Below are 57,671 nucleotides of genomic sequence, written 5' to 3' on the forward strand. Positions count from 1 at the left end.
TCTCCCCTGCGAGCTCAACACCGAATCGCTGGTCGAGGCCGCTCAGGAAAAGGGCGAATCCATCGCCTCCCGCAAGGCCTCGCTCAACTGCCTCAACGAGTTGGGCCCGCAACTGCCGGAACTGCTCGGCGGCAGCGCCGACCTGGCCCCGTCCAATCTGACCTTCTGGAGCGGCGCCAAAGCCATCACTCCCGAGACCAGTGACGGCAACTATCTGCACTACGGGGTGCGCGAGTTCGGCATGGCGGCGATCATGAACGGCATCGCCCTGCATGGCGGCTTCGTGCCCTATGGCGCGACCTTCCTGATCTTCATGGAATACATGCGCAACGCGGTACGCATGGCGTCGCTGATGGGCCAGCAGGCGGTGTACGTGTTCACCCACGACTCCATCGGTCTGGGCGAGGACGGCCCCACCCACCAGCCCATCGAGCAGCTGACCAGCCTGCGCACCACTCCCAACCTCAGCACCTGGCGTCCGGCGGATGCGGTCGAGACCGCTGCCGCCTGGGGATATGCGATCAAGCGCGCCGGCGGCCCGACCGCGCTGGTCCTGTCGCGTCAGGGACTGCCCCACCAGAGCCGCAGCAAGGCCCAGGTGGCCGATATCCAGCGTGGTGGCTACGTACTCAAGGACAGTGTTCTCAAGGGCGGTGTTCTCAAGGACCGTGTCCTTGAAAACAGTGAAGGCACGCCGGACCTGATCCTGATCGCCACTGGTTCCGAGGTCGGTCTGGCGATGGAGGCCGCTGCAAAGCTGGAGGAACAGGGCAAGCAGGTGCGCGTCGTGTCGATGCCGTCCACCGATGTGTTCGACCAGCAGGATGCCGACTACCGTGAATCGGTGCTGCCGCGTGCGGTGCGCGCTCGCCTGGCCATCGAAGCCGGTCATCGCGACTACTGGACCAAATACGTCGGCCTCGACGGTGACGTGGTCGGCATGAGCACCTTCGGTGAGTCTGCCCCGGCCGGCGACCTGTTCAAGCACTTCGGCTTCACCGCCGACAATGTGGTGGAAAAGGCTGCAGCCCTGCTGGGCTGATCAACGCCAGACGTTTACAGAAGCCCATACAACCGGCTTCATGACGTCGCCTCCATCAAAAAAGCAGGGCCACGGCGATCACTCGCCATGGCCCTGTTGTTTTCCGGGGCATGCCCCCCTGTCAGTGCCGATCAGGCAATACTGACATCCGGCGCCAGATAGACGTCCTGAATGGCATTGAGTAGTGCCACGCCATCGCGCATCGGCTTCTGGAAGGCCTTGCGACCAGAAATCAGTCCCATGCCGCCGGCACGCTTGTTGATGACCGCGGTGCGCACCGCCTGGACAAGATCCCCCTCACCACTGGATGCGCCCCCGGAGTTGATCAACCCGGCACGCCCCATATAGGCATTGGCCACCTGATAGCGCGCCAGATCAATCGGGTGATCGCTGGTCAGCTCAGAGTAGACCTTGTCGTGGGTGTGCCCAAAGCCGATGGTGCGATAACCATCGTTGTTCTCCGGCAGCTTCTGCTTGACGATATCCGCCTTGAGCGTTGCAGCGAGATGCACCGCCTGACTGGTCAGATCCGAGGCCACATGATAATCGGTGCCTTCGTGCTTGAAGGCCGGGTTGCGCAGATAAGCCCAGAGTACCGTGACCATGCCCAGCTCGTGGGCACGCTCGAAGGCCGCGCTGATTTCCATGATCTGACGGCGGCAGTCCGGTGAGCCGAAATAGATGGTGGCCCCCACAGCGACACAGCCCATGTCGAAGGCCTGATCGACCTCGGCAAACAGCGTCTGATCGTACATCGCCGGGTAGGTCAGGCTCTCGTTATGGTTGATCTTGAGCATCATCGGAATGCGGTGTGCATAGCGACGAGAGACGGATGCCAGCACGCCCAGGGTAGAGGCCACAGCGTTACAGCCACCTTCAACGGCCAGCTCGCAGATATTGGCCGGATCGAAGTAGATGGGGTTGGGTGCGAAGGAAGCCCCGGCAGAGTGTTCGATTCCCTGGTCCACCGGCAGGATACTCAGATAGCCGGTCCCACCCAGGCGGCCATGGTTGAACATCGATTGCATGCTGCGCAGCACCGCTGGAGAACGGTCGGAATCCATCATCACACGGTCGACGAAGTCGGCACCGGGCAGATGCAGTTGATCCTTCGGCACGCCCCGGCATTCGTGGGTCAACAGATCCTCGGCCTCGCTTCCCAGCCAACTGGCGATATCACTCATCCTCTATCTCCCTATGGTTCCGACGGGTTACACAGTAACCTGAATGGCTTTGCAAATGGTTCTCACAGGATAGCGGATGACATCCTGCAGGATAGAGCCACTGGCCATCTTGACTCCGCAATGCGGCATAATGTTCAGTCAGCCTGGCGCTCGACGGAAACATTCATCAAGGACAACCACATGCAGTTGCTGCACGGATTCCTGTGGCTAACGGCCTTCTGGCTGGCGGGTAACCTCGCCGTGGAGCTTGGTCACCTGCCCCTTTCCCCCGGTGTCGTCGGCCTGATGCTACTGACACTGTATTTCATCGCCCGTGGCCGCGTGCATGGCACCATTGCCAAGGCTTCACAACCGCTGATCATGATGCTGGCCATGTTGATCATGCCTGGCGTCGTTGGTGTCTTTCAGGTGCTTGATCAGATAGGCACGCACTGGCTGGCCGTGATGATGTCGCTGACCCTCGGCACCCTGCTGAGTGTTGCTAGTACTCTGTGGCTGATGCGTCGCCTGCTACCCGCCTCGCCTCGGGGAGAGGACTCATGAGCCAGGCCATGGCCGATTGGCTTCAACACCCATTGCTGTCGATTGCATTATCCATCGGCGCCTACCTGGCAGGCCTGCGACTCTTCCAGCGTCTCGGCAGTCCCGGCTGGTGCCCACCGGTGCTGATCGCTGCCCTGCTGGTTGCCCTGTTGCTGTGGCTACTGCGAATTCCCTGGCCCGCCTATCAGCGCGGCGCCGACTGGCTGATGCTGCTGTTGGGGCCGGCCACAGTGGCACTGGCCGTACCGCTGTATCAGCAGATGCATCATGTCCGCGCCCTGTGGCGCCCGCTGCTGGTATGCCTGCCGGTCGCTTCTGCGCTGGCTGCCTTCTACGCCATTGCCATTGCCTGGGCGTTGGGCGCACCACCGCTGCTGCTCGCCTCCCTGGCGCCCAAGTCGGTGACCGCCCCCATCGCCATGGGTATCACCTCGACGCTGGGAGGTTCGATTCCGATCCTCATGGGTAGCCTGTTGATCACTGGTGTTGCCGCTACTACTTTCGTCACACTGTTGGGACGCTGGATGCATATCGAGGATGAACGGCTACTGGGACTGGCGCTGGGGGTGAATGGTCACGCCATCGGTACGGTACGCGCCTTCGAGATCGGCCCCACCGCCGGCGCCTTCGCCTCACTGGGGATGACGCTGACCGGAGTGCTGACCGCCTTGATGCTCCCACTGGCATGGCATCTTGCAGCATGAGCCCCTGTCCATTGTCGCTTCCCCCAGACACACGCGCTATAGCCGAAATACGTCGACAGGGCGACGTTACAGCCGAGTTGAGATAGAATTCAGCGCCTGTATTCATCCCTCGAACGAGCGTGTCCTGGAGAAAGTTCTGCATGCCACAACGTGTCGCCATCAACGGTTATGGGCGTATCGGCCAGTGTGTATTGCGTGCTCTGATCGAGCGCAATGACCCTGAGCTCGAGGTCGTGGCGATCAACGAACTCTCGGGACTGGATACCATTACCTACCTGACCCGTTACGACACCACCCATGGGCGTTTTCCGGGGGAGGTGAGTAGTGCCGATGGTCAACTGATCATCAACCAGAGGCCGATTCGGGTGCTTTCGGAAGCGGATCCCGATGCCCTTCCCTGGCAGGAGTTGAAGATCGATCTGGTGCTGGAGTGCTCCGGCAGCTTCAAGGATCGAGCCACCGCCGAGCGTCATCTGACATCGGGGGCGCGTCGCCTGCTGTTCTCGCAGCCCGCCGAGAGCGACGTCGATGCCACCATCGTCACCGGCATCAATGACGCCAGTCTCGGTCGTGAGGCACGCATCGTCTCGGCGGCATCCTGCACCACCAACTGCCTGATCCCGGTACTCACGGTGCTCGACGAGGCGCTGGGCATCGAGCATGGGGTGACCACTACCATTCACTCGGCGATGAATGATCAGCCGGTCATCGATGCCTATCACCAGACGGACCTGCGCCTGACACGTTCAGCGCTGCAGTCCATCGTGCCGGTGGACACCAACCTGGCCCGCGGTATCAACCGCCTGATGCCACACCTCGCCGAGCGCTTCCAGTGCCTGCATGTGCGCGTGCCGACCATCAACGTCTCAGCCATGGACCTGTCGATCTGCGTCAAGCGCGATACCGATGCCGCCGAGGTCAACCGCCTGCTTCGCGAAGCCAGCCAGACGCGACTGGCCAACCTGCTCGGCTACACAGAAGAGCCCATGGCGTCCATCGACTTCAACCATGATCCGCGCTCCGGTATCGTAGACGCCACTCAGACTCGAGTGGCCGGCGGCCGCTTGATCAAATTGCTGTGCTGGTTCGACAACGAGTGGGGCTTTGCCAACCGCATGCTGGATGTGGCTCGCCGCATGGCATCGCTGGATACCTGAGATTGCTGGAACCCAGGCCAACCGAATTTTCCAACGAGTTTGACAGACACAGGGACCTGCCGACCATGAATGTTCGCAAGATGACCGATCTCGATCTCAAGGGACAGCGCGTACTGATCCGCGAGGATCTCAACGTGCCCGTCAAGCACGGCCAGGTCACCAGCGATGCACGTCTTCGCGCCAGCCTGCCGACCATCAAGGCGGCCCGCGATGCCGGTGCCCAGGTGATGCTGATGAGCCACCTCGGTCGCCCCACCGAAGGCGAGCCAGCGGATGAGTTCTCTCTGGCACCGGTGGCCGCCTGGCTGAGCGACCTGCTGGATGCTCCGGTACGCCTGGTGACCGACTATCTGGACAACGCCCCCGAGCTTGAAGACGGCGAGGTCGTGCTGCTCGAGAACGTACGCTTCAATGTCGGTGAGAAGAAGGATGACGAGGCACTGTCACGCCGTTACGCCCAGCTCTGCGACATCTATGTGATGGATGCCTTCGGTACCGCGCATCGTGCCCAGTCTTCTACCCATGGCGTGGCACGTTTCGCACCAACGGCCTGTGCTGGCCCGCTGTTGGCCGCCGAACTCGAGGCTCTGCAGAAGGCCTTGGCCAACCCGAAGCGCCCCATGGCGGCCATCGTCGGTGGTTCCAAGGTATCGACCAAGCTGGAAGTCCTCAACGCCCTGTCGGAAAAGTGCGACCAGTTGATCGTCGGCGGAGGCATCGCCAACACCTTTATCGCCGCTGCAGGCCACAACGTCGGTAAGTCATTGTATGAAGCCGACCTGATCGACAAGGCCAGAACCCTGATGGACAAGGTAGAAATTCCGCTGCCCACCGATGTGGTGGTGGCCACCGAATTCTCCGAGTCCGCCGAAGCCGTGGTCAAGGCCGTCGACCAGGTGGCCGATGACGAGATGATTCTCGATATCGGACCGGAGACCGCCGCCCGCCTCGGCGACATGCTCAACAATGCCGGTACCATTCTGTGGAACGGCCCGGTGGGCGTGTTCGAGATCGACCAGTTCGGTGGCGGCACCGAAGCACTGTCACGCGCCATCGCCGACAGCAATGGTTTCTCCATCGCCGGCGGCGGCGACACTCTGGCAGCCATCGACAAGTACGCGATCGCTGATCAGGTCTCCTATATCTCTACCGGCGGCGGTGCCTTCCTCGAATACGTCGAAGGCAAGACGCTGCCTGCGGTGGCGGCTCTCGAAGCCGCTGCAGAATAAGACTGTCCGGAGCGCGACTCGTCACCGACAGTCGCGCTCAGCACAAACTCGATATCACCAGTCAAATACAACCCAGCTCAATCCAGACAAGGTAATCTTCATGGCACTCGTCAGCATGCGCCAATTGCTGGACCACGCCGCCGAATACGGCTACGGCGTTCCAGCCTTCAACGTCAACAACCTCGAGCAGGTTCGCGCCATCATGGAGGCTGCGGACGCTACCGACTCGCCGGTGATCCTGCAGGCCTCGGCCGGCGCCCGCAAGTACGCCGGTGCGCCCTTCCTGCGTCACCTGATCCTTGCTGCTGTCGAGGAATTCCCGCATATCCCGGTGGTCATGCATCAGGATCACGGCACCAGCCCGGCGGTCTGCCAGCGCTCCATCCAGCTCGGATTCTCCTCGGTGATGATGGATGGCTCACTGGGCGAAGACGGCAAGACGCCCACCGACTACGACTACAACGTCGATGTCACTCGCCGTACCGTCGAGATGGCTCATGCCTGTGGTGTCTCGGTGGAAGGCGAGCTGGGCTGCCTCGGCAGCCTCGAGACCGGTATGGCCGGCGAGGAAGACGGCATCGGCGCGGAAGGCAAACTGGACCAGGACCAGTTGCTGACCGACCCGGAAGAAGCTGCCGAATTCGTCAAGGCCACCCAGGTCGATGCCCTGGCGATTGCCATCGGCACCAGCCACGGCGCCTACAAGTTCACTCGTCCGCCCACCGGCGACACCCTGTCGATCCAGCGCATCAAGGAAATCCATGCGCGCATCCCCGACACTCACCTGGTCATGCATGGCTCTTCCAGCGTGCCCCAGGAGTGGCTGGCGGTGATCAATGAGTTCGGCGGTGCCATCCCGGAGACCTATGGTGTACCGGTCGAGGAGATCGTCGAGGGTATCAAGCACGGTGTTCGCAAGGTCAACATCGACACCGACCTGCGCCTGGCGTCCACTGGTGCCGTGCGTCGCTTCCTCGCCGAGAACCCGGCCGAGTTCGACCCGCGCAAGTATCTGAAGCTCACTACCCAGGCGATGAAGGATGTCTGCGTAGCGCGTTACGAGGCCTTCGGTACTGCCGGTAATGCCAGCCGGATCAAGCCGATCAACCTGGAAGGTATGTTCGAGCGTTATGCTCGCGGCGAGCTGGCCCCCAAGGTCAAGTAAGCTCCGCCAGCAGCGCCATCGAACCCCCGGAATGCCTCGCCGTTCCGGGGGTTTCTCTTTGGCTCGCTGCTCGAATCTCCGGATGAACTCCGAGTCCAGCACTCAACCGCTCTCACCGATTGGCAGCCAACACCGCCGCCAGTCCCTGCTGCAGGTCCTTGACGAAATACTCGGGAACCTCCAGTGACGGGAAGTGCCCGCCGGCTTCAGGCGACCTCCATCGGACGATCTGTCGGTACCGCTCCTGTGCCCAGGGGCGAGGACACTTTTCGATGTCACGGGGATAGATACTGATTGCAGACGGGACATCAACCCGAAGCTCGGGGTCAAGCGCGTTAACACCGCCGTGGCTTTCGTAGTAGATGCGGGCCGACGATGCACCAGTCCGCGTCAGCCAATAGAGAGTGACGTTGTCAAGAATCCTGTCTCGGGAAATCGTCTCGAACGGACTGTCTTCGGTATCGGTCCACTCAGCGAACTTGTCGAGAACCCAGGCAAGAAGGCCGACGGGTGAGTCGACGAGCGAGTAGCCGATGGTCTGCGGTCGGGTGGCTTGTTGCTTCGCGTATGCCGAGCGGTGATACCAGAAATCGCGGGTTTCCTCGGCCCATCCGCGCTCGGCCACCGTCAGCCCGCCCATCGTCAACCCGGGTGGTGGTTGCGCCAGCGTTGTGTGAATGCCGAGAACCTGCTCCGGGAACCTACCGCCGAGGACCGTGGTGATCACACCTCCCCAGTCGCCGCCGTGGGCTACGAACTTGCTGTAGCCAAGCCTTGCCATCAGTTCCACCCATGCCGCCGCAATCTTCCCGACTCCCCACCCGGTGGTGGTCGGCTTGTCGCTGTAACCAAAACCCGGTAGCGATGGAGCGACGACGTGGAACGCTGGTCTGTCTGCATCTTTCGGATCTGCGAGCTCGTCCATGATATCGGTGAACTCGGCAATGCTGCCTGGCCAGCCGTGGGTCAGGATCACAGGAGTGGCATCTGTGCGTGGGGATCGGCGGTGGAGGAAATGAATTCCGAGGCCATCAATGGTCGTGCGGAACTGGCCGATATGGTCAAGACGCTCCTCGAATGACCGCCAATCATACTCAGTGCGCCAGTAGTTCACGACATCGATGAGATCGGCGAGAGGAACACCCTGTTCCCATCGGTGAGGGTCGGACACGGCGCGATAGACCGTCTCGGCCTCCGGTAGCCTGGCCGCCGTCAATCGCGTGCGCAGATCATCAAGATCAGCGTCAGTTGCGTGGGCTTCAAAGGCTTGCACGTCGCTAGCTGGACGGTTCATGAGGTACCTCCGCCAGGGTGAGCTGCCGCGGTGCCAACAGCATCATCCGTGGCGGCCGCAGCGTCGGTGACGAACCAGTGTGTGGGCATGAGACCTCCTTGCTGGTCATCGTGAAACCAGTTCGGATCTTTACGGAACCGGCTAAGACGGTTCTAACATGTCTTGATGTCCACGTGCAATCTGCTAATGTCGCGGCGGTGCAGAATTCGATCACATCGATCTGTCTTTACACTGCCGTTGACATACCAAGGTGATTCCATGCGAGATCAGTTCCCTGACTTCCGTCTCGGTAATGTGCTGGCGACCAGCTTCACTGCGACGCTGACGGAGCGTCATGGCAACGCTGTCGAGCGCATTCCGACGCCTCAGCGACTCGTCGATTGGCTGGCAGTGAACGGCCTGGCCGTGGACTCCTGCACTACCGCCCAACTCGAATTCGCTCGGGAACTGAGGGAATCCATTCACGCCGTCGCGACAGCGACCGCGCTGCAGGACACTCTCCCTCCATCTGCTATTCAGATCATCAATGACTGCAGCATTCAGGGACGAGCCGCGGCGACCCTGACTCCGGAGGGAAATCGCCAATGGCGACTTGGGTCGGAATCCTGCGTAGAAGATGCGCTGAGCGTGATCGCTGCCGATGCGATCAGCATCATCGCTGGCGAACGAGACGGAAAACTGGCCTTGTGTGCATCACCAACCTGCCAGGCCGCCTTCTTCGATACCAGTCAAAGTCGCACCCGAAAATGGTGTGACATGAACACATGCGGAAATCGTCAGAAGAAGGCGCGCTTCAAGGCCAGCCATCGCAAGACCGGGACTGGCACACCGACTGGCACCACCTGATCTGCGGAGCCCGCTGGACAGGCATTCACCTATTAACATGGCAATCACATAGCTCATCCTGATCGATTTGATTGTCGTCCGCACCCCACTGGCGCAGATGCGCGGATCTGCTGGTGTGGTGCGGTCTCGCGTCGGCCTGATGGCCGACGGCGGCACGTCCCTGTGCCGCTATTAACCCAACATGAAAGCATGCCGGGTTAATATTACGGGAGAACAAAGGCTTCTTCGAAGAGGAAGGGATCATCGAAATGCCGCCGCCCGACGAATACCGTGGCATGAGTACCCCACTGACGCATGGCCCCCGGGCTGCGTATGCCTGAAGGCCACAACAGGAAACGCTCGAGGCGTTCGGTATCGGGCACCAGACCATCGCTCCCGTAGAGACTGCGACGCCCACCCTCGGGTAACACCAGTGATCGGCGCCCATAATCCGGCGGCTCACTCACCAGCCGTAGCCGGTAGGGAACGGCATTGTCCGGCATGGCGTCTTCCGTACCGAGGTCCCGCAGAAAGTGGCTGGTCGCGGCCACATGCAGGCTCAAGCGTTGTCCTGCCTCGAGCACAGGCGCCTGCGCAGGCGACAGTGGTGCTTCGCGCAGCGAGTGATCATCAGCCACTTCGACCCGCTGCAGCGGCGGTACCGGGAAAAACAGGTGGTAGCAACCACAGGGATGGATGCTGTCGTAGATCAGCGGGCGGCCATCCGGCCCCAGCGTGACCCGCCACACCAGGCCATCCAGGCGCCCACCGAGAATATCGGTCGCCCCACTGCGGGTACGTGCCGGAAACCATAGTGTGTAGACCAGTTGCGGCAACACCTGGCCCTGATAGCGCGTATGGGCAAGGCGCACATCAGCGGTCGGCCGGTTGGTATCTACCGACAACAGTGGTCCATCGGGCCCGGCGTTCCACTGAGGTGAGCCGAGAAGATCATCGTGATTTCGGGTGCCTATGGCCAGCCAGGGCGCATACAGAGCCGCCAGCTGCAGCAACTCATCGTGATCGATCTCCAGCAGCCCCAACGCGCTGCGCGGAGCATCCCGCAGCCACTGGGCAGCTCTATCAGCACGCCAGCCATCATGGCGAGAGTCCGGGGTATACCAGGTCGTGGCTGTGGCATCTGCGGCCGGCTGGCCGAAATCCTCGAGGTAGTCACGTTTCCAGCCCTCATAACCAGCGGCGATCGCCAGACGGGCCAACGGGTAGACTCCCATCACCCGCCAGGCGGTGAGGTAATGATCCGGAACCTCGACACGCTCTCGCAACGCCGTCCGCGCCGCAGCATCATCAACGCCCAGCAACAGCTCCTCGGACAAGGTCGCCGCACAGGTATTGACCGCCTCCGCTGGATCCTCGGCATCCAGCAGACGAGAAAGTGTCCGATGCTCTGCCACAGGAAGATTGGCCGCCTCTATATCCCGCGCCTCGGCGTCCAACGCCCGCATATGCCTCAACCAGTCAACATAGGCAGGCGACCGAAAATCATCGCGCAACTCCTCGCTGAAGCTCGCCAGCAGACGATTGGTGCGTAGCCAGGGGAAACCTTCGATACGGGCATTTCCTGCGTCCGTGACGTCGGCCCCGGCAACGGCCTTGTCGAAGCGTGCCATGTCTGCCAGGCAAGTCGTTGCTGCCCGACTCGGTGGCGACTGCCAGGCCGACGGAGCTGCGCAGCCGCTCAGCAGTATCGCCAACAGCCCGCCGCAGACGATCATCTGTCGCCACTGCCTCGGCACTCTACTCCCGGCGACATGACTATCCCCGGTGCTCGACCTCACGAATCGCAATAGTGGTTACCTGATGAACTAGGGTCGCTCCATCCATTACTGTAAGGCGCGACGTCAACTCCCGACAGCAAAATACAGCTTCGGCTATAGGCCAGCCCAACGGGAACGGCGCGCATTACTGTTTCTGCTCGGGTTCTGCCCCTGGCCTGGCCGCAATGCTACCAGGGGGAGTTGGCGGGTTCCCTGTCAAAAAACGAACATGACAATGATAAACTGGCCATATCGTACTCAGCCCACTGATAGCGCGCTTTTGCACTATTTCAGTGCAGACAATGCACAATTGGAAAACACTGTTCAAAAAATGTGGCTTTCGCACGTGAACATTGGGCAGAGTCCAGATAAATATGCAACACTGTTCGATAACTCCACTGGAAACCCCTGCGAGGTTTCACCATGACTCGCCCGACCTGCCTGCTCTTCGATTGCGACGGAACACTCGTCGATAGTGAACCCCTGCTGGCTGCCGAGATGGCAGCGAGTTTGACGGCGGCGGGCCTGCCGTTCCGGGCAGAAGATTACATGGGCGATTTTCGTGGTGCTCGCTTTCGCAACATCGTGGCCACTCTCGAAGCTCAGCACGGTCGTGTAGACCCCGATCACCTCGAGACACTCGAAGCGGCGATGCGCGCCAACCTCAACCGCCGCCTCGCCACCGACCTGACGCCCATTGTCGGGGCAACAGAAGCGCTGGCAGCACTGACCGATTATCCCATGGGCGTCGTCTCCAACGGCCCCGAGAACAAGGTCAGTACCTCGCTGAATACCGTTGGCCTTACGGAAGTCTTCGGCAACCGTATCTTCAGTGGCTATACCGCCAACTGCTGGAAGCCGGATCCCTGCCTGTATCTGCATGCCGCCAGTATCATGGGGTTTGCCGCCGAGGACTGCATCGCCATCGACGACGCCATCGTCGGTGTACATGCCGCCCTGGCCGCCGGCATGACCGTGATTCACCTCAACCGCTTCCCTGACGCCGAGGAAACGCCGGAAGGTGCCATCATGATCACCAGCATGTTCCAGTTGCCCACCGTGATCTCCAGTATCCAGCGCCAGCACCAGGGTGCTCTGCGCGTCTCACACGCCTGAACGTCATAGCTGACTTGTCACTCCGGCATGCTTTCATGTCGGGGTAACCGCGACTCAGGAACACCCCCCTCCGTTGAGCCAGCCATTTCCCCAATAGCCCCTCCCCCGACGTACCTACAGGCATAACCCGCTTCGATGATGAGCTGACCTGGACCTTGGTCCCACTTGCCTCGAAATGCCTCGACTCCTATCATGAATCTCGAAATGGGAACGTTCCCATGACGAATCTCAGAGTATTCAGGTTTCAGGCTATCCGGGTTTCAAAGCACTCAAGTTTCAAGACCCCCAGGATACCTACGCAAACGGACCATCGCTGATGACCGCAGCTTCCAGACCCGCCACCATCCTTGAAGTCGCCCACCTTGCCGGCGTCTCCAAGACCAGTGTGTCGCGCTACTACAGTGGTGAGCGTGAGCGCCTGTCCGCCACTATGCAGGAACGCATCAGCGCGGCTGCCGAGCAGGTCGGCTATCACCCCAACCCCCTCGCTCGCAGCCTCAAGGGAGGACCGTCTGGCCTGGTCGGCATGCTGGTGGCGGATATCCGCAACCCATTCTCGGTGGCGATCATGCACGGGCTCGAGCAGGCCTGTCGCCAAGCCGGTCTATCGTTGATGGTCTGCAACAGCGACAACGACCCGGATCAGGAACGCCAGCAACTGGCCATGATGTCGTCGTGGCGTATCGAAGGACTGGTCGTCAACGCCGCTGGGTGCCACAGCGATGCCTTGCGTCAGTTTGTCACCAGCGGAACACCGGTGGTGCTGCTGGATCGCAGCCTTGCCGATGTCCAGGTGGATGAAGTCGGCCTCGACAATACCGCCGCCATCGACATGGCCATTGACCATCTCGTTGCTCAGGGCTATTCACGCCTGCTCTATATCACCGAGCCTCCTGCCCAGGCCAGCTCCCGCCAGGCACGACTGGCACGTTTCGAGTCCCGCTGCGCAGGACAGGGGCTTGACGCCACCATCCTCTGTACCGAGTTGCACGATCAGCAGGCGCTGGACCAGCGGCTTCGCGCCCTTGCTCCCGTCGTCTCTCATGCACGTCCAGCCATCCTGTGTGCCAACGGCCAGGTGACTCTGGCCGTGGCACACAGGATGCGAGCACTCGACCTGCGCAGTGGCGAGATCGGTCTGATCGGTATTGATGAGCTGGACTGGTGTGGGCTGACCGAGCCCGGCATCACCACCCTGGCACAACCGACCGATGCTATTGGTCAGGCAGCCATCGACTGCCTGCGCACTCGCCAACACGATCGGAGTGCCGACAGACAGTATCGCGCCTTCGCTCCACAACTGATCCAGCGCGGCTCCACCCAGCCGCCCGCTTCCCATTGATTTCACTACGAGACAGCTCACATGACCGCCTCATCCTCAGCGCCTGAAATTCTTTCCTTCGGCGAAGCCATGGCCATGTTCGTTGCCACCTCGAGTGGCGACCTGGCTGAGGTCGAACACTTCTCCCGCGATATCGCCGGTGCCGACACCAATGTTGCCATTGGCCTGTCCCGACTCGGCTTTCGCGTCGGCTGGTTGAGCCGTGTCGGCAACGACAGCGCCGGCCAGTACCTGCGTGCCAGACTTGTTGCAGAAGGGCTCGACTGCCGTTTCCTGAGCACCGATAGCGAGCACCCCACCGGCCTGCTGTTCAAGGAACGGGCCGCAGGCGGCGCCGATCCCCGTGTGGAGTACATGCGCCGCAACAGCGCCGCCAGCCAGCTGTCGCCCGAAGATGCTGGCGAAGTCGACTTCTCGGCCTTGCGCCACCTGCATGCCACCGGCATCCCACCGGCGGTCTCAGCCAGTTGTCGTGAGCTGTCCCAGCAGTTGATCCAGCGGGCTCGCGAGCACGGTGCTTCCGTGTCCTTCGACCCCAATCTGCGCCCGACGCTCTGGTCCAGTGAGAGCGAGATGCGCACCACGCTCAATGCCATGGCAGCCCATGCCAACTGGGTGCTGCCGGGCCTCAGTGAAGGACAGCTGCTGACCGGTCGCGACAATGCCCATGATATTGCCGGCTTCTATCTCGACCAGGGTGCCGAGGCGGTGGTAATCAAGCTCGGACCGGAAGGTAGCTATTACCGGGGCACCCTGACCGGCCATGATGAGAGTTTCACCGTTGCGGGTGTGCCCGTCAGCGAAGTGATCGACACCGTCGGTGCCGGCGATGGCTTCGCTGTCGGCTTCGTCAGTGCCATGCTCGACGGACTCGATCCGCGTCAGGCCCTCAAGCGTGCCAACCTGATCGGCGCCGAACAGGTCCAGGTGCTCGGCGATATGGAAGGACTGCCTCACCGCGAGCGGCTGCAACAACTCGAAACCACACGGTTTGAAACCGGGCTGTCGATGTGATGCGTGCGGCAGATGTGATAGAAGATCATTGTCATATGTATGATTAAAACCCGCTGAGCAGCCCTCCCCTGACCAGGCAACATGGAATTCTCGGGACACTCCTGGTCCTTGCCTCTGCTCGGCTTTCAGCCACCATCAGGCAGCGAGAACCATCATGACAAAACGTATTCTGGTGTTCCGTGAGATCAATGACACACAGCTCGCATCATTGCGCGCCGAATTCGAGGTGGATTATCTTCCGCACCTCACCAGCTTCGATGCCCCCGAAGCCATGGAGATACTCCCTCAAGTTCACGGCCTCGTGGGTGCCAGTCTCAAGGTAACGCCGGAGGTCCTCGACAAGGCTCCGAACCTGGAGGCCATCGCCAGCATTTCCGTCGGCTACGACAACTACCCGGTGGATGAACTGACCCGTCGCGGCATCCTGCTGTGCAACACTCCGGATGTACTCACCGAGACCACCGCCGATACCGGTTTTCTGCTGATCATGAGCACCGCAAGACGTGCCATCGAGCTGGCGGAAATGGTCCGCCAGGGACGCTGGACCCAGAATATCGGCAAGGAGTGGTTCGGCTCCGATATTCATGGCAAGACGCTGGGCATGGTCGGCATGGGCCGGATTGGTGCCGCCATCGCCAGACGTGGCGCACTGGGCTTCAACATGAACGTTCTCTACAGCATGGCCTCTTCCAAACCAGAGCTGGAGAAGTCTCTGGGAGCGCAACGACTGGAGCTGGATGCCCTGCTGGAGCAGGCCGACATCGTCTGTGTCACCGTGCCGCTCACGGAGCAGACCGAGAAGTTGATAGGTGCCGCACAGTTCGCACGCATGAAGCCCGGTGCCATCTTCGTCAATGTGGCACGTGGCAAGGTGGTCGACGAGGCGGCGATGATCCAGGCACTGGACGACGGTACTCTGCATGCAGCAGGCCTCGATGTATTCGAGACCGAGCCACTGCCCGCCGACTCGCCACTGGCCCGCATGTCCAATGTCGTCGCCCTGCCACATATCGGCTCTGCAACCCATGAAACGCGCACCGCCATGGCACAGCGCGCGGTCGACAATATCCGTCTGGCACTGGACGGCCAACCGGCATTGAGTGCCGTCAACGTCGACGCACTCGAGCGCTGAGCGAACCGCTCAGCGTCATGCACTGCCACTGAATAACCGAGGTGATCATGTCAGACTCCCCAGCGCCGCTCTGCCTGCTGTTCGATTCCGACGGCACTCTGGTCGATAGCGAAATCCTGCTTGCCGAGGTCATGGGCGAGACTCTTCCGGAATTCGCCTTGCCGTTCTCCGCCCGTCAGTACATGGAGGAGTTCCGGGGCGTACGCTTCCTCGATATCGTCATGACCATCGAGCAACGCTTCGCCCCGCTGGATGATGCCCGACGCAGCGAGTTGGAAGCGCGGATGCGCCAACGCATGGAGCAGCGCATGATCGCCGAGCTACTGCCGATTGACGGAATGCCTGAGGCACTGGCGGCACTCGGGTCATTCCCCAGAGCGGTTGTCTCCAATGGTCCGCTGGCCAAGATTCGCTGTGCCATGCAGGCTACCGGGCTCGTCGAGCACTTCGGTGACAACCTGTTCAGTGCCTACGAGTTGCAGGTATGGAAACCAGAACCCGGTCTCTATCTGGCTGCTGCCGAGGCGATGGGATATCCCGCAGAACGCTGTGTGGTCATCGACGATGCAGCCGTCGGTGTCCAGGCAGGGCTCGAGGCCGGCATGAAGGTGATCCATCTCAACCACTTCCCCGACGAGGAAGTCACGCCTGAAGGCGCTCTTGGCATTACTCACGCCCGGGAGCTGGTCACCGTCATTCGGCAGATCGCGGAAAGACCGTCCTCTGTGACTGCCGTCTGAGAGACATTCTCAGGGTCGTGCTGCCCCGTCCAGGCATTCAGCACCCTGAGGAAACTATGCACTTTTCGTCAATTGCGCTTCGATACTGATCTGGATCGCTATACTTATACCCCCTGTCGTCTCGATATTGTGAGGGGTTGCCGCAGTGCACAAGGCTCCCTATTCTGATGGGACAGGCCCTAATTCTCAGGAGACTCTCCATGCAAGAAGTGGTGATTGTTGCCGCCCGCCGTACCGCCGTAGGTTCCTTCGGAGGCTCACTCGCCGGCATCCCGGCCAGCGATCTTGGCGCCGCCGTGATCAAGGATGTACTGGCCCAGACCGGAGTGGCTCCGGAGCAGGTGGATGAAGTTCTGCTGGGTCAGGTTCTCACAGCAGGTACTGGCCAGAACCCCGCACGTCAGGCAGCGATCAAGGCAGGGCTGCCGGATGCCGTACCCGCCATGACCATCAACAAGGTGTGTGGCTCAGGCCTCAAGGCGCTGCACCTTGGCGCTCAGGCCATCAGTCTCGGCGACGCTGATCTGATCATCGCCGGTGGTCAGGAGAACATGTCGCTGTCTCCCCATGTGCTGCCCAACTCCCGCAACGGCCAGCGTATGGGCGACTGGAAGGCCATCGATACCATGGTCCACGATGGCTTGTGGGATGCCTTCAACAACTACCACATGGGCATCACCGCAGAGAACCTCGCCGAGAAGTACAGCATCACTCGTGAGGAAATGGACGCCTTCGCCGCTGGCTCCCAGCAGAAGGCCGCCGCAGCGATCAAGGAAGGTCGCTTCAAGGGCCAGATCGTGCCCATCGAGATCCCCCAGCGCAAGGGTGATCCGGTGGTCTTCGATACCGACGAGAACCCGCGTGAGGTCTCGGCTGACAAGCTTGGCACCATGCGTCCGGCGTTCAAGAAGGACGGTACCGTGACTGCCGGTAATGCCTCCTCGCTCAATGACGGTGCGGCGGTGGTCATGCTCTGCTCCGCCGACAAGGCGAAAGAGCTGGGCCTCGAGCCGCTGGCCCGCATCAAGGCCTATGCCAATGCCGGTGTTGATCCATCGATCATGGGCATCGGTCCGGCGCCGGCAACTCGCCGCTGCCTGGAAAAGGCCGGCTGGAGCATCGATGACCTCGACCTGATCGAGGCCAACGAAGCCTTTGCTGCCCAGGCGCTCGCAGTCAACAAGGAGCTCGGCTGGGATGCCGACAAGATCAACGTCAATGGTGGTGCCATTGCCCTTGGTCACCCGATCGGTGCTTCCGGCTGCCGCATCCTGATCACTCTGCTACACGAGATGATTCGCCGCGATGCGAAGAAGGGACTGGCGACTCTGTGTATCGGTGGCGGTCAAGGCGTCGCACTGGCCATCGAGCGCTGATCCCGGGCCCAGACAGACTAGCCTTCAGCATAAGCAAGCCCGCGCCAATTGGCGCGGGCTTTGTGTTTCGGGGCCCAGTGGGCCTGCGGTCTGCGATGCTACTCACTGTCCGGGTCGAGCCACAGCACTGACCTCATCGGTCTTGAATGAGTGGTGCCAGGGAGCGGCAATACGGAAGAAGCGCTCGACAACCTCGGCCGGTGCCGGCGAAGTGAGCCGTGACACGATCACGAATACCGGCAGATTGAGCATCAGCCCCCAGAACCCACCATGAATACCCAGCGGGTGTGGCCAGATGGTGATCAGCGCCACTGTCACCACAAAGCCACTCACGATGCCGGCGAACACCCCCTTCGCGGTCGCCCCAGGCCAGAAGAACATGCCAATGAAGGCCGGTAGCACCTGGGAGGCAAAGCCAAGCCCAATCAGCAGAATCATCACCAGGTTGCCCGGCTCGGCAATCGCCAGCGGCGCAATGATGAACGCCATGATCGGAAAGATCAGCCAACGCGCCATACGCCCGGCCCGTTCGTCGGACAGCTTGAAGCCCGGCTGCAGGACATCTCGGCTCCATGACAGTGCCACCGAGTGGATGAAGGGTTCTGAAGATGACATCGACGCCGCAAGGGTGCCGGCACCCAGCAGCCCTACCAGTACGACCGGCAGATTTGCCATGGCGTATTCCAGCACCACCGTATCCGCACGCTCCAGATCAGGCAGTGAGTAGATACCGATGAAGCCAACCACGATCATCGGTAGGATCACCAGGTAATAGGTCGGCAATGCGGTGGCACTCAGACGAATGGTGCGAGCCGAGGTGGCGCTCATCCACTGGGTCCACACTGGCGGCATGAACGACAGCATCGAGACGATAATCGAAGTGGTCCAGAAGGCGAAGCTCATATCGCCTCCTCCTCCCGGCAAGGTCAGGAACTCAGGATTGTTCTGCTGTACCTGGCGAAAGACCTCGACGAAGCCCCATTCTCCCGTCGCACCATGAGCGGCCCACAGGCCAATGATCCATGCCACGGCAAACATCAGAATGCCCTGGAACACATTGGTTCTGCCGATGGCGCGCTGCCCGCTGACATACAGATAGACAGAGATGGCACCGAGCACCAGCAACACGCCAGCCCAGACAGGAATGGCGCCGCCGCTCATCACCAGCAGGATGTAGGCCGAACCCACGGTCTGAAGCACCGCATAGGCAATCGAGCCCACCGACATGACCAACGCCGCCAGGGCCCCCAATGCCGGGCTCTGATAACGATCAGCAATGGCGCTGGCCTGAGTGACGTGACCGAACCTGGCACCGAAAGCCCATACCCTGGGCCCGAAGTACCAGGCCACCAGCGCCAGATAACCGAGATAGATCACCACATAGAGAACCGGCACGCCCTTGGCCCATGCCCAGCCCGGCGCGCCCATGAAGGTATAGGCACTGACACTACCGGCAGCAATCAGCAGATAGAGCGTCACCGGCCCCATACTGCGTCCGGCCACCCCCCACTCCTCCAGGGAATTCATGCTCCGACGGCCTCGGGCCGCAAGACCGATGGTCATGGCTATGGCGATATAGCCGACGGTGATCCACAGCGGCAGTGAACTAGTCATCATTGCCCGCTCCGATCAGAACATTACCCAGCCACATCACCAGGCTGCAGCAAAGCAGCACCAGGTAGCTCCAGACCAGCAGTTTCGGCAGCCCCAGCACCAGCACCGCCTGGTTGACCCAGCCGATCACCGGCCAGATACCCGCCACTATCACGCTGATGAAGGCCACCAGCACCAACCACCCTTTCCAGCTGGAAGGGCGTACGAAGGTTGAACGCATCGCGAGCTTCCTTATCCCGTCAGAGACAGTTGCCTGCCTCCGACCCAATCGATTGAGGAGACCAATTATCGTGTCGATATCGTTGTGCGTATTGTCTCAGATCTGACCCTGCACACCTCTGGCTGAGCAGGGCCAGTTTGACGGCGAGCCCTGCCACTTCTCGAATGCTGCTGCCAGTTGCAGGGCACGCAGGTCCTCGAACTTCGGCGTGACGATCTGCATACCGATCGGCATGCCGGCGCGGCTGAATCCCGCATTTACCGCAATCGCCGGCTGCTCGCCCATGTTCCAGGGAACCGTGAAGACAATATGCTCGAAAGGTCGCGAGGGATCATTGCTCGGCGAGGGCCAGTCGGCAGAAAACTCGATATTGGGCGACACCGGAGAGATCAACGCATCCAGGGGTTCGAGTGCGGCTTCCGTGGTCCGACGCATGGCCAGCGTCTGCTCGAAGCCGCGCACCACTCGGGTGGCATCCAGCCCACGACCTTCATCGGCCCAGGCAAGGATTTCCGGCAATACCTGCTCGCGCTGTTCAGCCGTCAACTCAGCCAGCGCACTCCACTGCCGTGCCCGCCAGAAGTCATTGAGGCCATCGAGCATCTCTCGCGTCAGCACCGGCGCCACCGGAACGATCCTGGCACCGGCCTGCTCGAACCGTTGAACCATCTCGGCAAGACGCTGCTGTACCTGCTCATCCACCGGCATACCGCAACCGGCCTCGGCCATGACGCCAATGCGCAGACCACGCACATCAATATCGAGATCCGCCCAGTCGATCTGCTGGGGCGGCAGACGCATGGCGTCACGCCGATCGGTACGCGCAATGCTGCTCATCATCAACGCAGCATCCGCCACTGTACGGGTCATCGGTCCGGCGCAGCGTCCCACGTAATAGGGATCGACCGGCACACGTCCCAGGCTCGGCTTGAACCCCACCACACCGCACCAGGCGGCAGGCAGGCGAATCGAACCGCCGATATCGGTGCCCAGGTGCAGGGTACCGAACCCTGCCGCCGCAGCGGCGCCAGCGCCCGAGCTGGAGCCCCCGGGATTGTAGTCGAGATTCCAGGGGTTACGGGTCAGGCCGTGGAAGGATGATCGGCCGGAAGATAACATGCCGTAATCCGGGCAGGTGGTCTTGGCCAGCAGCAGCGCCCCATCTTCCTTGAGCCGTGCAGTGGCCGGCGCGTCCTCGTCCGCCGGTGGATGCTCTCCGGCAAGAGTGCCATGAGGCACAGGTGTGCCTCGGGTGGCAATCAGTTCCTTCAGGGTGACCGGAACACCATCCAGCGGGCCACAGGGTACCTGCCGCGCCCAACGCTCGGTCGAGTCTCTGGCCGCGTCGAGAAAACGCTCCGGGTCATAGTCATAGAGGGCGTTGATCTGACCCTCGTGGCGTTCAACGTGGGTAATCAGACAGTCAGCATACTCCGCCGGTGATAGCTGCCGAGACGCATAGGCCTTCAGGAGCTGCGCGGCAGTCCAGTCAAGGACATCGTGCATTGTTGTTGTTCCTTTCCTTGTCGTTGTTCCTTTCTCTGCCATCACTGACCAGCCTGGAAGCAGGTAGCGTATACAGCCAATGCAATTGCTCGACCATGGTGAACACATATTGTGTGCGCCATAGTCGATCTATACAGAGAGGGTCGACTCACCAGGGAGGGACAGCTCAACAGGGAGAGAGCGCGGCGAGAGCTTCCTCGAGTCGCGCAAGACAGGTCCTGACCGCCAGGCTGGGAGAGCGATGACGATAGACACAGAGATCAACACGGGTCTGCTCCAGCTCATCCGGGTGGAGCGCCACCGCCACCAACTGTCCGGCTTCACATTCCCGGGCAACTGCCATCATCGGCAACAGCAATACGGCGGCCCCTTCTCTAGCCAGCGCCTTCTGGGTTTCCAGTGACTGAGTGGTAAAGGCCACCTGCATATGCAGCCCCTTGTCCCTCACGGCGCTGTCCAGCGCCTGACGCAGGCCAAAGGAATCATTGGGTACTGCCAGCGGATAACCCGCAACATCCGACAACGCCAATGGCGCTGCCCAGGCCAGTGGATGATCGGGCTTCATGACGGCGTAGTGCTCAAGTTCTGCCGTTGCCAATCGCACCACGTCATCACGCTGCGGCAGGAAGTAAGCCAGGCCGATGTCGGCTTCCCCACTGCGCAGAGCCTCGATGACGCCACCAGCGCTGGCAATGCTGATCTCAAACTCCAGTTGAGGATACTCGGCCTGCAGACTCGTCAAGGCCGGCGCCAGCACCTGAGGCACCACCCCCTCGGACACCCGAATCGCCACCCGCCCGGTACAGCGCCCCTGCAGCTCGGCGATACGCGCCTCGACCCGCTCGAGATCCCGCAATGTCTGACTGGCCTGCTCGGCGAGCAACTCTCCGGCCGGCGTCAGACGCACACCTTCGTGGGTGCGCTCCAGCAATGGTGTTCCCAATTGATGTTCCAGTTGATCGATCTGCCGCGAGATAGCGGTCGGTGCCACATGCAGGCGCGCGGCAGCCTGGCGCAGCGAGCGACAGCGCGCCACGGTATCGAAGTACTTCAAGGCTCGCCACTGCATCTGCCACCTCCGCATCAAATGTCGATAGCTGCTATTGACCCGGCAAGCTCCTGTGTTGGGTCAATAGCGGCACAGGGACGTGTCGCCGTCGGCCATCAGGCCGACGCGAGCCCGCGCCACACCAGCAGATCCACGCATCTGCGCCAATGTGGCACGGGCGACAATCAAATCGATCAGGATGATCCATTTGATTGACACGTCAATAGATCAGCATAGTTGGTGTTCAGCGTGACCCAGAGGGTGAAGCGAGTACTGTAGCCGGCGTACGCAGGACAATAAGCGCAGCCAACACGAACAGTGCGCCGGAGCTGTAAAGCACCGTACTCAGGCCAAAGCCATCCACCACCTGCCCGCCGGCCATGGCGCCAAAGCCGATGGACATGTTGAACACGAAGGCCATCAGTGCGGTGGCCGCCTCGGCATTGGGAGCGGCGCGCAGAATCCAGGTCTGCATGCTCACTGAAATACTGCCGAAGACCGCTCCCCATAACATCAGCAACAGTGTGCCGAGCGGGCTGACTCCGGCCAGGCCAGGAAAGCTCAAGGTGGCAATGGCCAGCACCACGGGAATGACCAGCACCGTGCGCCACGGATTCCTCCCGGCAGCAGTGCCGGCAAGAAAGTTGCCCATCAGACCAGCGCCGCCGTAGAGCAGCAGCAGAGTACTGACATTGGCTAGCGGCACCCCGGCCATCTGCTGCAGAATCGGGCTGATGAAGGTATAGGCGGCAAAATGCCCGACCACGATCAGGCTGGTGACGTAGACCCCGACGCGCACACCACGGTTGCTGAACTGTCCGAACAGGGTACTCAAGCGTACCGGCTGGCTGGCCGGTAACGGTGGCAACAACCACCAGAGCGCCAACGTCACCAGGCCACTACCGATGGCCATGGCGATGAAGGCGATGCGCCAATCGGTCTGCTCTCCCAGCCAGGTCCCGGCAGGAACCCCCAGCACCGATGCCCCGGCAACACCACTGAAGATGATCGCCATGGCTCTGGGAACCTGAGGCAAGGCGACAAGACGCGAAGCCAGCCCTCCGGCAATGGCCCAGAAGCCACCGATGCACACGCCCACCAGCACCCGGGTGGCAAGCAACAAGGCAAAGCTGTCGGCCAACGCTCCCAACAGGCTTGCCACTGTCATCAACGCCATCAACGACGTCAACATCCAGCGCCTGTCCAGGCGGCCAACCGCCACCGGCAACAACGGGGCAGAAAAAGCGGCCACAACGCCGGGGACAGTAATCATCAAGCCGGCGATACCCGGCGAGACATTCAGCGCTGTCGATACCTGCGACAGCAGGCCGATGGGCAACTGCTCCGCGGTCACCAGCAGGAAGATTCCCACCATGACCGCAACCACGCCAAGCCAGTCACGTCGCTCGGTGATCTGTCGTGTCTGGGTCCTTGTCCCTTCTGTCATCATGCTTCCTGATTGACTGCTGAAAATTGCACTGCGGTGCCCTGTTGGCCACGAAAAAACGCCCCCGTGGCGTTGGCGACGGGGGCGTTACGAGCGGGCTGATACCGGGAATCAGATCTCGGTTTCTGCCGCCTCGGCTGCAAACGCGGCCTTTTCCTCTTCGGTGATTTCCTTGAGGGTCAGCTTGACGCGGTTACGGTTGTCGATGTCGAGCACCTTGACCACCACCTCGTCACCCTCATTGAGGAAATCACGCACGTCGTTGACGCGCTCAGGCACGATCTGCGAGATGTGCACCAGACCGTCGGTACCCGGCATGATGTTGACGAAAGCACCAAAGTCAGCGATGCGCACGACCTTGCCGTTATACAGCTTGCCGATCTCGGCTTCCGCGGTGATCGCCAGCACGGTATCGATGGCCTTCTTCGCCGCCTGCTTGTCGTCGGCATAGATCCGCACGGTTCCATCGTCGTCCAGATCGATGGAGGCACCGGTGTCTTCGCAGATCTTGCGAATGGTCGCACCACCCTTGCCGATGACGTCACGGATCTTTTCCGGGTCGATCTTGATGGTAGCCATGGACGGCGCATTGTCGGACAGCTCGGTACGGCTCTCGGCAATCACGTCATTCATCTGCTGAAGGATATTCAGACGGGCTTCATGGGCCTGAGTCAGGGCCGTTTCCATGATCTGCTCGTCGATACCCTCGATCTTGATGTCCATCTGCAGTGCGGTCACGCCTTCAGCGGAACCGGCCACCTTGAAGTCCATGTCGCCGAGGTGATCCTCATCACCGAGGATGTCGGTCAGTACGGCGAAACCATCATCGTCCTTGACCAGACCCATGGCGATACCGGCAACCGGCGCCTTGAGCGGTACACCGGCGTCCATCAAAGCCAGCGAGGAACCACACACGGAAGCCATGGAGCTGGAACCGTTGGACTCGGTGATCTCGGACACGACACGGATGGTGTACGGGAAATCATCTTCTGCCGGCAGCATGGCCTGGACACCACGGCGGGCCAGACGGCCGTGGCCGATCTCGCGACGCTTGGGGCCACCCATGAAGCCAGCCTCACCCACGGAGTAGGGAGGGAAGTTGTAATGCAGCAGGAAGCGATCCTTGCGCTCACCCTCGAGGGACTCGATGAGCTGGGCATCGCGTAGCGTGCCGAGGGTCGCAACGACCACAGCCTGAGTCTCACCACGGGTAAACACCGCGGAGCCGTGTGCCTTGGGCAGCACGCCAACTTCGATGTTGAGCGGACGCACCGTCTTGTGGTCACGGCCATCGATACGCGGCTCACCCTTGACCACGCGTGAACGTACGACACGCTTCTCGAGGCTGGCGAAGGCGCTACCGACTTCGGCGGCATCAAACTTGCCTTCTTCCTCACCGCCCAGTTGCTCGACGGCCTCGGCCTTGAGCGCGGACAGGGCATCCTGACGCTGCATCTTGTCGGTGATGCGATAGGCCTCACCCACCTTGCTCTCGAAACCGCTGGCCAGCGCTTCCTTGAGTGCGGTGTTCTCGACCGCAGGCTGCCAATCCCACTTCGGCTTGCCGGCTTCGGCGACCAGCTCGTTGATGGCCTTGATGGCAGTCTGCATTTCCTGGTGGCCATACAGCACCGCACCCAGCATCTCGTCCTCGAGCAGCTCATCAGCTTCGGACTCGACCATCAGCACGGCCTTTTCGGTACCGGCAACGACCATGTTCAGCTCGGAGCCCTGCAGCTCTTCAACGGTGGGGTTGAGGAAATAGCCGCGCTCCTCGTTGAAGGCCACACGCGCCGCACCGATCGGACCGCTGAACGGCACACCGGAGATGGTCAGCGCAGCGGAGGTGCCGATCATCGCGGCAATGTCCGGATCATGATTGCGATCGGTGGACAGCACGGTACAGATCACCTGCACCTCGTTCATGAAGCCCTTGGGGAACAGCGGGCGGATCGGACGGTCGATCAGACGCGAGGTCAGGGTTTCCTTCTCGGTCGGACGGCCTTCACGCTTGAAGAAACCACCGGGAATCTTGCCGACGGCGTAGGTCTTTTCCTGATAGTGGACGGACAGTGGGAAGAAGGATTGCGCAGGGTTCGGCTCCTTCCTTGCCACCACGGTGCACAGCACCACAGTGTCGTCCATGGTAACCATCACGGCACCAGTGGCCTGGCGGGCGATGCGCCCGGTTTCCAGGGTGACGGTGCTGCGACCGTACTGAAATGTCTTTTTGACCGGATTCACGGTGACTTCCTTTACTTTTCTATGTTTGGGTCGTTTTGACTCGGCCCACATTTTAGGGGGTCAAGCGACATAGGGCCACCTGTTACACCATTTTTGCCACAAATAAGCCAACCCCCATGCCTCCCGGAAGGCTTGTTGCCCAAGACTCTCGACCAACGAAAAAAACGGGCAGCCCGAAGGCTACCCGGCGAGTTCGAGACCGTGGTCGTGCTCAGCACGGCACGCTCAGAAAACTACCTGCAGTCGCGCGGACACGGTATTGCCGTCATCCGGCCCCTCGAAGTCACCACTACGGTTGTTGGTATCCCAGAGGGTGTAATCGAGCATCACTCGTGACCAATCGTTGGGATACCAATTCAGGCCGAGGGTGGTCGAATTGCCATCACCACCGGGATAGTCCGGGGCATCGTAGAAGTCCAGCTCCTGATAGCGAGCTGCCAGTTGAAAGGCCCCCATGCCCCCTGACGCGACCGGGTCGTTGATCTCCGGCAGCCGCCAGACACCGGACTTGCGGGAATAGCCGTGATACTCACCGGTCAGGAAGTAGCTGGCCTGAACGCTCCAGGCGTCATAACTCATGCTATCGCCACCAGAAGAGTCGCGCTGGTCTACCTCTCGTTGGCCATACTCAGCGGCGGCGGCAAACGAACCCAGCGATGTCGCCAACTCCACCCCATAAGCGTTGCTGGAGTCAGGGTCGCTGATTCTGCGGCTGCGGATAGTGACGTTGTCGTTGAAGTGGCCAGCGGCATCGATGTTCTTGAATACAGCATCATCGCTGGGATCAAAATCCTCGTAGAACCCCCAACCGCCCAGATGAACCATATCCGTGCCCCTATGCCAGGGGTTCCAGTGAGCCCTGGTCATATAGGTCGTGGTATCGGAGTGGTCGGTGTCGGCTCCGAGGCGACCGTTGGTCACCGCAAAGGAGGCATGCCAGTCCCGGCTGTCGCCGTAGACCTTGCCCTTTACCCCCAGGCCATATGATCCGCGATCCGGCGTAATGGCACTGCTGACGAAGTTGCGCTCCATGAACCAGGTATTGTTCGACGAAGTCGCGCCATCCAGTGAGCGGTCGTCGTACTTGTTACCGACGTAGAGCACCACATCCTCGTCCCCCCAGTTGAACAGCCCCGAGATGTAGGCGTCGCGTACACTGGCGTCGTTGCCCGCCAGGTCATAGCCGATCTTGTACCCAATACGCTCGGACAGCTGGCCGGAGAAATCCAGCCTCAAGCGACGAGCTTCAGTGCCACTGATATTGCGCTCATCACTACTGTCGTCGAAACGTGAGCCATTGGTGGTCGAAGCGTCATACTGCAATCGTCCACCAATGGCCAAACGGCGTGTTCCATCGGCGCTGATGAATTCGGGGCCACCATCCGACCAGTCGATGCGAGACTGGTCCGTCTGAGCGGCTTCCAGCAATGCCACCTGACTCTGCAGCTCTTCAATGGCTGCCCTGTCCTCTACGACTGCAGCGCGATCACTTGCCATTGTCGGCGCCGTGGGAGCTGAGGACTGGAACGATGCAGGCTGAACGGGGGCAGCCTCATCAATACCCGCCCGAGATTCCAGTTGAACGAGTCGAGCCTGCAGGGCTTCGAGCTGTTGCGCCTGGCGTTCCAGCATCTCGGACTGGCGCTCGACCAGTTCTGCAAGTTCGGCGGATGTCGCGTCACTGGCCAGCACATTGCTGGCAGGCATTGCCAATAGCCCAAGCGCGGCGGCAGACAGCATGGCAGTGCGGCCTGAGGTGATGTGTCTTGACATGGTTTTCCCTTGGTCCTGAAGGATCGTCTTCTCTTCCATTGATTCAGCAAAATGACATCACGACTAGCGCGCCCGCGACGCAATATAGCGGGCCGCAAAGGGGGTCATCTGATCGGGGCTATGGGTTACGCCAGGCATGACCCAATGCCTCCAGTTGAAGGCAGTGTTCAGGAGTTGGGCCTTGCGCTCGCCTGCTTCGTAGTAATAACGAGTTCTCTCCACTCGCGTTGCCCCCTGAGCATTGGTCTGGGGCACCTGGCGCATGACGGTATGAAGCGTGGCCGTATCCGCACCACCGGCCAGCAACAGGATAGGCTGCGCCAGAAGGCTCCTGGTCGCCGCCGAGTCCAGTGTTGGCACACCGCCGGTCCCATAGGGCCACTCGATGCTCTCATCCGACATCGTGTACCAACCTGCTGCGGCGACGATGATCTCTTCGGCATGTGACTCCGGCATGAACATGGCAAAACGATGAGCAAGCTGGGCTCCAGCGCCGTGGCCGTACAGATAGTAGGTCTGGTGAGAATTGGTGCTGCGACGATCCCTGAAATCCGCAAACACCCGCTCAACGAGTGTGAAGGCCCATTGATCCGGAGGGTTCATCTGCTCTGGCCGGGTGTAGCCACGAGCTTCCTCAGCCGTCGAGGCCCGGAACACATTTCCCAGGTTGAAGCCATTGCCGCCTGGATACGCCTCTGAGCTGAAGCGTGGTGCCAGCACCATCAGTCCTTCGCGCTCTGCATACTCAACCCAGCTGTCGCGATATTCTTCAGCGTCGCGGCGCAACCCGTGCAGCACCAACACAACCGGTGTATCCGCATGATAGTTGCGCGGCTGATAGTAATAGACGTTGACGTTGTGGTTGGTGGCTGGGTCTTGAAACACATATTGCCCAGCCCCTGCCTTCAGCCCTGTCGCGTCGTTATTGGCCTCAGCTATCGAGAATGGCAGACACATCAATATTACTGCGAACCATAGTATTCGCATCGGGATTCCCTCGTTTATTGGAGTTATTCGGGTATACGCGCCCGCTGGGCAGAGCGGGTCTGCCCGAGCGCTACTCCAGTCACCAGCAGCTCGATCCACTCCCGGCACACCGGACCGGAAGTGGCTTCGCACAGGCGCCCGTCACTTCATCCGTCAGGGCTCACCTGCTGTAGTACTCCTCGACGGTGTCTTCGGCGACCTGCTGCAGGAAGGCTGCATCGTTCTCGGCAATTCGGCCGTAATAGGTGTAGGGATTACCCACCACGGAGGTGTCATAGAGCGCGGCGTATACCGTGGCTGCTGCGAGGTAGGTACCCTCTGGAGTGGGGTGGCTGCCGTCGTAATCGACGTGAAGGGCCAGCTCCGGACGCTGCTCATAGGCGTTCTGGAAGGCCAGGCCAACCGGCACAACCAGCGCGCCGATCTCATTGCCTACCGTGGTATAGAGGTCTTCAATCTTGTCGAACATGCCAGGATCGTAACTGTCATGATCCTCGCTATAGGCGGGCGTCATGTAGAGCACAGTCTCGGCCCCTGTCGCCTCGATGGCCTGATGATGTCGCATAACCGCAGCACGGAATGTCTGGCGGTTCTCGTCGCTCAAGGCGGCGTTGCTGTGCCCCTGCAGTACTACAGCATCAAAAGGATCCGCCAACCCCAGAGCTCCCGGGAACAGGTATCCCTTCACCTCATGGTGGGACAGCCGAGCCCCGGAAATGGTCGCGGACTTGCTGTTGAGATCCTCCGCCATCTCCGGATGAGCGGCTTCCACCATACGTTTGACGTAGTTGTGCAGGCTGTTGTTGTAGTACTGGTAGCTGTTGCCAACGTAGAGCAGTTGCTTCGGATTGGGGGATTCGAGAGCGTCGACCTGGGGAACAGTATCCGCCATGGCAGATATGGGGAGCAGAGCACTCATGGCGAGAAGGCCGATTCCGGCGAAGGATGCTTTCATTGCTGTTGTCTCCATCCTGGACTGGTTTGCAGGGGGTCGAGGTGTGTTGCGAGAGCATGTGTTGCCTCCAGACACCTCAACACCATTCGAAAGGAGCAAACTGCATTCCCTTTATGCACACTCTCTTCTATTTCAATTGATTAATGAGAATGCATACAACAAAGGTCGCAAGGCCCATCACAGGGAATGGATGAGAAACCGCACAGTCCAGAATCGCCTGTTGTGCGGAAACCCGCACGGAGCTCCGGTCGTACAGCACCGGCTCCTCCAACGTAAAACGGGTAGCCCGAAGGCTACCCGTTACAAACCACGACAGGATGTCAGGTGCGTTTCGCGTCAACAGCGCCGACAAGCGCCACGACGAGAAAAGCCCATCCGTCCTTAGCGGCGGAGACCCAGACGCTGGATCAGAGACTGGTAACGTCCCAGGTCCTTGCGCTTCAGGTAGTCCAGCAGCTTACGACGCTGGTTGACCATGCGGATCAGGCCACGACGAGAGTGGTGATCCTGCTTGTTGGTCTTGAAGTGATCCTGCAAGCCGTTGATGTTGGCGCTCAGCAGAGCCACCTGAACTTCGGGGGAACCGGTGTCGCTGTCACCGCGGCCGTATTCCTTGACGATTTCGGCCTTCTGTTCGGCGGTAAGTGCCATCTGTCTCTCCAGTAAGCAATATGCCTGATAGATGAATGTCGGAGACCACGCATATTTGCAGTCTCCTTGTTACGTATTGCGTACCCCTACAGGGGTCAATGCTGCACCGAGCCCGCCACAAACGAACTCAGCAATCGGCGAGGAACAATGTCCCCCTCCGGCTCCACCACACCAAGACCAATGAAGGCCTCCTCATGATAGAGGCGAACTGGACCATCCCCGACGTCACGCGCCATGGTGGTATCCAATTCCTGTCGAGCGGGTTGACCATAGGTCAGTGCCCGCGCCCCCTTCACACTCAGTTGATGAGCAGGAAGGTGCTTGAGCAGACTGTCGATCGGCGCCAGTTGCGCTTCTCGTGCAGCCTGATCCGGCAAGGCTTCAAGCATCTCGAGGCTGACCATGCCACTGGCATCGAAAGGCCCCGTCTTGAGACGTCGAAGCTGTGATATGTGTCCGTCACAGCCCAGCGCCCTGGCCATGTCTTCAGCCAGCGTGCGCACATATGTGCCCTTGCTGACGCGAACCTCGATGTCGAAGTTCGGCGAAGCGCTGTCCAGGCTGGCGGAAAGTAGCCGCGTATCATACACCTTGATTGCCCGACTTGCACGCTCGACACTCTTGCCCTCACGGGCCAGTTCGTAGAGCTTGCGGCCGTTGAGCTTCAACGCCGAATACATCGGTGGTGTCTGCTGTTGCTCTCCGACAAATCCCGCCATCATCCCAGTGAGGTCGGACTCCTCAAGTGCCGGAACGGTGGACCTGGCAACCACATCACCTTCGGCATCCCCGGTGTCGGTACTGGCACCCAGTTCGACTCGGGTCCGGTAGACCTTGTCGGCATCCAGAAGGTGCTGGGAAAACTTGGTGGCCTCACCGAACAGCACCGGCAACAGACCAGTGGCCATCGGATCCAGAGTGCCGGTATGACCGGCCTTCTGGGCCTGAAACAGACGGCGTGCACGTTGCAGGGCATGGTTACTGGACATGCCCTGGGGCTTGTCCAGCAACAACACACCATCAACCGGCAATCCCCGGCGGCGACGTGCCATCAGTCCTTCGCCTCGTCCTCGGCGTCAGAATCGTCATCGTCATGACGCGAGCGATCCGTTGCCACGGCCTCCTCGATCAATGACGACAAATGCTGTCCGCGCACCACACTCTCATCGTAGTGAAAGCGCAGTTCCGGGACGTGACGCAGCTTGATGCGTCGGCCGATCTGCGAACGCAGAAATCCCGAGGCGCGCTTGAGCACGCCGAGGTTTTCCTTGATCCGCTCCGGTGTCTGTTCACCCAACAGGGTAAAATGCACATCGGCATAACCCAGATCACGGCTGACAGACACGCCACTGACGGTGACCATGCCCAGACGCGGGTCCTTGACCTCGCGCTGGATGAGTACCGCCAGCTCCTTCTGGAGCTGGTCGGCCACTCGGTCGGTACGCTTGAATTCGCGCATGGATAACGGCTCCTCGAACGCTTACAGCGTGCGCTCGACCTTGACCTGATCGAAGACCTCGATCTTGTCGTTGACCTGGACATCGTTGTAGTTCTTCACCCCGATGCCACACTCCATGCCATTGCGGACTTCCTGGACGTCGTCCTTGAAGCGGCGCAGAGATTCCAGCTCACCTTCATAGATCACGACGTTGTCGCGCAGTACACGGATCTTCTTGTTACGGAAGACGGTACCCTCGACCACCATACAGCCAGCAACCGCACCGATCTTCGGTGCACGGAAGACATCACGTACCTCGGCAATACCGACGATCTCTTCCTTCCACTCAGGCTCGAGCATACCGCTCATCGCCTGCTTGACCTCGTCGATCAACTGGTAGATGACGCTGTAGTAGCGCAGCTCCAGTACCTCACGCTCGATGATCTCGCGTGCGGCAGCATCGGCACGGACGTTGAAGCCCACCAGAATGGCATCACTGGCCAGCGCCAGGTTGGCATCGGTCCCGGTGATACCGCCAACACCAGAGGACACCACAGAGACCTGCACCTCGTCGGTGGACAGTTCTTCCAGAGCACCACGGATGGCTTCCAGAGAGCCCTGCACGTCGGCCTTGAGCACGATGTTGAGCTTGGCGGCCACATCCTGACCCATCTGCGAGAACATGTTCTCGAGCTTGGCCTTCTGCTGGCGCGCCAGACGCACTTCGCGATACTTGCCCTGACGGAAGTTGGCGACTTCGCGTGCCTTCTTCTCGTCAGCGACGACCATGAAGTCATCACCGGCTTCAGGCGTACCATCCAGCCCCTGGATCTCAACCGGCATGGCTGGACCGACCTCGGCAACCTGCTGACCGAGTTCGTTGGTCAGGGCACGGACACGTCCGTAGTGCAGGCCAGCCAGTACGATATCGCCCTTCTTCAGGGTACCGTTCTGAACCAGCACTGTGGCCACGGGGCCGCGTCCCTTGTCGAGACGGGACTCAACCACCACACCCTTGCCCGGAGCGGACGGAACCGCCTTGAGCTCGAGTACTTCAGAAACCAGATGCACGGCTTCGAGCAGTGCCTCGATTCCTTCGCCGGTCTTGGCCGAAACGTGGACGAACTGCGTGTCACCGCCCCACTCTTCGGAAATGACGCCGTGCTGAGACAGCTCATTCTTGACCCGATCAGGATCGGCCCCTGACTTGTCAATCTTGTTGACCGCGACCACCATCGGCACTTCCGCTGCGCGGGAATGCTCAACGGCCTCAATGGTCTGAGGCATGACGCCGTCGTCGGCAGCAACCACCAGGATGACCACATCGGTTGCCTTGGCACCACGCGCACGCATCGCGGTAAAGGCGGCGTGACCCGGGGTGTCCAGGAAGGTAACACCGTTGTTGTCGTCCTCGACGTGATAGGCACCGATGTGCTGGGTAATACCCCCGGCCTCACCAGTGGCCACCTTGGCGCGACGAATGTAGTCGAGCAGCGAGGTCTTGCCGTGGTCGACGTGGCCCATGACGGTGACGACCGGCGAGCGAGTGATTTCCTCACCTTCGTAGGAGATCGCCTCGAGCACCTCGGTTTCCAGCGCATCGTCCTTGACCAGCTTGGGCTTGTGGCCCATTTCCTCGACAACAATCGCCGCGGTGTCCTGGTCGATGGTCTGGTTGATGGTCACCGCCGCGCCCATGTTGAACATGGCCTTGATGACTTCATTGGCCTTGATCGACATCTTGTCGGCCAGGTCCGCCACCGAGATCGATTCGGGAATCGAGACCTCACGTACGATGGGTTGTGTCGGCTTCTGGAAACCGTGCTTTCCACCGCCCTGGGAGCCACGACGGCTACCACGACGCTCGGCACGCTTGACCTTCTTGCCACCACCACGACGACGCTCTTCACGATCGCTGCGATCATCGTTGTCACGATCATCACGGCCCTTCTTGCCAGCCTTGCCGGCGGCCTTCTTGACCGCTGCGCGACGCACGTCACCGCGACCTTCCTTGGGCGGAGCCGGAGGCTGCTCACCTGTAGAATCGTCGCTGACAACCAGTTCCGGTACCGGAATTTCCGGTTCGGAGACCTTGGCAGCAGGCTCAGCGGTCACCTCGGCCGACTTCTCGGCTTCAGCTGCTGTAGCTTCACGCTCAGCCTTCTCCGCCGCCTGGCGTGCCTGTTCGGCAGCCTCGGCTTCACGGCGGGCTTCCGCCTGGGCCATATCGCCTACCAGCTGACGCGGCCCCTGATCCTCAGCCGCTGCCGGCTGCTGATCCTCGGACTCGTCGCGCTTGACGTAGGTACGCTTCTTGCGAACCTGGACCTCAATCGTCTTGCCGCGCTCATTGGTCTTGATCTTGCTGCGTGTCTTGCGGGTCAGGGTGATGCGATTACGCGCCCCCGGCCCGGTGCCGCCATGACTCTTGGTCAGGAAGTCGAGCAGCTTGCGCTTGTCTTCCTCGGATACGGCGTCACCCTCGGACTTGTGTTCCAGTCCGGCTTCCTTCATCTGTTCCAGCAGGCGTGGCACATCGCGCCCCACCTTCACTGCAAAATCCTTAACGGTCATCTCTGACATTACGACCCTCCTCAGCCCGTGACCCTGTTACTGTTCATTCTCGAACCATGGCGCACGGGCAGTCATGATCAGTGCTGCAGCGCGCTCCTCGTCCATACCTTCGATGTCCACCAGGTCATCGACGGACTGCTCTGCCAGGTCCTCCATGGTCCTGATTCCCCGGCTGGCCAGAATGAGCGCCAGATGACGTTCCATGCCGTCCATCTCCAGCAGATCATCTGCCGGCTGAGCACCATCCAGTTCTTCCTCGGAGGCAATCGCCAGGTTCAAGAGCTCGTCCTTGGCACGAGCGCGAAGTTCCTCGATGAGATCTTCGTCGAACTCTTCGATCTCGAGCATTTCCTCGACCGGTACGTAGGCCACCTCTTCAATAGAGGTGAAACCTTCCTCGACCAGCAGCCGAGCGACATCATCCTCGATGTCCAGATGCTGAACGAAGTGCTCGACCAGGCTGTCGATTTCCTGATCGCGCTTGGCCTCGGCATCCGCTTCGGTCATGACGTTGATACGCCAGCCGGTCAGCTCGGAAGCGAGGCGCACGTTCTGGCCGCTACGGCCAATGGCTTGCGCCAGATTATCCTCGGCAACGGCAACGTCCATGGCATGGGCGTCCTCATCGACGAGAATCGAGGCGACATCGGCAGGTGCCATGGCATTGATGACCAACTGCGCGGGATTGTCATCCCACAATACGATGTCGACACGCTCGTTCTGCAATTCCGACGATACCGCCTGTACACGTGAGCCACGCATACCGACACAGGCACCGACCGGATCAATACGGCGGTCATTGGTCTTGACCGCAATCTTGGCCCGGGAGCCTGGATCACGTGCAGCACCCTTGATCTCGATGAGTTGCTCGGCGATCTCCGGCACCTCGATCTTGAACAGCTCGATAATCATCTGCGGATTGGTCCGCGACAGAATCAGCTGGGCGCCACGTGCTTCGGCATCAACCTTGACCAGCAGAGCGCGAACACGCTCATTCAGTCGGTAACGCTCGCCTGGGATCATTTCGCTGCGTGGCAGGAATGCCTCGGCGTTATCTCCCAGGTCAATGATCAGGCCGTCACGTGTCGTCTTCTTGACAATGCCAGCCACCAGCTCACCTTCACGCTCGGCGTACAAGCGCACCACTTCGGCACGCTCGGCCTCGCGGACCTTCTGCACGATCACCTGCTTGGCGGTCTGCGCAGCAATGCGTCCGAAGGCGGCGTTCTCGATCTGCTCCTCGACCACATCACCAAGTCCCAGCGGCGGATCACGGCGCTCGGCAAAGGTCAGCTTGATCTGAGCATCGGGTCCGTCGAAATCATCATCCTCGATCACTTCCCAGCGACGGAATGTCTCGTATTCGCCAGTGACGCGGTCAATGTGAACACGGACATTGGCTTCGATGTCCTCGAAGCGCTTGCGGGAAGCACTGGCCAACGCCGCTTCCACAGCCTCGAAGATGACTTCGCGGGGAACCCCCTTTTCGTTGGAGATCGCGTCAACGACCGCCAGAATCTCTTTACTCATGCCTAAAAGCCTCGCCAGATAACCTGTCCTTGCTCACAACTGAATGAGCGTTCACAACTGATCAAGCGTTCACGATTGATTGAGTGTCACAGACATCGGTCCACGCACATCATTCACCAAACTGTGGGACAACCCGAGCCTGGTCGATGCCGTCGATGGGAAAGCAATACTCCTCGCCCTCAATCTGGACCAATACCTCGTCACCCTCGACGCCTGCCAGCAGCCCCTGAAACTTGCGGCGACCATCAAAGGGCACGCGCAACTTCAGGCTGACCTGGTGTCCGGCATAGCGGGAAAACTGATCCAAGGTGAACAGGGGCCGATCCATACCCGGCGAGGAAACCTCAAGCCGATATTCGCCGGCGATGGGATCTTCGACGTCCAGAACGCCACTGACCTGCCGACTGATGTCGGCGCAGTCGTCGACGTTCACGCCATTCTCGTGATCGATATAGATCACCAGTCGCGAATGTTTTCCCTGAGACATATAGTCGATGCCCCAGAGCTCGAAGCCCATGGCTGTTACCACCGGCTCGATCAGCGCTTGAAGCGCAGCATCCTTGATGGCCACGAATGAAAACTCCTACAGCCGTTGCATCAGCACCTGGCCGGGAGTGAACAGGAGAGTCAGGTGGCTGATTGGCAATGCGCGCCGCCGGCTCGTGGGCCAGCGAGCTGCTAACAAAAAGCCCCTTCACTGGAAGGGGCTTTTACAAGAAACCTTTTACCAACCCGACAGATCAGCACACCCCTTGGGAAACCATGCTGCCTGCCGTGAAATGGTAGCGGGGACCGGATTTGAACCGATGACCTTCGGGTTATGAGCCCGACGAGCTACCAGACTGCTCCACCCCGCATCAATCTAGGCCGGTGAGTATATGCTGACTGTGCTGACGCGTCAAGCAATTCACCATGCTGCCAACCCTGGGAGAAGATCGTTGACATCATATGATGTCACGAGACTTCGATGGTGCCGAAGGCGGGACTTGAACCCGCACGACCGTTAGGTCACTACCCCCTCAAGATAGCGTGTCTACCAATTCCACCACTTCGGCTAGGGGAGGCTGAGAGGATCAGTTACCGCTTTCCTCCAGCACTGGCGCAGTATTATCCATGCCTTCCGATGCTTCGTCAAGGGTCGGGGCGCCATTATTCTGCTGCTGTTCAATCACTTCCGCATCGGGAATACCGATATCGGGTGTCGCCTGTCCCGCCTGGGAGGCAAACCATGCCAATGTCAGGGACGTGGCAAAGAAGCAAACGGCAAGAAATGCTGTGGCACGGTACAGGAAGGTGCCGCTACCGCGGGAACCGAACACGGTCTGAGAGGCACCACCACCAAAGGCAGCACCCGCTTCAGCGCCCTTGCCCTGCTGCAGCAGAATGAGTACTACCAGGGCGACAGCAATCGCCACATGGATCATGAGAATCGCAACTTGCATGTATTCAACCTGCTGAATGACAAATGGCTAGAAAATCGTCGACCTGTAGCGATGCTCCGCCGATCAGGCCGCCGTCGATATCGGGCTGAGCCAGCAATTCGACCGCATTGCTCGGTTTCATGCTGCCTCCATAAAGCACTTTCGTGGTCTCGGCCAACTGCGCATCATAACTCGCCAGCCGCGCCCGGATGGCCGCATGGACCTGCTGCGCCTGATCGGGCGTAGCGGTACGGCCAGTGCCGATCGCCCAGACGGGCTCGTAGGCCAGCACCAGGCGCTGACGTTCGTCTGCAGTGAGTGCGTCGAGTACCGCCTCCAACTGCCCCAGCACCACCGCCTCGGTACGTTCGGCATCGCGTTCTTCAAGGGTTTCGCCAAGGCACAGGACAGGCACCAGGCCGACTCCGAGAGCCGCCCTTACCCGCGCCAGTACCGCCGCGTCATCCTCTCTGTAAAGCGTACGCCGCTCGGAATGTCCCACCAGTACCATCTGTACCCCCAGGTCGGCGAGCATTCCGCCACTGACCTCGCCGGTAAAGGCGCCAGATGGCTGATCACTGAGCGTCTGCGCTCCGACACCAACGGTCTCGGGCAAACGACTCCGCGCAACCTCCAGATAGGGGAAAGGCACCATCAAGGCCACTTCCACACCACCCGGGAGCGCTGTCCGCGACAGTTCTTCGGCAAAGGTGGCAACCAGCTCCAGGGAGCCGTTCATCTTCCAGTTGCCGGCGATCAGGGGCGCGCGCATGAGACATCCTCTTTCAAGGTGGGCCGAAATGTTATAGGAGCAATGGGGTTTGCTCAAGTTTTGAGCGACAGCGAAACCGCAAGCCGGGGCTCGCGGTCGCTCGTCCAACGCTACAGTAGCTCGCGAACGTCGTCGGCCAGCTTCTTCGCACAGCCTTCGACATCGAGGTGCGGGCGCCCCTCGACCATGACTCGGATCAGGGGTTCGGTACCGGAGGGACGCAACAGCACTCGGCCTTCTCCCCCCAATTGCTGCTCGACAGCAGACACCGCCTCGGCGAGCCTCTCATCCTTCATCAAGGCCTTCGCATCGACACCCTGCCCGAGACGAACATTGATCAGTGACTGCGGCGCCTTCTCGAAGCCATGCAACAGGCGGGATATCGGCTTGTCCTCACGTACCATGTAGGACAGCACCTGAAGCGCCGAAACGATACCATCTCCAGTGGTCTGCACATGGCCACAGACAATATGTCCGGATGACTCGCCACCCAGCTGCCAACCATTGGCTGCCAGGCGCTCCATGACATAGCGGTCACCGACATTGGCTCGCTCGAAGGGCACGCCCATATTTTCCAGAGCCGCGGCGAGACCAAAGTTGCTCATCAGCGTACCAACTACGCCACCGCCCAGCTCGCCTCGCTCATGGCGATCCCTGGCGATCAGGTAGAGCATATCGTCGCCATCGATCTCATGACCGTCGGCATCAACCATCAGCACGCGGTCGCCATCTCCATCGAACGCCACGCCCAGGTCGGCACCCTGCTGGATCACGGCGGCACGCAGCGCGGCAGGATGGGTTGATCCCACATCATGGTTGATGTTCATGCCGTCCGGCGTCGCACCGATCAGCGAGACCTTGGCGCCCAGTTCCTTGAAGACGCTGGGCGCAATATGGTAGGTCGCACCATGGGCGCAATCGAGAACGATCTTGAGACCATTGAGGTTGACCCGCTCCGGAACCGTCGATTTGCAGAATTCGATATAGCGCCCGGACGCATCTTCAACCCGTGTCGCCTTGCCCAGCTCATCGGGAGAAACCGTGGTCAGCGTCTCGTCCAGAGCGGCTTCGATGCGCTCCTCGATCCGGTCACCAAGTTTGGTGCCCTCGGCAGAGAAGAATTTGATGCCATTGTCCTGGAAGGCATTGTGCGAAGCCGAGATCACAATGCCCGCGTCGGCGCGAAAGGTCCGCGTCAGGTAGGCAATGCCCGGCGTCGGCATCGGGCCCAGCAACATCACATCCACGCCGGCAGCGGAAAGCCCTGCCTCCAGTGCCGACTCGAACATGTAGCCGGAGATGCGAGTGTCCTTGCCGATCAAGACCCGAGCGCGCTGGCGACGCGGCTCGATACACCGACCCGCCGCCCAGCCCAGCTTGAGCATGAAGTCCGGCATGATCGGCGCCTGCCCGACGGTTCCGCGGATACCGTCGGTTCCGAAATAACGTCTAGCCATTGCCTTCTCCTTGTTCGGCTTTTCTTTCCGCCGTTTCTTCTGACCGCTCTTCACAGACGGCCCAGGCCATATTCACGGCGTCCACATGGGGCGCAACATCGTGAACGCGCAGAATCCGCGCACCACGCTCGACCGCCAGCGCAGCCACAGCCAGACCTCCGGCCAGACGCTCCTCCACCGGACGCTCGAGCACCTTACCAATGAAACTCTTGCGCGACATGCCGACCAGCAGTGGCAGATTCAGCTCTTCGAGCCGCTTCATACGACGCAGTAGACGAAGATTATGCTCCACTGTCTTGGCGAAGCCAAAACCCGGATCCAGTAAAAGTCTATCGCGGCTCAGACCCGCTGCTTCGCAAGCCGCAACACGCTGCTTGAGGAATGCCAGCACCTCATCCTCCACCGGACCGTCGTAGTGTGGCGCATCCTGCATATCGCCGGGCTCGCCAAGCATATGCATCAGTACCACGGGCAGCCTGGTACCTATTGCCGCCTGAAGGGCGCCTTCACGACGCAGGTTACGTACGTCATTGAGCATGCCGGCACCCGCCTGCCCTACAGCACGCATCACCTCAGGGGTCGAGGTATCGACCGAAACCAGCGCATCAAGTTCACGTACCAACGCCTCGACTACCGGCACTACCCGGTCCAATTCCTGCTGTGTGCTTACCGCCGCTGCTCCCGGGCGAGTGGACTCGCCGCCAACGTCGATGATCGCCGCACCTTCCGCAAGCATCTGCTCGGCGCGCCTCACAGCATCATCTATCGCCAGGTGATGACCTCCGTCAGAGAAGGAATCCGGCGTGACGTTGAGAATGCCCATGATTCTGGGAAAGGAAAGGTCGAGCCGGTGGCGGCCACAAGCGAGAGTCGAGGAAACACTGGGGTCCATCGTGGAAGGGTCCTGAAGTCGGGAGTTACGAATATCCGGGAGGCAAACGAGGACAAGAAGGCCTTGTTACGTCAGAGGCGCCCCGCAGGGCGCCTCCGAGATCAGGTCGGGCTGATTCAGCTTCCGGCGGGGCCACCGAGAGGATCGGAAGGCCGACGATCAGGAGTGTCATCCTCCTCCTCCTCATCACTGTCACCGCCATCACTGCCATCCTCCGCAGTATCGGAGCTGGCCTCCGGCTCCTCCGCTGGCTTGCCGGTGATCGGCGAGCCACCATTGGAACCTCGATCGTCCCAGTCCTTCGGCGGGCGCGGTGTACGGCCGTCCATGATGTCCTTGAGCTGATCAGCATCGATGGTTTCGTACTGCATCAGCGCCTCGGCCATGGCATCCAGCTTGTCGCGATTGTCGTGCAGAATACGCTCGGCCTGGGCGTAGCACTCATCGATGATCTTGCGCACTTCCTTGTCGAGACGAGTGGTGGTCTCACCGGACTTGAGCTTGCCGCCGCTCTGCCCCGGTCCGCCGAGGAACTGGTGTGACTCGTCCTCATCGTACATGATCGGCCCCATCTCCTCGGACAGACCCCACTTGGCCACCATATTGTGGGCCAGTTCCGTGGCTCGCTTGATATCGTTGGACGCACCAGTGGTGACACCATTAGGACCCAGCGTCATCTCCTCGGCGATACGGCCACCGAACAGCGAGCATATCTGGCTGATGATCTGCTGCCGTGACAGGCTGTAGCGATCCTGCTCGGGCAGAAACATGGTCACACCGAGGGCTCGGCCACGCGGGATGATGGTGACCTTGTACACTGGGTCATGCTCGGGCATCACCAGACCAATGATGGCATGGCCCGCCTCGTGGTAAGCGGTATTGAGCTTTTCCTTCTCGGTCATGACCATGGACCGGCGCTCGGCGCCCATCATGATCTTGTCCTTGGCCATCTCAAGCTCTTCCATACCCACCAGGCGCTTGTTGCGGCGAGCTGCAAACAGGGCACCCTCGTTAACCAGGTTGGCCAGGTCGGCACCGGAGAAGCCCGGCGTGCCCCGCGCGATGAATGACGGTTTGACGTCATCCGCCAGCGGCACCTTGCGCAGATGGACATTGAGAATATGTTCGCGACCACGGATATCCGGCAACGGTACTACCACCTGGCGGTCGAAACGACCCGGGCGCAGCAGTGCAGGATCGAGGACGTCCGGACGGTTGGTCGCGGCAATGACGATGATGCCTTCGTTGGCCTCGAAGCCATCCATCTCCACCAGCAACTGGTTGAGCGTCTGCTCACGCTCGTCGTTGCCACCGCCCATGCCGGCGCCACGAGAGCGGCCCACCGCATCGATCTCGTCGATGAAGATGATGCAGGGCGCCTGCTTCTTGGCCTGTTCAAACATGTCACGAACGCGGGAAGCACCCACGCCGACAAACATTTCAACGAAGTCTGAACCGGAGATCGAGAAGAACGGCACCTTGGCCTCGCCGGCGATCGACTTGGCCAGCAGGGTCTTGCCGGTACCGGGAGGACCGACCATCAACACCCCACGCGGGATAGTACCGCCCAGGCGCTGGAACTTGGTCGGGTCACGCAGGAAGTCGACCAGTTCCTCGACCTCTTCCTTGGCTTCGTCGCAACCCGCCACGTCAGAAAAGGTGGTCTTGATCTGATCCTGGGACAACAACTTGGCCTTGGACTTGCCGAAGCTCATCGGGCCGCCCTTGCCGGCTCCCCCACCCTGCATCTGTCGCATGAAGAACATGAAGATGGCAAGAATCAGCAGAATCGGGAAACTGGCGATCAACAGCCGCGTCCACAGGCTCTGTTGTTCCGGCTCCTGTCCCACCACTGTCACGTTGTGGGACAGGAGATCATCCATCAGCTTGGGATCTTCAGCCGAAGGACGGATGGTCTGGAAGGTCGTACCGTCAGAGCGCTCACCAGAGATGGTATAGCCATCAATGGTAACGCTGCGTACCTTCTCATTCTGCACTTCCTGGACGAACTGGGAATAGTTCATCGTGTTGGGTGCATTCTCGACGCTGAAGTTGTTGAACACCGTCAGCAATACCGCCGCGATGACCAACCACAGAATCAGGTTCTTCGCCATGTCGTTCAAGGGACTACCCTCAATTACAGAAATCTGTCGGCTTCAGGTGCCGGTGAAGCTCTGACACTAGCCTTGTCACTAGTTTCGACACTACAGGAGCCAGCCTCGTTCAGCCAGCCCGAGGAACAGCAGGCCACTTTCAGCCTCGCACGATCCTCACAATGGTCCTGTCCAACCACTCTAGCCTATAGGCCTGTCAGTCTCCGCCCTCTACACTCTGCCACGCTGTACTCTGTCATACTTGGTTGATGTTGTCCGCGTATTGCACCGGTAGGCACTGCCTATCAGTCTACGGCGCCATATATCATGCCGAGCCGTCCCCGAGCGAACCACCGGGACTAACCCTTGAAACCTTCGGCCAGCAGATAGACCTCACGCGAACGTGCGCGTGAGGCATCAGGCTTGCGTGTCACCACTCGCTGAAAACTGCCACGTAGATCCTTCAGGTAGGCATCGAAGCCCTCACCCTGAAACACCTTGGCCACAAAACGCCCTCCAGGTCGCAGCGTCTGGCGCGCCAGATCCAGCGCCAACTCCACCAGATACATGGCCTGCGGCTGATCAATGGCAGCCATACCACTCATATTGGGGGCCATGTCCGACATCACAAGGTCCACTGGGCGATTATTCAGCACTGCGAGGATTTCATCGAGTACCTGTTCTTCAGTAAAGTCTCCGTGGATGAAGTCGACGCCCGCCAGTGCATCCATCTCGAGAATATCCGACGCAATCACCACACCGCTGTCACCAACCCTTTCCGCCGCAATCTGGCTCCAGCCCCCCGGGGCCGCCCCCAGATCAATTACGGTCATGCCCGGTTTGAACAGGCGATCCTTGCCATCCAGCTCAATCAGCTTGTAGCTGGCACGCGAACGATAGCCATCCTGCCAACTCTGCTGCACGTAGCGATCATCGAAGTGCTCCTTCAACCAGCCAGCACTGGTCTTGCTCGCGCCACGCTTGTTGGCTGAGGCAGCCTGCTTGCCTGAAGACGAGGAAGGCCGGGAAGAACGGGAAGATGCCACGGGATCACCTGAAACGCTGGCTGCGGGCAATGGGCTCGCCGATTACGAGCTGCTCCTTCAATAAGGACTGGCCGCAGGATATGGGGGAATACAGTTCATGGGACGACAATGTTGTAGACCGACAACGGAGCAGCACGCTTTCATGCTGGCAGGATTCACCGTACCATTACCTACTGAACCTACTTACTCGCTTACTCATCGCACTTGTTATGTGCCATTGCGCGCCATTTTCGGGAAGATTCAAGATACCATGAGCTTGTCACAGGCACAAAAGAAAGCATTTCGCAGCATCGGCCATCACCTTGACCCCGTTGTCACTGCCTCCGAGAACGGCATCTCCGAGGGCCTTCTGGCTGAGCTCGAGCGAGCGCTCAATGATCACGAGCTGATCAAGATAAAGCTCGCCCTCACCGAGCGTGATGATCGCGCCGCCGTCCTCGACGAGCTGGCCAATGCCAGCGGTGCCGAGGTCGTCCAGAAGATCGGCAAGGTTGCCCTGCTCTACCGCCACAACCCAAAGGCCAACCCCAAGCTCTCCAATGTGAGCCGCTTCGAGCATCACCACGGCAGACACTGAATACTCAGAACCCGACTTGCCGTAACAGAGCTTCGAAAACGAAACACCCCGCCAGCAACCACTGGCGGGGTGTTTTTCATGGCCGTTTGATACACGAACACCCCGCCAACTGGGTCGACGAGGTGCTCGTAGCTCGTAGCTCGTAGCTCGTAGCTCGTAGCTCGTAGCTCGTAGCTTACAGATGTTCCACAGAGGAAATCTCGTACTCCACTTCACCACCTGGTGTGCGCACCAGCACGATTTCACCTTCTTCCTTGCCAATCAGGGCACGGGCAATCGGTGATGTCACGGAAATGCGGCGCTGCTTGATGTCCGCCTCATCCTCGCCAACGATGCGATAGGTGACTTCCTCGTCGGTCTCGAGGTTGAGCAGCTCGACTGTGACACCGAAAATCACCTTGCCGGTACGCGGCAGCTTGGTGACATCGATGACTTGAGCATTGGACAGCTTGCCCTCGATCTCCTGAATGCGACCCTCGATGAAGCCCTGTTGCTCGCGAGCCGCATGGTACTCGGCATTCTCCTTGAGATCGCCGTGCTCACGCGCCTCGGCAATGGCAGCGATTACCTTCGGGCGAGCCTCACTCTTGAGCTGCTCCAGCTCATCACGCAGGCGTTGCTCACCAGCGACGGTCATCGGGACCTTGTTCATTTATTCGCTCCTGCATGCAGTTCCTGTAGCCGCCGCACGGTAATCGCATTGCCATATTCCAGCGCCATGCAAACAGCACTGGCCCCTGCCAGGGTCGTGGCATAGGGAACCTTACGGGCAAGCGCGGTGCGACGGATCACCGAGGAGTCATTGATCGCCTGGCGGCCCTCGGTGGTGTTGACGATATAGGCAATCTCGTCGTTCTTGATCGAATCGACGATATGTGGCCGGCCTTCATAAACCTTGTTGACGACCTCGACGGACAGACCTGCGCCTTCCAGCGCCGCTGCCGTGCCACGGGTCGCACATAGTGTGAAGCCCAATGTTACCAGAGAACGAGCCACTTCGATAACACCCGCCTTGTCCGGCTCACGCACGGACAGGAACGCCTTGCGCTCACCGGTCAGCGGCGGAATCGCCTCACCTGCACCAAGCTGTGCCTTGTAGAAGGCCTCGGCAAAGGTCTCACCAGAGCCCATCACTTCACCGGTGGACTTCATCTCCGGCGACAGGATCGGGTCGACACCCGGGAACTTGGCAAACGGGAATACCGCTTCCTTGACGCTGTGGAAGTGCGGCACGATCTCGCGCTGGAAGCCCTGCTCAGCCAGTGTCTTGCCTGCCATACAGCGAGCCGCGATCTGGGCCAGCGAGGTGCCGATGCACTTGGACACGAAAGGCACGGTACGTGAGGCACGCGGGTTGACCTCAATGACGTAGATCTCGCCATCCTGCCAGGCCAACTGCACGTTCATCAGGCCCTTGACGCCCAGTTCGACCGCCATGCGCTTGATCTGCTCGCGCATCTCGTCCTGCACATCCGCCGGAAGCGAATAAGGTGGCAGCGCACAGGCCGAGTCGCCGGAGTGTACGCCAGCCTGCTCGATGTGCTGCATGATGCCGCCAATCACCACCTCATTACCGTCAGACACCGCGTCGACATCGATCTCGACAGCGGCATTGAGGAAATGATCCAACAGTACTGGAGAGTCGTTGGAAACCTTGACCGCATGGGTCATGTAGTTCTCGAGTTCGGAAGCATCGTAGACGATCTCCATTGCTCGGCCACCGAGTACGTAACTCGGACGCACCACCAGCGGATAGCCAATGGCCTCGGCCTTGGCAAAGGCCTCCTCGAAGCTGCGCGCGGTGGCATTGGGCGGCTGCTTGAGACCAAGCTTCTCGATCATCTGCTGGAAACGCTCACGATCCTCGGCCCGGTCGATGGCATCCGGCGTGGTTCCGATGATCGGCACACCAGCGGCCTCGAGGTCTCGCGCCAGCTTGAGCGGCGTCTGGCCACCAAACTGAACGATGACACCGACCGGCTTTTCCTTGTCGGCGATTTCCAGTACGTCTTCCAGCGTCACCGGCTCGAAGTACAGGCGATCGGAGGTGTCGTAGTCGGTGGAGACGGTTTCCGGGTTGCAGTTGACCATGATGGTCTCATAGCCATCATCACGCATGGCAAGGGCGGCATGCACACAGCAGTAATCGAACTCGATGCCCTGACCGATACGGTTGGGACCACCGCCCAGCACCATGATCTTCTGACGATCGGAAACCTCGGCCTCGCACTCTTCCTCATAGGTCGAGTACATGTAGGCAGTATCCGAGGCGAATTCCGCCGCACAGGTGTCAACGCGCTTGTAGACCGGACGAATACCCGCCGCCTGGCGCGCACTGCGGAAATCGTTCTCTGACACACTCAACAGCTTCGCCAGACGCGCATCGCTGAAGCCCTTGCGCTTGAGGCGGAAGAGTTCGCGAGCATCAAGCTCGGACAGTGAGCGTTGTGCCAGTTGCTGCTCGGTCTTGACCAGATCCTCGAGCTGCACCAGGAACCAGGGGTCAACATTGGTCAGCGTGAAAACATCCTCGACGCTCATGCCGGAACGCATGGCATCGGCAATGAAGAAGATGCGCTCGGCGCCCGCGGCCTGCAGCTCACCCTTGATCAGCGCCATGTTCTCATCGCTGAACTCGGTCACGATGGGGTCGAGGCCATCATTACCGGTTTCCATGCCGCGCAGAGCCTTCTGCAGCGACTCCTGGAAGGTGCGGCCGATTGCCATCACCTCACCCACAGACTTCATCTGAGTCGTCAGGCGGTCATTGGCCTGCGGGAACTTCTCGAAGGTGAAGCGCGGGATCTTGGTGACCACGTAGTCGATGGACGGCTCAAAGGACGCCGGTGTGCGGCCGCCGGTGATGTCGTTCTGCAACTCGTCCAGGGTATAGCCGATCGCCAGCTTGGCGGCGATCTTGGCAATCGGGAAGCCGGTCGCCTTGGAGGCCAGCGCCGAAGAGCGCGACACCCGCGGATTCATCTCGATGACCACCATACGCCCGGTCTGGGGGTCGACACCGAACTGCACGTTGGAGCCACCAGTCTCGACGCCGATCTCACGCAACACCGCCAGCGAGGCGTCGCGCATGATCTGGTATTCCTTGTCGGTCAGCGTCTGGGCCGGCGCTACGGTGATGGAGTCACCGGTATGCACCCCCATGGGATCGAAGTTCTCGATCGCACAGACGATGATGCAGTTGTCGTTCCTGTCGCGAACGACCTCCATCTCGTATTCCTTCCAGCCCAGCAGCGACTCGTCGATCAGCAGCTCATGGGTCGGCGAGAGTTCGAAACCACGACCACAGATTTCCTTGAACTCTTCCTTGTTGTAGGCCACACCACCGCCGGACCCCCCCATGGTGAAGGAGGGGCGAATGATGACCGGGAAGCCGAGCTCGGCCTGAATTTCCCAGGCCTCTTCCATGCTGTGAGCGACCTTGGCGCGCGGGCACTCCAGGCCGATGTTCTTCATCGCCTTGTCGAAGCGGTCACGATCCTCGGCCTTGTCGATGGTATCGGCGTTGGCACCGATCATCTCCACACCGTACTTCTCGAGTACACCGTGACGGTCCAGATCAAGGGCACAATTCAGCGCTGTCTGGCCACCCATGGTCGGCAGAATCGCATCCGGGCGCTCGACCTCGATGATCTTCTCCACGGCCTGCCAGGTGATCGGCTCGATATAGGTGGCATCGGCCATCACCGGGTCGGTCATGATGGTGGCCGGGTTGGAGTTGACCAGAATGACGCGGTAGCCCTCTTCACGCAGGGCCTTGCACGCCTGGGCGCCGGAGTAGTCGAATTCGCACGCCTGGCCGATAACGATGGGGCCGGCGCCGATGATGAGAATGCTGCTGAGGTCTGTACGCTTGGGCATGGTGCTTCCCGCTTGAAATTTTGACGAAGAATCGAATCGAGTGTGTGGGTTGCGTCAGGCCGCCTCAGCGGCGGCTGCGCATCATCTCGATAAAGCGGTCGAACAAGGGAGCGACATCCCTGGGGCCAGGACTGGCTTCCGGGTGTCCTTGAAAACTGAACGCCTGGCGGTCAGTGCGCTCGATACCCTGCAGGGTGCCATCGAACAGCGAGCGATGGGTGGCGCGCAGGTTGTCCGGTAACGTCGATTCGTCAGCAGCAAAGCCGTGGTTCTGACTGGTAATCATCACGCAGCCGGTGTCGAGGTCCTGGACCGGGTGGTTGGCACCATGGTGGCCATGCCCCATCTTGACCGTCGTCGCGCCACTGGCCAGCGCCAGCAGCTGGTGACCCAGGCAGATACCGAAGATCGGCGTATCAGTCTCGAGCAGTTCGCGGATGGCAGTGATGGCGTAATCGCAGGGCTCAGGGTCCCCCGGGCCATTGGACAGGAAGATGCCATCCGGCTGCAGCGCCAGCACTTCCGCGGCGGGCGTCTGCGCCGGCACTACGGTCAGGCGGCAACCGCGACTGGCCAGCATGCGCAGAATATTGAACTTCACACCGTAGTCGTAGGCCACCACGTGGAACGGACGCTCGGTGGTGCTGGTATCGGCATAGCCTTCACCCAGCGTCCACTCGCCCTCGCTCCATTCGTAACGCTCGGTGCAGGAAACAACCTTGGCCAGATCCATGCCCTTGAGCCCCGGGAAGGCCCGCGCCGCCTCGAGGGCGCGCGCTTCAGCATCGGCGCCCTCGGCCTCGGCTCCGGCGAGGATGGCGCCATTCTGGGAGCCCTTGTCACGCAGAATGCGAGTCAGTCGGCGCGTATCGATATCGGCGATACCTACGACATTCTGGGAGACAAGATAGTCGGATAGGCTTTGGGTCGAGCGGAAGTTGCTGGCAACCAACGGAAGATCACGGATGACGAGTCCAGCGGCAGCAATGCTGGAGGATTCCACGTCTTCGGGGTTGATACCGGTATTGCCGATGTGAGGATAGGTGAGAGTAACGATCTGTCGCGAATAGGAAGGGTCGGTGAGAATTTCCTGATAGCCGGTCATGGCCGTATTGAACACCACTTCACCACTGGCCTGCCCATCAGCGCCAATGGCGGTGCCGTGGAATACGCTGCCATCTTCCAGGGCCAATATTGCGGGTTTGTTCAATGTTACGTCCTCCCAATGCTCGTCAAGGTAACCACACACCACTCTGCACACCATCTGCCTGACCGAAACCGCTGGCCCAGTCGGCATGGACCCGGCCCTCTGTGCTCTACTAGCGCAAGGGGCCGGGCCGTAAAAAAGCGGGACGAAACCCGATTGATGACCGGTTTCATCCCGCTTGTTATGCTTCTTGTCCTGCGCTCGGAATGTCTGAGCCGAAAACCATTGCCTCGCCAGCCCGCTCCACCAGTTTATGCACAGAACGGCATGGACAGATCTCGCCCGGCCAAAATTTTTGAGATGTTACAGGAAAACCATCCGCCTGGCCAGCCAATAAAGTGAATTTCACCGCCCTGAAATCATGCCAGCCTGCAGGACATCCTACTGTTCATCAAGCCCGAGTACATCGTTCATACCATAGCGCCCCACGCCCTGACCGCTGACCCAGCGTGCCGCGCGCACAGCCCCTCTGGCAAAGGTCATGCGACTGGATGCCTTGTGGGTGATCTCGATACGCTCGCCTTCGGTAGCAAACATCACCGTATGTTCGCCGACGATGTCACCGGCTCGCACCGTAGCAAAACCGATCTCGCTGGCCTGGCGCGGGCCACACTGCCCTACCCGCTCGAACACGCCATGTTCCTTGAGGTTACGATCCAGTGCCGCCGCCACCACTTCTCCCATGCGCAACGCAGTGCCGGAGGGTGCATCGACCTTGTGACGATGGTGAGCCTCGATCACTTCGATGTCATAGCCCTCGTCGCCCAGTGCACGAGCAGCGGTCTCCAACAGCTTGAGGGTCAAGTTGACACCTACACTCATATTGGGCGCAAAGACCATCGGCACACGCTGGGCGTAACCATCGAGTTTCTCGAGCTCAGCATCGCTCAAGCCGGTGGTACCTATCACGATGCCCTTGCCATGTTCGGCACAGAAGGCCAGGTTGGCGAGGGTGACAGCAGGAGTGGTGAAGTCGATCAGCACATCGATGTCGTCGACCACCGATGCCAGTGAGTCCACTGCACTGATGCCCAGTCGACCAACTCCTGCCAGCTCACCGAGGTCGGCACCCACCAGGGAACTACCCGGCTCGACGATACCCGCCGCCAGCGTGGCTCCGTCATCCTGGCATACAGCGTTGACCAGGGTTCGGCCCATGCGGCCAGCGACACCAACAATGGCAATGCGGGGAGCAGCGGTGGTCATGCAGCACAATCCTCATGCAGTAGGGAACAGGGCAGTAGGGTAAGGCGACCGAAAGCAGCCTCGATCCGCGCAGTATAACAATGCCGCCGCATGGCGTCTGTGCCGGTCTCACTGATGTTGGCGTGGCCACCCACGACCGACACCGACTCCACCCATCGTCATGCCGGCCCGCTACACTGGAGGATCGGATCACCCACTCCTGCCCGGAAAAGGGAATTTCCATGCCTGCCAACCGCTGGCCCACCATCCTCACCTCCTCGCTCACCGGCCGACGCCATCCGCGGAACCGGTGTACCGTCCTGCTGGGCCTTTTACTACTGCTCTGGGGACTGCCGGGTTGCGCCCACCAGGTGCGCAGCGCCAGCCTCGCCGGCGCCAATCTCGCCGACACCAATGCCGTTGACGGCCACCCACCGTCGGTGCCCGGCATCGAGTTCTGCGGCAGCCTGGAGCTTCCCGACCACTGGCCATCGCACAGCGCTGCGGCGGCGCAACCGCTCGGCGGGCTATCGGCACTGGCCTGGGACGAGGACGAACAGTCACTATGGCTGGTATCCGACCGCGGCCGCCTGCATCAGACACTGCCGGTATACGACGACGGGCAACTGGTGGACCTGGTGGTCGTCGCCAGTCACACCCTGAAGGACAGCAGCGGCCAGCCACTCAGCGGCAGCAACGTGGATGCCGAGTCACTGGTGCTGGATGACGCCTGGGATGGTGAGCGAGGCAACACGGCGTTACTGATTGGCTTCGAGCGAGACCACCGTCTGCAGCAGTTCAACACTCAGGGCTACCCCATCGGTGATGCCCTGCGCCCGGGCCCGGCACAGAGTGCCACCCGCAACGCTGGCATGGAGGCCATGACCCGGCTTCCCGATCTCGACATCATCGTCGGGCTCGAGTCCCCACCCGACGGCGGCAAAGCGAAAGTCACCCGTCTGTTCAGCCTTGATGGCAAGCACCATTGGGATTATCCACTGGCTCCTGCCACCAATAGTGCCCTGACCGATATGGCGCCATGGCCAGGCAGTCCGGATACCCTGGTGACCCTCGAGCGCGCCTGGGCACCACCCCGATTGACCATCACCCTCAAACGCACCGAGCTGCTGACACCACCGCACGTCAGCACCACCACGGTCTTCAGTCTGTCCAGCGCTGACGGATGGCGCCTGGACAATATGGAAGGACTCGCCGCCATGCCGAATGGAAGCCTGCTGATGGTCAGCGACAACAACTTCAGCGCCCTGCAGCGCACGCTGCTTACCTGCCTGCGCCTCACACAGGACTGATGATCGCCACATCAATAGCGCCTCTACGATCGTGCCCTGCTGGGCACTTCCACATCCCGACGCATTCTCACGTCTCGGCGCAGCAACAGCAGAATGGCCAGGATGACCATGACAGACCCCGGCAGCCACCGGGGCGACAGGACCTCGGGAGCCTGCAGGAACAGCAGCAACATGGAAACAAAGGGCACCAGATAACCATAGGCAGTCACCGCCGCAGGCGTCAGAGTCGCTGTTGCACGCTGCTGCAACCAGAAGGTCACGCCACTGGAGAACAGCCCCAGGTAGGTCACCAGCGCCAAATCGCTCAGGGTCATACGCGCCATGGCATTCGGATGATTGAAGATCAGTCCCAGCAGAGCAATAAGCACACCGCCCAGGACCAGACTCCACAGGGTGCGAACCCCGGCATGGGGGGATAACCAGCCACGCATCAAGCCGAACTTCGACAACACGGGATACAAGGCGGATGCCAGACAACCGACAAAGAAGGCAGCTTCCCCGAGACCGAACTGCATCCGCGTCAGGTCTCCATCGGCCTCTGCCCAGGCCAGCCCCAGCGCACCAAAGGCACCGAGGGCCAACAGTGCCAGCAGCGACAGAGCACGCTGCTCAACACTCAGGAAACGTCCGAGCCCGTAGGCCAATAGCGGCACGCTGACATAGAGCGTCGCCATGGATAATGCCGTGGTGCGATGCGCCGCCCAGAACATGGTGCCGAAAAACCCCGCCAGGCAAAGCCCCATCAAGGCATACAGCCAGGCTCCTTGACGACTCGGCTTCAGCCCCGGCGCACCCCATACCAGCGGCAGCACCGCCAGGGCCGCGATGGCAAAACGCAGTGCGGTCAGCAACAGGGGCGGCAGTCCCTCGCTGAGCAGGCCGACCGCCGGAAACGACAGCCCCACCAGCAGCGCCCATATCAGCATGCCAAGGTGCGCAGCCCAAAGCCCTTGTGTCTTCATGGTCCCTCCCTCGTGGCTCTGCCTTCCAGTGCCACCAGCAGGGCTCGCAGCCCCGCAGCCAGGGCATCGGCGTGATCGACATCGAGAGCTTCGCGCATGGCGCCAAGCTCGGACAGATAGGCATCCAGCAGCCCCGGCATCATCTCGCGCCCCTTGTCACTGAGTCTGACCAGAACACTGCGGCGATCCTCAGGGTTGTCCACGCGCTCGATCAGGTCACGCTCGGCCAGACGATCGAGACGATTGGTCATGGCGCCAGAGCTCAACACCACAGCCGCACAGAGTGCATTGGGTGTCATGCCTTCATTCGTTGCTCGCCGATACAGCGTCGACAGCAGGTCGAACTCTCCCTCCCGCAACCCATGGGCGCGAAATACCACCGATACGCGCCGATCCACGTGTTTCATGATGCGGTACAGACGCGTGAAGATGCCCATATCGGAGGGGTCACGATCAGGCAGGACCGTGCACCACTCCGAGATCAACCGATCGATGGCATCACGTGGAACCTCGTCTTCAAGCAATTCCGGCATGGCGGTCCTCCTGTGGACGGCAATTCTTCCACGGCAACTGTTTACGTAACGGAATCTTCGCGAAGAGAGTCTTCGGGAAAAGAATTTCCATCAAAAGAATCTTCACGTAAAGATATGTAGGCAAAGCATAGTCACACAAGGCCACGGATGCCAATGCCTTTTACCCCTAGCGTGACATGCCCTGCCTCAACTCACCTCCCCTTCTGGACCACCGGTACAGCGGCGAGTGGCCGCTATTGCCAGCGAATTTCCAGCTCTTCCTTGCCCGCCATGCGCTCCAGGTGGCTGGCCACCACGCCCTTCAGTAGTTCAAGCCGCTCGGCATCATCGGCCTGCAGCTGTACTCGCAGAGCATCCTCGTCGGCACTCATCAGGCACAATCCACCGTCGAACACGACTCGTCCCTGGTCGGCGTCGACCTCCAGCTTGTGAGCCCAATGCTTGCATAGCCGATTGATCAAGCGCTGCCCCGATGACGTGACGATCTGCGCAGAAGACTCGTGCATTTTTTCACCTCGAGAAATACAAATGATAACAATACTCATATAATATCAGCCGACACCAGCCCTGGAACACGCAACGGGGCGTTCGTTCGACTGCATTGTCCCCGCGCGGCAAGCGTCGCCAGCAGCTCCGCCACTGAACACATCCACAACTCAACAATTCGTGAACCATCGAGGCCTCTGCATGCCCACACTGACGAGATTCGCCACCTTCGGCTCGGCCCTTCTATTGAGTGGCGTCACCATGGCCGAGGAGATCACCGTGACCGACGTTGCCGGACGCGAGGTTACCGTCGACGCCCCCGTGGAGCGCATGATTCTTGGTGAAGGGCGTCAGGTCTACCTACTCGGCGCCCTCGAGCCGGACGCCCCTTTCGAGCATGTCGTGGGGTGGCGGGAAGATTTCTCCCAAGCAGATCCCGACAACTATGCTCTCTACGCCGAAAGATTCCCCGAGCTGGAGGACCTTCCCACCTTCGGTGGCTTCAAGGACGGCACCTTCGATGTTGAACAGGCAGCGGCACTGCAACCGGATGTCATCCTGATGAATCTGGAGGCCAGAGCAGCCACCGAGGATGCCGGCTATGACACCAAGCTGGCGGAACTGGACATTCCTATCGTCTATGTCGATTTTCGTGAAGATCCCATTGCCCATATCACCCCGTCGATGCGCCTGATGGGTGAGTTGCTCGGAAAGCAGCAGGCGGCAGAGGATTTCATCGCCTTTTCCGAGGCCCAGATGGCCAGGGTCACCGATGTCATCGACGCCAATGCTCCTGAGCGCCCCAGAGTCTTCATTGATCGCGCCGGAGGCTATTCCGATGACTGCTGCATGAGTTTCGGTCAGGGCAATTTCGGCGAATACGTGGAACTGGCCGGCGGCAGCAACATTGCTGACGGTATCATCCCCTCCACCTTCGGCACCTTGAATCCCGAGCAGATCATCTCCGCCAACCCTCAACAGGTCGTGGTGACCGGCGGCAGCTGGGATGCCTATGTGCCGGGTGGCAACTGGGTCGGCGTCGGCCCCGGAGCCGATCTCGACGAGGCACGCCGCAAGCTGGAAGCGCTCAGCGAACGCACCGCCATGACCGGCATCGATGCGGTGGAAAACGGCAACATGCATGCCATCTGGCACCAGTTCTACAACAGTCCCTATTATTTCGTCGCCGTTCAGCAATTGGCACGCTGGTTCCACCCGGAGCTGTTCGCCGATCTCGACCCGGAGGCCACCATGACCGAACTCCACGAGCGCTTCCTGCCGGTGGCCTACCAGCCAGGCTACTGGGTATCACTGCATGACTGAAGACATCAGAACCATGACCACAGAGGGTCGCGAACGTGGCTTCTACCGCAGCCTCGTGGCGCGCCGTCAATTGATTCTGGGTGGTCTGCTGGCCGCCCTGCTGATCAGTCTGTGTGTTGATCTGGCGCTTGGCCCGGCCCGCTATAGCCTCGGCGAAGTGATTGAAGCCGTGCTGGCCCCCGGCAATGTCAGTGATCAGGTGCGAGTCGTGGTGTGGGAAATCCGCATGCCTGTCGCGCTGATGGCACTGGTGGTCGGTGCCAGCCTGTCGATTGCCGGCGCTCAGATGCAGACCATCCTCAGCAACCCACTGGCCAGTCCTTTCACCCTGGGCATTTCCGCCGGCGCCGGTTTCGGTGCGGCGCTGGCACTGGCCTTTGGTGTCGCGCTGATACCTGCCGCCATCGATTATGTGATCCCGCTGAATGCCTTTCTGATGGCCATGCTGACCTCCTTTCTGATTCACGCCCTGAGCATGCGTCGTGGCGTCACCATCGAGACCATTGTGCTGCTGGGCATCGCCATGGTGTTCATCTTCAACTCGCTGATGGCCCTGATCCAGTTCTTTGCCAGTCAGCAGGCGGTCGCCGCAGTGGTGTTCTGGACCATGGGCAGTCTGACCAAGGCCACCTGGCCGAAACTGTGGATGTCGCTCGCGGTACTCTGCGTGGTCGTCCCACTGCTGGCACGCCATGGCTGGGCGCTGACCGCCATGCGCCTGGGCGACGCCAAGGCCGAGAGCCTGGGGGTCAAGCCACGCGGCCTGCGCCTCGAAGTGCTGGTTCTGGTGTCACTGTTGTCGGCCATGGCCGTCGCCTTTGTCGGCACTATCGGCTTCATCGGACTGGTCGGCCCGCACATCGCGCGCATGCTGGTCGGTGAGGATCAGCGCTTCTTCCTGCCGGGTTCAGCGTTGTGCGGTGCCCTGATCCTGTCGGTCGGCTCGGTCCTCTCGAAGATCATTCTCCCCGGCACGGTGATTCCCATCGGCATCATCACCTCCCTGGTTGGCATTCCCTTTTTCCTGTTCCTCATCCTCAGTCGCAGGAAGGCATCATGGTAACGCTCGAACTCAACGAGGTTGGCGCCCGCTATGGACGCCGTCAGATACTGACGGGCATCACCACCCCGCCCCTCCAGGGCGGCCAGGTGGTCGCCCTGCTCGGCCCCAACGCCGCCGGAAAGTCGACCCTGTTCCGGCGTATTCTCGGGCTGCTCAAGGGCAGCGGCGACGTCAGGATCACCGGTACCAGCTCCAGCCGTCCTGTGGCCTATATGCCTCAGGATACCGGGGTCAATGCGGTGCTCACCGTCTACGAGAGTGTGCTGCTCGCCCGCATGCAGGGGCGCAGCCTGAAGGTTCAACAGCAGGACCTGGAAGAGGTGGAACGCGCCTTGCGCGAGCTGGACATCATGGCGCTGAGCGAACGCGATATCAGTGACCTCAGCGGAGGCCAGCGACAGCTGGTCGGAGCGGCTCAGGCACTGGTTCAGGCACCGGATATTCTGCTGCTGGACGAACCCACTTCGGCCCTCGACCTGCATCGCCAGATCGACCTGCTGTCGATCCTCGGTCGTCTGGCTCGGGAGCGGCGGATGCTGGTCATAGTGGCGATCCATGATATTGGCCATGCGTTGCGGTTCACCGACCAGGCTCTGGTCATCGCCAACGGAGGCTTCGTCGCCTGTGGGCCCACGCCCCTGGTGGTGACCTCGGAAATGCTACGCGACGTCTACCAGGTCATCGCCCGGGTCGAGAACTGTACTCAAGGTCAGCCTCAGCTCATTGTCGAGGCCGCCGTCTGAAGCTTCGCCCTTCCAGGGCGGCAAGCACCGCGCCGCCCAGGATCAGTGGCAACGCCATCACGAAGCCGGCCGACAACGGCAGGCCAAACAACAACAGGTCGACCAGTACCGGCCAGATCAGTGCCACATACTCGAAGGGTGCCAACCGCGATGCCTCGGCAAAGCGCAGCGCCAGTGTCATGGCAATATGCGCCGCGCCGCCGAACAGTCCGGCGAGAATCAACAACAGGAGTTGTTCGGTGTTCACCTCCGCCCAGCCCAGTGGCAGCGTCGCCAGTCCGGCAAGCGCCGACGTCAACACGAAGTAGAAGGCGATCGCCCCTGGTGTTTCAGTCCGCGAGATACGTCGCACCGTGAGCAGCGCACCGGCGGTCAGAACCGCCGCCAGTATCCCCAGCAGATAGCCCGACGCCTGGCCGGTGGCATCACCCAACCCGGGCAGCACCAGCACGACCACCCCCAGCAATGCCAACCCCAGGGCCAGCACACGGTGTAATGTCAAGCGCTCGCCCAGCAGCGCCACCGCCCCCAGCGCCATGACCACCGGGCTGAGCTGAGCCAGCAGGGTCGCTTCCGCTACCGGCAGTCGCGCTACGGCGGCAAAGGAGGCGAACATCGCCGCCGCGCCCAGCCCCGAGCGCAGCAGATGCCCCAATGGGCGACGCGTTGCCAGACCAGCAGGGAATTCCCTGCGCCAGGCCAGAAACACCGCAATCGGCAGCAGAGCGAACAATGAGCGGTAGAAGACGATCTGTCCGAGCGGAACGGTTTCGCTCAGCAACTTGACGCAGACCAGCATGCCGGTGAACAGCATGCCCGACAGGATCCGCAGGGTAATCCCCAGCCCGGACCGGTCCATGGAGTCTGTCATCATGCCGTTCCTCTGGCTGGAGCCTGTATCACACAGGATTGTGCGGGTAAACGCACTGCGCCCACCAGACCCCGACAAGGGCTGGTGGGCTGCAGTGGTTCAGATGCCATTTCATGACATCAGAAGCGAGGCGAAAACCTCCTGCGGGAGCCTTTGGTCCCTGAAGGTTCATACCCCTGGAGTTTCATACCCCTAGAGCTTCATATCCTCGAAGAACTTTTTC

53 protein-coding genes and 2 tRNA genes (1 of these 55 running past the window's edge) are annotated in these 57,671 nt (G+C 60.6%); 18 read left to right on the forward strand and 37 right to left on the reverse strand.

Going from position 1 to position 57,671, the window contains the following annotated elements:
• Positions 1 to 1,042 (forward strand): transketolase-like TK C-terminal-containing protein (locus tag BUE38_RS17675; RefSeq protein ID WP_327077523.1); only part of this gene is annotated, 1,042 nt, incomplete at its 5' end.
• A gap of 131 nt (positions 1,043 to 1,173) precedes the next feature.
• On the opposite strand, the gene BUE38_RS17680 is transcribed toward BUE38_RS17675, so the two are convergent.
• The gene (locus tag BUE38_RS17680; protein WP_073436569.1) at positions 1,174 to 2,226 is read right to left on the reverse strand and encodes a class I fructose-bisphosphate aldolase; all 1,053 of its coding nucleotides are present in this window, start codon (positions 2,224 to 2,226) and stop codon (positions 1,174 to 1,176) included.
• Between the two features lie 180 nt (positions 2,227 to 2,406).
• Here BUE38_RS17680 and BUE38_RS17685 point away from each other — a divergent pair, with 180 nt between their 5' ends.
• The 5 genes from BUE38_RS17685 to fba all read left to right on the forward strand — a co-directional run bounded on the left by BUE38_RS17685 (position 2,407) and on the right by fba (position 7,024).
• Positions 2,407 to 2,769, forward strand: a complete 363-nt coding sequence (locus tag BUE38_RS17685; protein WP_073436710.1) for a CidA/LrgA family protein — start codon at positions 2,407 to 2,409, stop codon at positions 2,767 to 2,769.
• Positions 2,766 to 3,473, forward strand: a complete 708-nt coding sequence (locus tag BUE38_RS17690) for an LrgB family protein (RefSeq protein WP_073436570.1) — start codon at positions 2,766 to 2,768, stop codon at positions 3,471 to 3,473. Before BUE38_RS17685 ends, BUE38_RS17690 begins: the two co-directional genes overlap by 4 nt.
• Positions 3,474 to 3,613: 140 nt before the next feature.
• Entirely contained in the window at positions 3,614 to 4,630 is a 1,017-nt protein-coding gene (locus BUE38_RS17695) for a type I glyceraldehyde-3-phosphate dehydrogenase (protein WP_073436571.1), read from the forward strand.
• Positions 4,631 to 4,695: 65 nt separating this feature from the next.
• Positions 4,696 to 5,859 carry a phosphoglycerate kinase gene (locus BUE38_RS17700; RefSeq protein ID WP_073436711.1) on the forward strand — a complete coding sequence of 388 codons (1,164 nt, stop codon included), beginning with the start codon at positions 4,696 to 4,698 and terminating at the stop codon, positions 5,857 to 5,859.
• A gap of 100 nt (positions 5,860 to 5,959) precedes the next feature.
• A complete protein-coding gene (fba, locus tag BUE38_RS17705) occupies positions 5,960 to 7,024 on the forward strand; it encodes a class II fructose-bisphosphate aldolase (protein WP_073436572.1) in 1,065 nt (354 codons plus the stop codon).
• A 112-nt stretch (positions 7,025 to 7,136) separates the two neighbouring features.
• Here fba and BUE38_RS17710 read toward each other — a convergent pair whose 3' ends face one another.
• Positions 7,137 to 8,318, reverse strand: a complete 1,182-nt coding sequence (locus BUE38_RS17710; protein WP_073436573.1) for an epoxide hydrolase family protein — start codon at positions 8,316 to 8,318, stop codon at positions 7,137 to 7,139.
• A 258-nt stretch (positions 8,319 to 8,576) separates the two neighbouring features.
• Here BUE38_RS17710 and BUE38_RS17715 point away from each other — a divergent pair, with 258 nt between their 5' ends.
• A complete protein-coding gene (locus tag BUE38_RS17715) occupies positions 8,577 to 9,164 on the forward strand; it encodes a CGNR zinc finger domain-containing protein (RefSeq protein WP_073436574.1) in 588 nt (195 codons plus the stop codon).
• 25 nt (positions 9,165 to 9,189) lie between these two features.
• Here BUE38_RS17715 and BUE38_RS22700 read toward each other — a convergent pair whose 3' ends face one another.
• Both BUE38_RS22700 and BUE38_RS17720 read right to left on the reverse strand, forming a co-directional pair.
• Positions 9,190 to 9,381: a hypothetical protein gene (locus BUE38_RS22700; RefSeq protein WP_143166380.1), complete on the reverse strand. Its 192-nt coding sequence runs from the start codon at positions 9,379 to 9,381 to the stop codon at positions 9,190 to 9,192.
• On the reverse strand, positions 9,368 to 10,900 hold the full coding sequence (locus tag BUE38_RS17720; protein WP_143166381.1) for a hypothetical protein: 1,533 nt from the start codon (positions 10,898 to 10,900) through the stop codon (positions 9,368 to 9,370). Before BUE38_RS17720 ends, BUE38_RS22700 begins: the two co-directional genes overlap by 14 nt.
• A gap of 444 nt (positions 10,901 to 11,344) precedes the next feature.
• Between BUE38_RS17720 and BUE38_RS17725 the strand changes: the two genes are divergently transcribed.
• From BUE38_RS17725 to BUE38_RS17750, 6 genes are all read left to right on the forward strand, one after another.
• Entirely contained in the window at positions 11,345 to 12,037 is a 693-nt protein-coding gene (locus tag BUE38_RS17725) for an HAD-IA family hydrolase (protein WP_073436576.1), read from the forward strand.
• Positions 12,038 to 12,353: 316 nt separating this feature from the next.
• On the forward strand, positions 12,354 to 13,379 hold the full coding sequence (locus BUE38_RS17730; protein ID WP_073436577.1) for a LacI family DNA-binding transcriptional regulator: 1,026 nt from the start codon (positions 12,354 to 12,356) through the stop codon (positions 13,377 to 13,379).
• Between the two features lie 21 nt (positions 13,380 to 13,400).
• Positions 13,401 to 14,393: a sugar kinase gene (locus BUE38_RS17735; RefSeq protein WP_073436578.1), complete on the forward strand. Its 993-nt coding sequence runs from the start codon at positions 13,401 to 13,403 to the stop codon at positions 14,391 to 14,393.
• Positions 14,394 to 14,547: 154 nt separating this feature from the next.
• On the forward strand, positions 14,548 to 15,525 hold the full coding sequence (locus tag BUE38_RS17740) for a 2-hydroxyacid dehydrogenase (RefSeq protein ID WP_073436579.1): 978 nt from the start codon (positions 14,548 to 14,550) through the stop codon (positions 15,523 to 15,525).
• 47 nt (positions 15,526 to 15,572) lie between these two features.
• The gene (locus BUE38_RS17745; RefSeq protein WP_073436712.1) at positions 15,573 to 16,265 is read left to right on the forward strand and encodes an HAD-IA family hydrolase; all 693 of its coding nucleotides are present in this window, start codon (positions 15,573 to 15,575) and stop codon (positions 16,263 to 16,265) included.
• A gap of 200 nt (positions 16,266 to 16,465) precedes the next feature.
• A complete protein-coding gene (locus BUE38_RS17750; RefSeq protein ID WP_073436580.1) occupies positions 16,466 to 17,641 on the forward strand; it encodes an acetyl-CoA C-acetyltransferase in 1,176 nt (391 codons plus the stop codon).
• Between the two features lie 102 nt (positions 17,642 to 17,743).
• Here BUE38_RS17750 and BUE38_RS17755 read toward each other — a convergent pair whose 3' ends face one another.
• The 24 genes from BUE38_RS17755 to rlmE form a co-directional block, all read right to left on the reverse strand.
• Entirely contained in the window at positions 17,744 to 19,255 is a 1,512-nt protein-coding gene (locus BUE38_RS17755) for a sodium:solute symporter family protein (protein ID WP_073436713.1), read from the reverse strand.
• Positions 19,248 to 19,475 carry a hypothetical protein gene (locus BUE38_RS17760; protein ID WP_073436581.1) on the reverse strand — a complete coding sequence of 76 codons (228 nt, stop codon included), beginning with the start codon at positions 19,473 to 19,475 and terminating at the stop codon, positions 19,248 to 19,250. The genes BUE38_RS17755 and BUE38_RS17760 overlap by 8 nt, the downstream gene beginning before the upstream one ends.
• 96 nt (positions 19,476 to 19,571) lie before the next feature.
• Entirely contained in the window at positions 19,572 to 20,981 is a 1,410-nt protein-coding gene (locus BUE38_RS17765) for an amidase (protein WP_073436582.1), read from the reverse strand.
• Positions 20,982 to 21,147: 166 nt separating this feature from the next.
• Positions 21,148 to 22,050, reverse strand: coding sequence for a LysR family transcriptional regulator (locus BUE38_RS17770; RefSeq protein ID WP_143166382.1), 903 nt, complete (start codon positions 22,048 to 22,050; stop codon positions 21,148 to 21,150).
• 60 nt (positions 22,051 to 22,110) lie between these two features.
• Positions 22,111 to 22,248, reverse strand: a complete 138-nt coding sequence (locus tag BUE38_RS23015; protein ID WP_159438908.1) for a hypothetical protein — start codon at positions 22,246 to 22,248, stop codon at positions 22,111 to 22,113.
• 25 nt (positions 22,249 to 22,273) lie between these two features.
• Complete coding sequence (locus BUE38_RS17775) at positions 22,274 to 23,476, reverse strand: MFS transporter (RefSeq protein WP_073436584.1); 1,203 nt, start codon at positions 23,474 to 23,476, stop codon at positions 22,274 to 22,276.
• A 111-nt stretch (positions 23,477 to 23,587) separates the two neighbouring features.
• Positions 23,588 to 25,720 (reverse strand): polyribonucleotide nucleotidyltransferase, encoded by a 2,133-nt coding sequence (gene pnp / locus BUE38_RS17780; protein WP_073436585.1) that lies wholly within the window; start codon positions 25,718 to 25,720, stop codon positions 23,588 to 23,590.
• A gap of 225 nt (positions 25,721 to 25,945) precedes the next feature.
• The gene (locus BUE38_RS17785) at positions 25,946 to 27,493 is read right to left on the reverse strand and encodes a porin (protein ID WP_073436586.1); all 1,548 of its coding nucleotides are present in this window, start codon (positions 27,491 to 27,493) and stop codon (positions 25,946 to 25,948) included.
• A gap of 63 nt (positions 27,494 to 27,556) precedes the next feature.
• Positions 27,557 to 28,378 (reverse strand): alpha/beta hydrolase family protein, encoded by an 822-nt coding sequence (locus BUE38_RS17790; protein ID WP_073436587.1) that lies wholly within the window; start codon positions 28,376 to 28,378, stop codon positions 27,557 to 27,559.
• A 262-nt stretch (positions 28,379 to 28,640) separates the two neighbouring features.
• Positions 28,641 to 29,435 carry an SGNH/GDSL hydrolase family protein gene (locus BUE38_RS17795; protein ID WP_073436588.1) on the reverse strand — a complete coding sequence of 265 codons (795 nt, stop codon included), beginning with the start codon at positions 29,433 to 29,435 and terminating at the stop codon, positions 28,641 to 28,643.
• 381 nt (positions 29,436 to 29,816) lie between these two features.
• Positions 29,817 to 30,086: a 30S ribosomal protein S15 gene (rpsO, locus tag BUE38_RS17800; RefSeq protein ID WP_073436589.1), complete on the reverse strand. Its 270-nt coding sequence runs from the start codon at positions 30,084 to 30,086 to the stop codon at positions 29,817 to 29,819.
• 95 nt (positions 30,087 to 30,181) lie between these two features.
• Positions 30,182 to 31,138: a tRNA pseudouridine(55) synthase TruB gene (gene truB, locus BUE38_RS17805; protein WP_073436590.1), complete on the reverse strand. Its 957-nt coding sequence runs from the start codon at positions 31,136 to 31,138 to the stop codon at positions 30,182 to 30,184.
• Entirely contained in the window at positions 31,138 to 31,545 is a 408-nt protein-coding gene (gene rbfA, locus BUE38_RS17810) for a 30S ribosome-binding factor RbfA (protein ID WP_073436591.1), read from the reverse strand. The genes truB and rbfA overlap by 1 nt, the downstream gene beginning before the upstream one ends.
• A gap of 21 nt (positions 31,546 to 31,566) precedes the next feature.
• Positions 31,567 to 34,107: a translation initiation factor IF-2 gene (infB, locus tag BUE38_RS17815; protein ID WP_073436592.1), complete on the reverse strand. Its 2,541-nt coding sequence runs from the start codon at positions 34,105 to 34,107 to the stop codon at positions 31,567 to 31,569.
• Positions 34,108 to 34,134: 27 nt separating this feature from the next.
• The gene (gene nusA / locus BUE38_RS17820) at positions 34,135 to 35,628 is read right to left on the reverse strand and encodes a transcription termination factor NusA (RefSeq protein ID WP_073436593.1); all 1,494 of its coding nucleotides are present in this window, start codon (positions 35,626 to 35,628) and stop codon (positions 34,135 to 34,137) included.
• Between the two features lie 109 nt (positions 35,629 to 35,737).
• On the reverse strand, positions 35,738 to 36,199 hold the full coding sequence (gene rimP / locus BUE38_RS17825) for a ribosome maturation factor RimP (RefSeq protein ID WP_073436594.1): 462 nt from the start codon (positions 36,197 to 36,199) through the stop codon (positions 35,738 to 35,740).
• Positions 36,200 to 36,408: 209 nt separating this feature from the next.
• Positions 36,409 to 36,485: transfer RNA gene (locus BUE38_RS17830), tRNA-Met, on the reverse strand.
• 111 nt (positions 36,486 to 36,596) lie between these two features.
• A tRNA-Leu gene (locus BUE38_RS17835) sits at positions 36,597 to 36,683 on the reverse strand.
• Positions 36,684 to 36,701: 18 nt separating this feature from the next.
• The gene (gene secG / locus BUE38_RS17840; RefSeq protein WP_073436595.1) at positions 36,702 to 37,070 is read right to left on the reverse strand and encodes a preprotein translocase subunit SecG; all 369 of its coding nucleotides are present in this window, start codon (positions 37,068 to 37,070) and stop codon (positions 36,702 to 36,704) included.
• A 4-nt stretch (positions 37,071 to 37,074) separates the two neighbouring features.
• Positions 37,075 to 37,821, reverse strand: a complete 747-nt coding sequence (tpiA, locus tag BUE38_RS17845) for a triose-phosphate isomerase (protein WP_073436596.1) — start codon at positions 37,819 to 37,821, stop codon at positions 37,075 to 37,077.
• Positions 37,822 to 37,931: 110 nt separating this feature from the next.
• Positions 37,932 to 39,278 carry a phosphoglucosamine mutase gene (glmM, locus tag BUE38_RS17850; RefSeq protein WP_073436597.1) on the reverse strand — a complete coding sequence of 449 codons (1,347 nt, stop codon included), beginning with the start codon at positions 39,276 to 39,278 and terminating at the stop codon, positions 37,932 to 37,934.
• Positions 39,271 to 40,170 carry a dihydropteroate synthase gene (gene folP, locus BUE38_RS17855; RefSeq protein ID WP_084542027.1) on the reverse strand — a complete coding sequence of 300 codons (900 nt, stop codon included), beginning with the start codon at positions 40,168 to 40,170 and terminating at the stop codon, positions 39,271 to 39,273. Before folP ends, glmM begins: the two co-directional genes overlap by 8 nt.
• A 116-nt stretch (positions 40,171 to 40,286) precedes the next feature.
• Complete coding sequence (gene ftsH / locus BUE38_RS17860; RefSeq protein WP_073436598.1) at positions 40,287 to 42,293, reverse strand: ATP-dependent zinc metalloprotease FtsH; 2,007 nt, start codon at positions 42,291 to 42,293, stop codon at positions 40,287 to 40,289.
• 329 nt (positions 42,294 to 42,622) lie between these two features.
• Positions 42,623 to 43,309, reverse strand: a complete 687-nt coding sequence (gene rlmE / locus BUE38_RS17865) for a 23S rRNA (uridine(2552)-2'-O)-methyltransferase RlmE (RefSeq protein WP_073436715.1) — start codon at positions 43,307 to 43,309, stop codon at positions 42,623 to 42,625.
• Positions 43,310 to 43,559: 250 nt separating this feature from the next.
• Here rlmE and yhbY point away from each other — a divergent pair, with 250 nt between their 5' ends.
• Positions 43,560 to 43,886 (forward strand): ribosome assembly RNA-binding protein YhbY, encoded by a 327-nt coding sequence (yhbY, locus tag BUE38_RS17870; RefSeq protein WP_073436599.1) that lies wholly within the window; start codon positions 43,560 to 43,562, stop codon positions 43,884 to 43,886.
• Between the two features lie 175 nt (positions 43,887 to 44,061).
• Here the strand turns inward: yhbY and greA are convergent, their stop codons facing one another.
• The 4 genes from greA to dapB form a co-directional block, all read right to left on the reverse strand.
• Entirely contained in the window at positions 44,062 to 44,538 is a 477-nt protein-coding gene (greA, locus tag BUE38_RS17875) for a transcription elongation factor GreA (protein WP_073436600.1), read from the reverse strand.
• Complete coding sequence (gene carB, locus BUE38_RS17880) at positions 44,535 to 47,765, reverse strand: carbamoyl-phosphate synthase large subunit (RefSeq protein ID WP_073436601.1); 3,231 nt, start codon at positions 47,763 to 47,765, stop codon at positions 44,535 to 44,537. Before carB ends, greA begins: the two co-directional genes overlap by 4 nt.
• A gap of 64 nt (positions 47,766 to 47,829) precedes the next feature.
• Positions 47,830 to 48,975: a glutamine-hydrolyzing carbamoyl-phosphate synthase small subunit gene (carA, locus tag BUE38_RS17885; protein ID WP_174788052.1), complete on the reverse strand. Its 1,146-nt coding sequence runs from the start codon at positions 48,973 to 48,975 to the stop codon at positions 47,830 to 47,832.
• Between the two features lie 378 nt (positions 48,976 to 49,353).
• Entirely contained in the window at positions 49,354 to 50,178 is an 825-nt protein-coding gene (gene dapB / locus BUE38_RS17890) for a 4-hydroxy-tetrahydrodipicolinate reductase (RefSeq protein WP_073436602.1), read from the reverse strand.
• A gap of 221 nt (positions 50,179 to 50,399) precedes the next feature.
• Between dapB and BUE38_RS17895 the strand changes: the two genes are divergently transcribed.
• Positions 50,400 to 51,467: an esterase-like activity of phytase family protein gene (locus tag BUE38_RS17895; protein WP_073436603.1), complete on the forward strand. Its 1,068-nt coding sequence runs from the start codon at positions 50,400 to 50,402 to the stop codon at positions 51,465 to 51,467.
• Between the two features lie 23 nt (positions 51,468 to 51,490).
• Here the strand turns inward: BUE38_RS17895 and BUE38_RS17900 are convergent, their stop codons facing one another.
• From BUE38_RS17900 to BUE38_RS17910, 3 genes are all read right to left on the reverse strand, one after another.
• The gene (locus BUE38_RS17900) at positions 51,491 to 52,429 is read right to left on the reverse strand and encodes a DMT family transporter (protein ID WP_073436604.1); all 939 of its coding nucleotides are present in this window, start codon (positions 52,427 to 52,429) and stop codon (positions 51,491 to 51,493) included.
• On the reverse strand, positions 52,426 to 52,962 hold the full coding sequence (locus tag BUE38_RS17905; protein ID WP_073436605.1) for a MarR family winged helix-turn-helix transcriptional regulator: 537 nt from the start codon (positions 52,960 to 52,962) through the stop codon (positions 52,426 to 52,428). Before BUE38_RS17905 ends, BUE38_RS17900 begins: the two co-directional genes overlap by 4 nt.
• 233 nt (positions 52,963 to 53,195) lie before the next feature.
• Complete coding sequence (locus BUE38_RS17910) at positions 53,196 to 53,468, reverse strand: DUF2218 domain-containing protein (protein WP_073436606.1); 273 nt, start codon at positions 53,466 to 53,468, stop codon at positions 53,196 to 53,198.
• Positions 53,469 to 53,649: 181 nt separating this feature from the next.
• Here BUE38_RS17910 and BUE38_RS17915 point away from each other — a divergent pair, with 181 nt between their 5' ends.
• From BUE38_RS17915 to BUE38_RS17925, 3 genes are read left to right on the forward strand one after another with little or no spacing between them, the layout of a single operon-like run.
• Positions 53,650 to 54,771: an ABC transporter substrate-binding protein gene (locus tag BUE38_RS17915; protein ID WP_073436607.1), complete on the forward strand. Its 1,122-nt coding sequence runs from the start codon at positions 53,650 to 53,652 to the stop codon at positions 54,769 to 54,771.
• A gap of 13 nt (positions 54,772 to 54,784) precedes the next feature.
• The gene (locus tag BUE38_RS17920; protein ID WP_234987085.1) at positions 54,785 to 55,834 is read left to right on the forward strand and encodes a FecCD family ABC transporter permease; all 1,050 of its coding nucleotides are present in this window, start codon (positions 54,785 to 54,787) and stop codon (positions 55,832 to 55,834) included.
• Positions 55,828 to 56,577 (forward strand): ABC transporter ATP-binding protein, encoded by a 750-nt coding sequence (locus BUE38_RS17925; RefSeq protein ID WP_073436609.1) that lies wholly within the window; start codon positions 55,828 to 55,830, stop codon positions 56,575 to 56,577. Before BUE38_RS17920 ends, BUE38_RS17925 begins: the two co-directional genes overlap by 7 nt.
• Here the strand turns inward: BUE38_RS17925 and BUE38_RS17930 are convergent.
• Complete coding sequence (locus BUE38_RS17930) at positions 56,555 to 57,451, reverse strand: DMT family transporter (protein WP_143166383.1); 897 nt, start codon at positions 57,449 to 57,451, stop codon at positions 56,555 to 56,557. The two genes, BUE38_RS17925 and BUE38_RS17930, sit on opposite strands and share 23 nt — an antisense overlap.
• Positions 57,452 to 57,640: 189 nt before the next feature.
• Positions 57,641 to 57,671, reverse strand: partial view of a molecular chaperone DnaJ gene (gene dnaJ, locus BUE38_RS17935; protein WP_073436611.1) — the 3' portion only. 1,106 nt of this gene lie beyond the right edge of the window; only the last 31 of its 1,137 coding nucleotides appear in the window; its start codon lies beyond the right edge, outside the window; the stop codon is at positions 57,641 to 57,643.

Source organism: Halomonas cupida (genome assembly GCF_900142755.1).
Classification (GTDB): domain Bacteria; phylum Pseudomonadota; class Gammaproteobacteria; order Pseudomonadales; family Halomonadaceae; genus Halomonas; species Halomonas cupida.

What these genes read in the sequence shown, in the direction of transcription:
- BUE38_RS17915 (WP_073436607.1), top strand. Translation starts at nt 53,650, where the DNA reads ATGCCCACACTGACGAGATTCGCCACCTTCGGCTCGGCCCTTCTATTG.
- BUE38_RS17760 (WP_073436581.1), bottom strand. Translation starts at nt 19,475, where the DNA reads ATGCGTTCAACCTTCGTACGCCCTTCCAGCTGGAAAGGGTGGTTGGTG.
- greA (WP_073436600.1), bottom strand. Translation starts at nt 44,538, where the DNA reads ATGAACAAGGTCCCGATGACCGTCGCTGGTGAGCAACGCCTGCGTGAT.
- BUE38_RS17765 (WP_073436582.1), bottom strand. Translation starts at nt 20,981, where the DNA reads ATGCACGATGTCCTTGACTGGACTGCCGCGCAGCTCCTGAAGGCCTAT.
- BUE38_RS17735 (WP_073436578.1), top strand. Translation starts at nt 13,401, where the DNA reads ATGACCGCCTCATCCTCAGCGCCTGAAATTCTTTCCTTCGGCGAAGCC.
- rpsO (WP_073436589.1), bottom strand. Translation starts at nt 30,086, where the DNA reads ATGGCACTTACCGCCGAACAGAAGGCCGAAATCGTCAAGGAATACGGC.
- BUE38_RS17740 (WP_073436579.1), top strand. Translation starts at nt 14,548, where the DNA reads ATGACAAAACGTATTCTGGTGTTCCGTGAGATCAATGACACACAGCTC.
- BUE38_RS17710 (WP_073436573.1), bottom strand. Translation starts at nt 8,318, where the DNA reads ATGAACCGTCCAGCTAGCGACGTGCAAGCCTTTGAAGCCCACGCAACT.
- secG (WP_073436595.1), bottom strand. Translation starts at nt 37,070, where the DNA reads ATGCAAGTTGCGATTCTCATGATCCATGTGGCGATTGCTGTCGCCCTG.
- BUE38_RS17920 (WP_234987085.1), top strand. Translation starts at nt 54,785, where the DNA reads ATGACCACAGAGGGTCGCGAACGTGGCTTCTACCGCAGCCTCGTGGCG.
- truB (WP_073436590.1), bottom strand. Translation starts at nt 31,138, where the DNA reads ATGGCACGTCGCCGCCGGGGATTGCCGGTTGATGGTGTGTTGTTGCTG.
- folP (WP_084542027.1), bottom strand. Translation starts at nt 40,170, where the DNA reads ATGGACCCCAGTGTTTCCTCGACTCTCGCTTGTGGCCGCCACCGGCTC.
- BUE38_RS17930 (WP_143166383.1), bottom strand. Translation starts at nt 57,451, where the DNA reads ATGATGACAGACTCCATGGACCGGTCCGGGCTGGGGATTACCCTGCGG.
- BUE38_RS17755 (WP_073436713.1), bottom strand. Translation starts at nt 19,255, where the DNA reads ATGACTAGTTCACTGCCGCTGTGGATCACCGTCGGCTATATCGCCATA.
- BUE38_RS17725 (WP_073436576.1), top strand. Translation starts at nt 11,345, where the DNA reads ATGACTCGCCCGACCTGCCTGCTCTTCGATTGCGACGGAACACTCGTC.
- BUE38_RS17795 (WP_073436588.1), bottom strand. Translation starts at nt 29,435, where the DNA reads ATGAAAGCATCCTTCGCCGGAATCGGCCTTCTCGCCATGAGTGCTCTG.
- tpiA (WP_073436596.1), bottom strand. Translation starts at nt 37,821, where the DNA reads ATGCGCGCGCCCCTGATCGCCGGCAACTGGAAGATGAACGGCTCCCTG.
- BUE38_RS17925 (WP_073436609.1), top strand. Translation starts at nt 55,828, where the DNA reads ATGGTAACGCTCGAACTCAACGAGGTTGGCGCCCGCTATGGACGCCGT.
- carB (WP_073436601.1), bottom strand. Translation starts at nt 47,765, where the DNA reads ATGCCCAAGCGTACAGACCTCAGCAGCATTCTCATCATCGGCGCCGGC.
- BUE38_RS17695 (WP_073436571.1), top strand. Translation starts at nt 3,614, where the DNA reads ATGCCACAACGTGTCGCCATCAACGGTTATGGGCGTATCGGCCAGTGT.
- BUE38_RS17715 (WP_073436574.1), top strand. Translation starts at nt 8,577, where the DNA reads ATGCGAGATCAGTTCCCTGACTTCCGTCTCGGTAATGTGCTGGCGACC.
- dapB (WP_073436602.1), bottom strand. Translation starts at nt 50,178, where the DNA reads ATGACCACCGCTGCTCCCCGCATTGCCATTGTTGGTGTCGCTGGCCGC.
- BUE38_RS17680 (WP_073436569.1), bottom strand. Translation starts at nt 2,226, where the DNA reads ATGAGTGATATCGCCAGTTGGCTGGGAAGCGAGGCCGAGGATCTGTTG.
- BUE38_RS17700 (WP_073436711.1), top strand. Translation starts at nt 4,696, where the DNA reads ATGAATGTTCGCAAGATGACCGATCTCGATCTCAAGGGACAGCGCGTA.
- BUE38_RS17750 (WP_073436580.1), top strand. Translation starts at nt 16,466, where the DNA reads ATGCAAGAAGTGGTGATTGTTGCCGCCCGCCGTACCGCCGTAGGTTCC.
- glmM (WP_073436597.1), bottom strand. Translation starts at nt 39,278, where the DNA reads ATGGCTAGACGTTATTTCGGAACCGACGGTATCCGCGGAACCGTCGGG.
- BUE38_RS17910 (WP_073436606.1), bottom strand. Translation starts at nt 53,468, where the DNA reads ATGCACGAGTCTTCTGCGCAGATCGTCACGTCATCGGGGCAGCGCTTG.
- BUE38_RS17895 (WP_073436603.1), top strand. Translation starts at nt 50,400, where the DNA reads ATGCCTGCCAACCGCTGGCCCACCATCCTCACCTCCTCGCTCACCGGC.
- BUE38_RS17900 (WP_073436604.1), bottom strand. Translation starts at nt 52,429, where the DNA reads ATGAAGACACAAGGGCTTTGGGCTGCGCACCTTGGCATGCTGATATGG.
- BUE38_RS17690 (WP_073436570.1), top strand. Translation starts at nt 2,766, where the DNA reads ATGAGCCAGGCCATGGCCGATTGGCTTCAACACCCATTGCTGTCGATT.
- BUE38_RS17745 (WP_073436712.1), top strand. Translation starts at nt 15,573, where the DNA reads ATGTCAGACTCCCCAGCGCCGCTCTGCCTGCTGTTCGATTCCGACGGC.
- BUE38_RS17905 (WP_073436605.1), bottom strand. Translation starts at nt 52,962, where the DNA reads ATGCCGGAATTGCTTGAAGACGAGGTTCCACGTGATGCCATCGATCGG.
- BUE38_RS17775 (WP_073436584.1), bottom strand. Translation starts at nt 23,476, where the DNA reads ATGACAGAAGGGACAAGGACCCAGACACGACAGATCACCGAGCGACGT.
- BUE38_RS17685 (WP_073436710.1), top strand. Translation starts at nt 2,407, where the DNA reads ATGCAGTTGCTGCACGGATTCCTGTGGCTAACGGCCTTCTGGCTGGCG.
- fba (WP_073436572.1), top strand. Translation starts at nt 5,960, where the DNA reads ATGGCACTCGTCAGCATGCGCCAATTGCTGGACCACGCCGCCGAATAC.
- yhbY (WP_073436599.1), top strand. Translation starts at nt 43,560, where the DNA reads ATGAGCTTGTCACAGGCACAAAAGAAAGCATTTCGCAGCATCGGCCAT.
- BUE38_RS17785 (WP_073436586.1), bottom strand. Translation starts at nt 27,493, where the DNA reads ATGTCAAGACACATCACCTCAGGCCGCACTGCCATGCTGTCTGCCGCC.
- infB (WP_073436592.1), bottom strand. Translation starts at nt 34,107, where the DNA reads ATGTCAGAGATGACCGTTAAGGATTTTGCAGTGAAGGTGGGGCGCGAT.
- BUE38_RS17770 (WP_143166382.1), bottom strand. Translation starts at nt 22,050, where the DNA reads ATGCAGTGGCGAGCCTTGAAGTACTTCGATACCGTGGCGCGCTGTCGC.
- BUE38_RS17730 (WP_073436577.1), top strand. Translation starts at nt 12,354, where the DNA reads ATGACCGCAGCTTCCAGACCCGCCACCATCCTTGAAGTCGCCCACCTT.
- rbfA (WP_073436591.1), bottom strand. Translation starts at nt 31,545, where the DNA reads ATGCGCGAATTCAAGCGTACCGACCGAGTGGCCGACCAGCTCCAGAAG.
- nusA (WP_073436593.1), bottom strand. Translation starts at nt 35,628, where the DNA reads ATGAGTAAAGAGATTCTGGCGGTCGTTGACGCGATCTCCAACGAAAAG.